Annotated in this window: 54 protein-coding genes, 1 tRNA gene and 1 riboswitch (1 of these 56 running past the window's edge); of the genes, 30 read left to right on the forward strand and 25 right to left on the reverse strand. The window is 62.1% G+C overall.

What is annotated here, in order from left to right; genetic code table 11:
• Positions 1–276 (forward strand): IS5/IS1182 family transposase (locus tag BBX50_RS20275; protein ID WP_065777133.1); only part of this gene is annotated, 276 nt, incomplete at its 5' end.
• A gap of 13 nt (positions 277–289) precedes the next feature.
• On the opposite strand, the gene BBX50_RS20280 is transcribed toward BBX50_RS20275, so the two are convergent.
• From BBX50_RS20280 to BBX50_RS20310, 7 genes are all read right to left on the reverse strand, one after another.
• Positions 290–595, reverse strand: a complete 306-nt coding sequence (locus BBX50_RS20280) for a PilZ domain-containing protein (RefSeq protein WP_065777134.1) — start codon at positions 593–595, stop codon at positions 290–292.
• Positions 596–749: 154 nt separating this feature from the next.
• The gene (gene purB / locus BBX50_RS20285) at positions 750–2,051 is read right to left on the reverse strand and encodes an adenylosuccinate lyase (RefSeq protein WP_065777135.1); all 1,302 of its coding nucleotides are present in this window, start codon (positions 2,049–2,051) and stop codon (positions 750–752) included.
• A gap of 62 nt (positions 2,052–2,113) precedes the next feature.
• Positions 2,114–2,671 (reverse strand): hypothetical protein, encoded by a 558-nt coding sequence (locus tag BBX50_RS20290; protein ID WP_139108302.1) that lies wholly within the window; start codon positions 2,669–2,671, stop codon positions 2,114–2,116.
• The gene (locus tag BBX50_RS20295; protein WP_065777136.1) at positions 2,668–3,411 is read right to left on the reverse strand and encodes a DUF2259 domain-containing protein; all 744 of its coding nucleotides are present in this window, start codon (positions 3,409–3,411) and stop codon (positions 2,668–2,670) included. Before BBX50_RS20295 ends, BBX50_RS20290 begins: the two co-directional genes overlap by 4 nt.
• Positions 3,408–4,085 (reverse strand): ribulose-phosphate 3-epimerase, encoded by a 678-nt coding sequence (rpe, locus tag BBX50_RS20300; protein WP_065777137.1) that lies wholly within the window; start codon positions 4,083–4,085, stop codon positions 3,408–3,410. The genes BBX50_RS20295 and rpe overlap by 4 nt, the downstream gene beginning before the upstream one ends.
• A gap of 76 nt (positions 4,086–4,161) precedes the next feature.
• Entirely contained in the window at positions 4,162–5,169 is a 1,008-nt protein-coding gene (locus BBX50_RS20305; protein ID WP_065777138.1) for a P1 family peptidase, read from the reverse strand.
• Positions 5,166–6,254 carry a branched-chain amino acid ABC transporter substrate-binding protein gene (locus BBX50_RS20310; RefSeq protein WP_065777139.1) on the reverse strand — a complete coding sequence of 363 codons (1,089 nt, stop codon included), beginning with the start codon at positions 6,252–6,254 and terminating at the stop codon, positions 5,166–5,168. Before BBX50_RS20310 ends, BBX50_RS20305 begins: the two co-directional genes overlap by 4 nt.
• 338 nt (positions 6,255–6,592) lie before the next feature.
• Here BBX50_RS20310 and BBX50_RS20315 point away from each other — a divergent pair, with 338 nt between their 5' ends.
• The 7 genes from BBX50_RS20315 (at position 6,593) to BBX50_RS20345 (ending at position 12,352) form a co-directional block, all read left to right on the forward strand.
• Positions 6,593–7,042, forward strand: a complete 450-nt coding sequence (locus tag BBX50_RS20315) for a flavin reductase family protein (protein ID WP_083213751.1) — start codon at positions 6,593–6,595, stop codon at positions 7,040–7,042.
• A gap of 126 nt (positions 7,043–7,168) precedes the next feature.
• On the forward strand, positions 7,169–8,098 hold the full coding sequence (locus BBX50_RS20320; protein ID WP_065777141.1) for a MoxR family ATPase: 930 nt from the start codon (positions 7,169–7,171) through the stop codon (positions 8,096–8,098).
• Position 8,099: 1 nt separating this feature from the next.
• Positions 8,100–9,356: a VWA domain-containing protein gene (locus BBX50_RS20325; RefSeq protein WP_065777142.1), complete on the forward strand. Its 1,257-nt coding sequence runs from the start codon at positions 8,100–8,102 to the stop codon at positions 9,354–9,356.
• 19 nt (positions 9,357–9,375) lie between these two features.
• Complete coding sequence (locus BBX50_RS20330; RefSeq protein ID WP_065777184.1) at positions 9,376–9,708, forward strand: XdhC family protein; 333 nt, start codon at positions 9,376–9,378, stop codon at positions 9,706–9,708.
• Between the two features lies 1 nt (position 9,709).
• Complete coding sequence (locus BBX50_RS20335) at positions 9,710–10,417, forward strand: XdhC family protein (RefSeq protein ID WP_065777143.1); 708 nt, start codon at positions 9,710–9,712, stop codon at positions 10,415–10,417.
• Positions 10,414–12,030, forward strand: coding sequence for a molybdopterin-binding/glycosyltransferase family 2 protein (locus tag BBX50_RS20340; protein WP_065777144.1), 1,617 nt, complete (start codon positions 10,414–10,416; stop codon positions 12,028–12,030). Before BBX50_RS20335 ends, BBX50_RS20340 begins: the two co-directional genes overlap by 4 nt.
• 4 nt (positions 12,031–12,034) lie before the next feature.
• Positions 12,035–12,352 carry a TfoX/Sxy family protein gene (locus BBX50_RS20345; protein ID WP_065777145.1) on the forward strand — a complete coding sequence of 106 codons (318 nt, stop codon included), beginning with the start codon at positions 12,035–12,037 and terminating at the stop codon, positions 12,350–12,352.
• Between the two features lie 184 nt (positions 12,353–12,536).
• Here BBX50_RS20345 and BBX50_RS20350 read toward each other — a convergent pair whose 3' ends face one another.
• The 5 genes from BBX50_RS20350 to BBX50_RS20370 form a co-directional block, all read right to left on the reverse strand.
• Complete coding sequence (locus tag BBX50_RS20350; protein ID WP_065777146.1) at positions 12,537–12,968, reverse strand: NUDIX domain-containing protein; 432 nt, start codon at positions 12,966–12,968, stop codon at positions 12,537–12,539.
• An 8-nt stretch (positions 12,969–12,976) separates the two neighbouring features.
• The gene (locus BBX50_RS20355; protein ID WP_065777147.1) at positions 12,977–14,488 is read right to left on the reverse strand and encodes a DEAD/DEAH box helicase; all 1,512 of its coding nucleotides are present in this window, start codon (positions 14,486–14,488) and stop codon (positions 12,977–12,979) included.
• 203 nt (positions 14,489–14,691) lie between these two features.
• A complete protein-coding gene (locus tag BBX50_RS20360; protein WP_065777148.1) occupies positions 14,692–16,014 on the reverse strand; it encodes a M23 family metallopeptidase in 1,323 nt (440 codons plus the stop codon).
• Between the two features lie 103 nt (positions 16,015–16,117).
• Positions 16,118–16,945 (reverse strand): ferritin-like domain-containing protein, encoded by an 828-nt coding sequence (locus tag BBX50_RS20365; protein WP_065777149.1) that lies wholly within the window; start codon positions 16,943–16,945, stop codon positions 16,118–16,120.
• A gap of 8 nt (positions 16,946–16,953) precedes the next feature.
• The gene (locus BBX50_RS20370) at positions 16,954–17,421 is read right to left on the reverse strand and encodes a peroxiredoxin (RefSeq protein WP_065777150.1); all 468 of its coding nucleotides are present in this window, start codon (positions 17,419–17,421) and stop codon (positions 16,954–16,956) included.
• Between the two features lie 412 nt (positions 17,422–17,833).
• Here BBX50_RS20370 and BBX50_RS20375 point away from each other — a divergent pair, with 412 nt between their 5' ends.
• A complete protein-coding gene (locus tag BBX50_RS20375; RefSeq protein WP_065777151.1) occupies positions 17,834–21,226 on the forward strand; it encodes a DUF3971 domain-containing protein in 3,393 nt (1,130 codons plus the stop codon).
• Between the two features lie 53 nt (positions 21,227–21,279).
• Here BBX50_RS20375 and tyrS read toward each other — a convergent pair whose 3' ends face one another.
• Positions 21,280–22,533 (reverse strand): tyrosine--tRNA ligase, encoded by a 1,254-nt coding sequence (gene tyrS / locus BBX50_RS20380; protein ID WP_065777185.1) that lies wholly within the window; start codon positions 22,531–22,533, stop codon positions 21,280–21,282.
• Positions 22,534–22,630: 97 nt separating this feature from the next.
• On the opposite strand from tyrS, the gene BBX50_RS20385 reads away from it, so the two are divergent.
• A complete protein-coding gene (locus tag BBX50_RS20385; RefSeq protein ID WP_065777152.1) occupies positions 22,631–23,770 on the forward strand; it encodes an anhydro-N-acetylmuramic acid kinase in 1,140 nt (379 codons plus the stop codon).
• Positions 23,771–23,900: 130 nt separating this feature from the next.
• Positions 23,901–25,100: a GGDEF domain-containing protein gene (locus BBX50_RS20390; RefSeq protein WP_065777153.1), complete on the forward strand. Its 1,200-nt coding sequence runs from the start codon at positions 23,901–23,903 to the stop codon at positions 25,098–25,100.
• 78 nt (positions 25,101–25,178) lie between these two features.
• On the opposite strand, the gene BBX50_RS20395 is transcribed toward BBX50_RS20390, so the two are convergent.
• A complete protein-coding gene (locus BBX50_RS20395; RefSeq protein WP_065777154.1) occupies positions 25,179–25,856 on the reverse strand; it encodes an alpha/beta hydrolase in 678 nt (225 codons plus the stop codon).
• Positions 25,857–26,080: 224 nt separating this feature from the next.
• On the opposite strand from BBX50_RS20395, the gene BBX50_RS20400 reads away from it, so the two are divergent.
• The 9 genes from BBX50_RS20400 to BBX50_RS20440 all read left to right on the forward strand — a co-directional run bounded on the left by BBX50_RS20400 (position 26,081) and on the right by BBX50_RS20440 (position 35,358).
• Positions 26,081–27,247, forward strand: a complete 1,167-nt coding sequence (locus tag BBX50_RS20400) for a cysteine desulfurase family protein (protein WP_065777155.1) — start codon at positions 26,081–26,083, stop codon at positions 27,245–27,247.
• Positions 27,248–27,398: 151 nt separating this feature from the next.
• Positions 27,399–28,868: a Fe-S cluster assembly protein SufB gene (gene sufB, locus BBX50_RS20405; RefSeq protein WP_065777156.1), complete on the forward strand. Its 1,470-nt coding sequence runs from the start codon at positions 27,399–27,401 to the stop codon at positions 28,866–28,868.
• Positions 28,869–28,948: 80 nt separating this feature from the next.
• Positions 28,949–29,704 (forward strand): Fe-S cluster assembly ATPase SufC, encoded by a 756-nt coding sequence (gene sufC / locus BBX50_RS20410; RefSeq protein ID WP_034794631.1) that lies wholly within the window; start codon positions 28,949–28,951, stop codon positions 29,702–29,704.
• Positions 29,705–29,726: 22 nt separating this feature from the next.
• Positions 29,727–31,007 (forward strand): Fe-S cluster assembly protein SufD, encoded by a 1,281-nt coding sequence (sufD, locus tag BBX50_RS20415; protein ID WP_065777157.1) that lies wholly within the window; start codon positions 29,727–29,729, stop codon positions 31,005–31,007.
• A gap of 128 nt (positions 31,008–31,135) precedes the next feature.
• A complete protein-coding gene (locus BBX50_RS20420) occupies positions 31,136–32,377 on the forward strand; it encodes a cysteine desulfurase (RefSeq protein ID WP_065777158.1) in 1,242 nt (413 codons plus the stop codon).
• Positions 32,378–32,446: 69 nt separating this feature from the next.
• On the forward strand, positions 32,447–32,827 hold the full coding sequence (locus tag BBX50_RS20425) for an SUF system Fe-S cluster assembly protein (RefSeq protein ID WP_065777159.1): 381 nt from the start codon (positions 32,447–32,449) through the stop codon (positions 32,825–32,827).
• A gap of 98 nt (positions 32,828–32,925) precedes the next feature.
• Positions 32,926–33,318, forward strand: a complete 393-nt coding sequence (gene sufA / locus BBX50_RS20430) for a Fe-S cluster assembly scaffold SufA (protein ID WP_065777160.1) — start codon at positions 32,926–32,928, stop codon at positions 33,316–33,318.
• Between the two features lie 94 nt (positions 33,319–33,412).
• On the forward strand, positions 33,413–34,918 hold the full coding sequence (locus tag BBX50_RS20435; protein WP_161490887.1) for an ATP-binding protein: 1,506 nt from the start codon (positions 33,413–33,415) through the stop codon (positions 34,916–34,918).
• A 41-nt stretch (positions 34,919–34,959) separates the two neighbouring features.
• Positions 34,960–35,358 (forward strand): response regulator, encoded by a 399-nt coding sequence (locus BBX50_RS20440; protein WP_244513208.1) that lies wholly within the window; start codon positions 34,960–34,962, stop codon positions 35,356–35,358.
• A 150-nt stretch (positions 35,359–35,508) separates the two neighbouring features.
• Here the strand turns inward: BBX50_RS20440 and gcvP are convergent, their stop codons facing one another.
• Genes gcvP through gcvT form a run of 3 tightly spaced genes read right to left on the reverse strand, consistent with a single transcriptional unit; the run spans position 35,509 to position 39,891 of the window.
• A complete protein-coding gene (gene gcvP / locus BBX50_RS20445) occupies positions 35,509–38,373 on the reverse strand; it encodes an aminomethyl-transferring glycine dehydrogenase (RefSeq protein WP_065777163.1) in 2,865 nt (954 codons plus the stop codon).
• Positions 38,373–38,735: a glycine cleavage system protein GcvH gene (gene gcvH / locus BBX50_RS20450; protein ID WP_065777164.1), complete on the reverse strand. Its 363-nt coding sequence runs from the start codon at positions 38,733–38,735 to the stop codon at positions 38,373–38,375. The genes gcvP and gcvH overlap by 1 nt, the downstream gene beginning before the upstream one ends.
• Before the next feature lie 16 nt (positions 38,736–38,751).
• The gene (gene gcvT, locus BBX50_RS20455) at positions 38,752–39,891 is read right to left on the reverse strand and encodes a glycine cleavage system aminomethyltransferase GcvT (RefSeq protein WP_065777165.1); all 1,140 of its coding nucleotides are present in this window, start codon (positions 39,889–39,891) and stop codon (positions 38,752–38,754) included.
• A 141-nt stretch (positions 39,892–40,032) separates the two neighbouring features.
• Positions 40,033–40,120: riboswitch (glycine riboswitch) on the reverse strand.
• A 162-nt stretch (positions 40,121–40,282) separates the two neighbouring features.
• Here gcvT and BBX50_RS20460 point away from each other — a divergent pair.
• A complete protein-coding gene (locus tag BBX50_RS20460; protein WP_065777186.1) occupies positions 40,283–40,672 on the forward strand; it encodes a hypothetical protein in 390 nt (129 codons plus the stop codon).
• 94 nt (positions 40,673–40,766) lie between these two features.
• Positions 40,767–41,750 carry a DUF1775 domain-containing protein gene (locus BBX50_RS20465; protein WP_065777166.1) on the forward strand — a complete coding sequence of 328 codons (984 nt, stop codon included), beginning with the start codon at positions 40,767–40,769 and terminating at the stop codon, positions 41,748–41,750.
• 20 nt (positions 41,751–41,770) lie between these two features.
• On the opposite strand, the gene BBX50_RS20470 is transcribed toward BBX50_RS20465, so the two are convergent.
• From BBX50_RS20470 to BBX50_RS20480, 3 genes are all read right to left on the reverse strand, one after another.
• Positions 41,771–42,127 (reverse strand): hypothetical protein, encoded by a 357-nt coding sequence (locus BBX50_RS20470; RefSeq protein ID WP_065777167.1) that lies wholly within the window; start codon positions 42,125–42,127, stop codon positions 41,771–41,773.
• A 118-nt stretch (positions 42,128–42,245) separates the two neighbouring features.
• Positions 42,246–42,560: a chaperone modulator CbpM gene (locus tag BBX50_RS20475; RefSeq protein WP_065777168.1), complete on the reverse strand. Its 315-nt coding sequence runs from the start codon at positions 42,558–42,560 to the stop codon at positions 42,246–42,248.
• On the reverse strand, positions 42,557–43,474 hold the full coding sequence (locus tag BBX50_RS20480) for a DnaJ C-terminal domain-containing protein (RefSeq protein ID WP_065777169.1): 918 nt from the start codon (positions 43,472–43,474) through the stop codon (positions 42,557–42,559). The genes BBX50_RS20475 and BBX50_RS20480 overlap by 4 nt, the downstream gene beginning before the upstream one ends.
• A gap of 205 nt (positions 43,475–43,679) precedes the next feature.
• On the opposite strand from BBX50_RS20480, the gene BBX50_RS20485 reads away from it, so the two are divergent.
• Positions 43,680–43,922, forward strand: a complete 243-nt coding sequence (locus BBX50_RS20485; RefSeq protein WP_065777170.1) for a hypothetical protein — start codon at positions 43,680–43,682, stop codon at positions 43,920–43,922.
• Between the two features lie 205 nt (positions 43,923–44,127).
• Complete coding sequence (locus BBX50_RS30985; protein WP_274534033.1) at positions 44,128–44,253, forward strand: hypothetical protein; 126 nt, start codon at positions 44,128–44,130, stop codon at positions 44,251–44,253.
• A 139-nt stretch (positions 44,254–44,392) separates the two neighbouring features.
• Here the strand turns inward: BBX50_RS30985 and BBX50_RS20490 are convergent, their stop codons facing one another.
• From BBX50_RS20490 to BBX50_RS20505, 4 genes are all read right to left on the reverse strand, one after another.
• Positions 44,393–45,712, reverse strand: coding sequence for a glucoamylase family protein (locus BBX50_RS20490; RefSeq protein ID WP_065777171.1), 1,320 nt, complete (start codon positions 45,710–45,712; stop codon positions 44,393–44,395).
• 229 nt (positions 45,713–45,941) lie between these two features.
• The gene (locus tag BBX50_RS20495; RefSeq protein WP_083213750.1) at positions 45,942–48,398 is read right to left on the reverse strand and encodes a phosphoketolase family protein; all 2,457 of its coding nucleotides are present in this window, start codon (positions 48,396–48,398) and stop codon (positions 45,942–45,944) included.
• A 190-nt stretch (positions 48,399–48,588) separates the two neighbouring features.
• Positions 48,589–49,254 (reverse strand): CBS domain-containing protein, encoded by a 666-nt coding sequence (locus BBX50_RS20500; RefSeq protein ID WP_065777172.1) that lies wholly within the window; start codon positions 49,252–49,254, stop codon positions 48,589–48,591.
• A gap of 99 nt (positions 49,255–49,353) precedes the next feature.
• Positions 49,354–49,443 (reverse strand) — tRNA-Ser (locus BBX50_RS20505).
• Between the two features lie 312 nt (positions 49,444–49,755).
• Here BBX50_RS20505 and BBX50_RS20510 point away from each other — a divergent pair.
• The 4 genes from BBX50_RS20510 (at position 49,756) to BBX50_RS20525 (ending at position 53,837) form a co-directional block, all read left to right on the forward strand.
• Complete coding sequence (locus tag BBX50_RS20510; RefSeq protein WP_065777173.1) at positions 49,756–50,787, forward strand: septal ring lytic transglycosylase RlpA family protein; 1,032 nt, start codon at positions 49,756–49,758, stop codon at positions 50,785–50,787.
• Positions 50,788–50,850: 63 nt separating this feature from the next.
• Entirely contained in the window at positions 50,851–52,011 is a 1,161-nt protein-coding gene (locus tag BBX50_RS20515; protein ID WP_065777174.1) for a D-alanyl-D-alanine carboxypeptidase family protein, read from the forward strand.
• Between the two features lie 114 nt (positions 52,012–52,125).
• Positions 52,126–52,809, forward strand: coding sequence for a dTMP kinase (gene tmk / locus BBX50_RS20520; protein WP_065777175.1), 684 nt, complete (start codon positions 52,126–52,128; stop codon positions 52,807–52,809).
• Positions 52,806–53,837 carry a DNA polymerase III subunit delta' gene (locus BBX50_RS20525; protein WP_065777176.1) on the forward strand — a complete coding sequence of 344 codons (1,032 nt, stop codon included), beginning with the start codon at positions 52,806–52,808 and terminating at the stop codon, positions 53,835–53,837. Before tmk ends, BBX50_RS20525 begins: the two co-directional genes overlap by 4 nt.
• Here the strand turns inward: BBX50_RS20525 and BBX50_RS20530 are convergent.
• Positions 53,832–54,137, reverse strand: coding sequence for a pyrophosphatase (locus BBX50_RS20530; RefSeq protein ID WP_065777177.1), 306 nt, complete (start codon positions 54,135–54,137; stop codon positions 53,832–53,834). The two genes, BBX50_RS20525 and BBX50_RS20530, sit on opposite strands and share 6 nt — an antisense overlap.
• A gap of 178 nt (positions 54,138–54,315) precedes the next feature.
• Here BBX50_RS20530 and metG point away from each other — a divergent pair, with 178 nt between their 5' ends.
• Positions 54,316–55,869, forward strand: a complete 1,554-nt coding sequence (gene metG / locus BBX50_RS20535) for a methionine--tRNA ligase (RefSeq protein WP_065777178.1) — start codon at positions 54,316–54,318, stop codon at positions 55,867–55,869.
• Between the two features lie 10 nt (positions 55,870–55,879).
• On the forward strand, positions 55,880–56,303 hold the 5' portion of the coding sequence (locus tag BBX50_RS20540; protein WP_065777179.1) for a TatD family hydrolase. The gene runs 356 nt beyond the window's last position; only the first 424 of its 780 coding nucleotides appear in the window; it begins with the start codon at positions 55,880–55,882; the stop codon falls past the right edge of the window.

Raw genomic sequence — 56,303 nt, forward strand, 5'->3', positions numbered from 1 at the left:
CAGCGCGGCGCCGCCGTGCTGGCTGATAAAGCCTATGACAGCAATGCCTTGCGGCAAACGATCACCAGCATGGGAGCCGAAGCGGTGATCCCGTCAAACCGTTCGCGCAAGATCATCATTCCGCACGACGAAGCCGTCTACAAACATCGCAACCGCATCGAGCGGTGCTTCAACCGAATGAAGCACTTCCGACGCTTCGCCACCCGATACGACCGCAGAGCAATCCACTTCGAAGGCTTCGTCTATCTCGTCGCCGCAATGATCTGGCTGCGATGAATGTCGATTCGTCCTAGCGGAAGTGCTTGTAATAGGACGAAATCTGCGCGGCCGTATTGGACGACAGATTGAGCTTGATGCCGATCTTGTCACCGCGATACCAGCGAACCATGCCCGTCAGGAAGCCGAGCTCCTCGCTTCGGATCGTCACTTCCTGCCCCGTCTTGGCGCCGATGTCAAAAAGGAGCTGGAAGCAGATGCCCTCGGCCGAAAGGTCCTTGACGACGCCGTTGCTGGAGCCGGACTTGACGGTGACCGTTCCCGTGATTTTCGTTTGCGTGCGCTGCGTCGTCCGCTCGACACTGTCCTTGTAGGCCATGTGATCCTCAGAAACCTGGTTGACAGGCCCTGATCATCGCACGTGATGATTGAATATCCTGCTAAGAAAAATGCCCGCATTTGACCGAAGTGCGCCAAATGCGAGCATGTTCGTAGAGTTGCGGCGCGCCAGGCGGCACCCGCAGCTTCGGGCGTTAGCCGAAGACGCGCTTGAAAATCGTGTCGACGTGCTTGGTGTGGTAGCCGAGGTCGAACTTTTCGCGGATGTCGTCCTCAGAGAGCGCCGCACGGACTTCGGCGTCCGCGAGCAGCTCTTCGAGGAAGTCCTTGCCCTGTTCCCAGACCTTCATGGCGTTGCGCTGAACGAGGCGATAGGCATCCTCACGCGAGACACCGGCCTGGGTGAGTGCAAGGAGCACGCGCTGAGAGTGAACAAGCCCGCGGAACTTGTTCATGTTCTTCGTCATGTTCTCGGGGTAGACGAGCAGCTTGTCGATCACGCCGGTCAGACGCGCCAGCGCGAAATCGAGCGTCACCGTCGCATCCGGGCCGATCATGCGCTCGACCGAGGAGTGCGAGATGTCGCGCTCATGCCAGAGGGCAACGTTTTCCATGGCAGGGACGGCAAAGGCGCGGACCATGCGGGCGAGACCCGTCAGGTTCTCGGTCAGAACGGGGTTGCGCTTGTGCGGCATCGCCGACGAGCCCTTCTGGCCCGGGGAGAAGTACTCCTCGGCTTCGAGAACTTCCGTGCGCTGCAGATGGCGGATTTCCGTCGCAAGCCGTTCGATCGAGGAGGCAATGACGCCGAGGGTGGCGAAGTACATCGCATGGCGGTCACGCGGGATGACCTGGGTGGAAACCGGTTCCGGCTTCAGGCCAAGCGCCTTGGCGACGTGCTCTTCGACACGCGGGTCGATATTGGCGAAGGTGCCGACGGCGCCGGAGATCGCACAGGTCGCGACTTCTTCGCGCGCGGCCAGCAGACGCTGCTTGCAGCGATCGAACTCGGCATAGGCGAGCGCCAACTTGACGCCGAAGGTGGTCGGCTCGGCATGGATACCATGCGAGCGGCCGATCGTTACCGTGTCCTTGTGCTCGAAGGCACGGCGCTTCAGTGCTTCCAGCAGCTTGTCGAGATCGGCAAGCAGCAGATCGGTCGCACGGACCAGCTGGATGTTGAAGCAGGTATCGAGCACGTCGGACGAGGTCATGCCCTGGTGAATGAAGCGGCTGTCCGGACCAACGAATTCGGCAAGGTGCGTCAGGAAGGCGATGACGTCATGCTTGGTGACGGCCTCGATCTCATCGATGCGCGCGACATCGAAGGTGGCAGCGCCACCCTTTTCCCAGATCGTGCGGGCGGCGTCCTTCGGGATCACGCCGATCTCGGCAAGCGCATCGCAGGCATGGGCCTCGATCTCGAACCAGATGCGGAATTTCGTTTCCGGCGACCAAATGGCCACCATTTCCGGTCGGGAGTAGCGCGGGATCATGGGCTTTAGCTTTCGTGGTCAGAGGAGGATGGCCGTGCCTCTAGCAAAGATAGCCGCGAAGCTCAACGCTGTTCGCCCCGGCCGTTTGCCAGCCACAGGCTGACGCCGAGCAATATAGCACCGCCAACGGGCAAATAGAGGCGAAGGCCCATCACCAGAAACTGATAGAAGGCGATGGCCGTGGTGAAGGCGAACTGGAAGAGCCAGGTTCTGGTTCCGACGGGGGCGTGCCATTGCGCATAAAACGCCCGGTAGTCCAATGCAAAAAGCATTGCCGTCATTCCGATGGTGCCGAGCGCCAGGAAGAAGAGATAGGCAGCGAAACGCGTTTCTATTCTGCGCTCCAATGCGGCGAAGCGAGCGAGAAACAGCGACGGCGGCCAGGCCATCAGCGCGCCGACCCCGAACAGAACAAGCAATTCCGACAGATGGAAGGTCAAAGCCCGTTCACGAAGCCAGAGGCCGAACCAGGCCGAAAGCGTCATCGCCGCCCCCCAGAGAGATGCGCCGATCACCAGTTCCCTGGCCGCCGGAACGGACCGGGCGAAGCGGCTTTTCTTCCGGGTGCCCGCCGCCGCATGGTCGGCTTTCGCGTCGATGCCGGCGGCCGCCTCGTTCATTTCGCGACCCGCGTCGGGATCGCAATCCAGCGTCCGTCTGTCGTGCCTTCAAAGCCGAGCGACTTGACGAGGACCATGATGACATGGGTTTCGGAGCCGTCATCGTTCCTGTGGGTCACGGCGCCGCCAAGCTGGTAGCCCGTCGGGCAACGGCGGCTCTCCGGTATGCGGTTGTCATCCTGCAGGACGTCTGTCGCCGGCGTGCCCGCCTTCATCGTCATCGACAGGCGAAAGCCTCTAATCTCCTTGAGGAAATCCTTGCAGATTCCATTCGGCTCGAAGGTCTTCTCTTCAAGCGTCACCGAATAGGTCTCACGGAACGCTTCGTCGGCCGCAAAGGAATCGTAGGTCAGGCTCAGCGGCTTGGCGTTGGCCTCGGTGATCGGATTATAGGCGGCCAACAACCCGGGCGCATCCGCCAGGCGATAGGCCTCGATCAAGGGCGCTGCGCGTCGACGGGCCTCGTGGCGCGCCTTGGAGAGCGGGCTGCCATCCTCGCGGCCGACGGCACGCACCGGCGCGCCCGGCAGGAAAGCGTCATTGCGCGTGTCGATCACATAGATGGTCGAATAGGGAAAGCCCGAGCCGTCCTGGACGCCGTATTCCTCGAAGGCAAAGACGTTGCCATCGGCCGAAAAGCCGATCGGCTCGAAGGCGGCATAGTCGCCGGCAAGTGCCGGCGGTGCGACCGCCACGGCGGCCGCGAAGAGCAGAGCGGGAGCTCCGGCACCTGTCCTCATCGATAGGCCTTCTCGGCTGGCGCGCGGATCGCCTCGATGGCCGCGCGATAGGCTTCTACCGAACCACCCTTAAAGATCGCCGAACCGGCGACGAGAACATTGGCGCCGGCGCCGCTGGCAACAGCGGCGGTGTCGGGAGCAATGCCGCCGTCCACCTCGATCTCGATCGGCCGATCACCGATCATCGCCTTGATACGGCGGATCTTTTCTGCCGTGGCTTCAATGAATTTCTGTCCGCCGAAGCCTGGGTTGACGGTCATGACCAGGATGAGGTCGACCTGATCGAGCACGTATTCGATGGCGCTTTCGGGTGTTGCCGGGTTGAGCGAGACGCCGGCCTTCTTGCCGAGCGAACGCACCGTCTGCAGCGAGCGATGCAGATGTGGGCCGGCCTCGGCGTGGACCGTCAGGATATCGCAGCCCGCCTTGGCGAAAGCCTCGAGAAACGGGTCAGCGGGCGAAATCATCAGGTGGCAGTCGAACGTCGCATCGGTGTAACGGCGCAGCGACTTGATCACGTCAGGGCCGAAGGTGATGTTCGGCACGAAATGGCCGTCCATGACATCGAGATGGATCCAGTCCGCGCCGGCCTCGACGACGTCGCGAACCTCCTGTCCGAGCTTGGAGAAATCGGCCGCCAGGATCGACGGTGCAATGCGGATAGGATGGGTCATGGCGCACTCCAGCGTGTTTTGTCGCGCAATAGCACCGGCGGGCCGCGCAAACAACATGCTGGCGATCAAAGCTGCGTCAGCTGAGCTGCGACCAGCACGGCATGAGGTCGTTTTCGACTGGCGTGGCGTCATGAACGCCGCGGGCGATTGCGCGCGCCATCGTCGATGCCGCCACCGCGCCGAGGTCGATGAAATCCTCGAGTGTCGGCGTCTTGCCGCTGGCACCGGTCGCAAGCGCGAAGATGAGATCGCCGTCGAGCGGCGTGTGTGCAGGCCAAAGCCCGCGGGAAAAGCCGTCATGGGCGGCAATTGCCAGGCGCTTGGCTTCAGCCTTGGTGAGCACCGCATCGGTCGCAATCACGGCAATCGTCGTGTTGGCGGCAGCGGACTGCCGGTCACGAAACTTGATCCGGATATCGGCGACATCCGCCGGCAGGGGATGAGGCAGGCCGAGACCGCCGAATTCGCCATCCATTTCGAAGGGAGCCGCCCAGAAATGCTGACAGCTCCCAACGGTCGCTGAACCGAGTGCATTGACCGCAACGAGCGCGCCAATGGTGATGCCACTCGGCAGCACGGTCGAGGCGGAGCCGAGGCCACCCTTGACGGTCGCGGTCAGCGCGCCGGTACCGGCACCCGCCGTTCCGGTCGCAAAGTTCGAGCCGGCGCGGCGAACAGCCTCGAAACCGAGCTCGCGATAGGGCGGGAAACGCCCCCAATCCTTATCGCCGCCGTTGATCAGGTCGAACAGGATGGCCGTCGGTACGATCGGTATGCGATGCGGGCCGACGGCGAAACCGCGGCCCATCTCTCTCAGCGCGGCCTGAGCGCCGGAAGCCGCATCGAGCCCGAAAGCCGAACCGCCGGAAAGCACAAGACCATCAACCGTCTGCACGGTGTTGTGCGGAGCGAGCAGATCCGTCTCCCTGGTACCGGGAGCGCCACCAAGCACCTGTACGGCCGCCGTTGCCGGCGGATCGCAGACAATGGCGGTGACGCCGGATTTCAGGCGGTGATCCTCGGCGTTGCCAACCGTCAGCCCCGCGACGTCGGTGATCAGGTTCAAGGGTCCTGTGCGGATCATGGGGCTCTTCCTTCCGCGGCCGCCGGTACGAACCGGCTGCCTTGCCACTGCATCAGACGATAGGGATTTTCCGCACGCTCATGCTTGTCATTGAAAGCAGTGAGGCCGAGGACGGTCGGGTAGGGGCCCTTGGCGATCGCTTCGGCAAGCGACTTGTCGTCCTCAGCCGCACGATCCTTGGCCTGCTCCAACAGAGCCATCGCTGCGAATGCCGGCATCACATAGCCTTCAGGTTCAAGGCCGGCGGCGCGCATGTCGTCGGCAAAGGGCTTGCCTTCGGGCGATTGCGACGCGTCCGGCAACGTGACAGCGAGCACGCCGTCGGCGAGAGGCACAGTGAGATCGGCGGCGTTCAAGGCGTCGCCGCCGAGCAAGGCGAGGCTCGCCCCCTCCGCCAGCGCATCGCGGGCGATCACCGCCGTGTCCTGCCGGTCGCCGCCGGTGAAGACATGGGTGGCGCCGCTCTTGACCAGGCGCCGCACCAGATTGATCTGCTGTTCCTGTGCCGGCCGATAGGTATCGCTGAACACGGGCGTCATTCCGATTTCGCCGAGCGCGGAGCGTACCGTCTCGACCAGTTCCCTGCTGTGGATCGTGCCATCGTCGACGAGCGCGATTGGTTTACCCTTCCACCGGTCCAAAATCGCGTCGACAACGGCTGCTGCCTCCGCATTGCCGCTCGGCGCCAGGCGAAACAGCGGCCATTTGTTCTTGAGGGCGTCTTCCATCAGGATATCGGAACGCACACTGAGCGTGATTGCCGGCAGACCGGCTTCGGCAAGCGCCGGCAACGTCGCATCCAGGCTTTCGGTGCAGAGAAAGCCGATCGCCGCCTCGGCGCCGGAAGCCAGTAACGCCTTCGTCAGGGCTTCGTTGCCAGCCGTATCACAAGTCTCGGGAATGACGACGATTTCGCTGCCGTGATCACCCGCCTTGAACGCGGCGCCATCGACAATCTGCTTGCCCAAGAGTGCAAACGGACCTTCGACCGGTGCGACGACCGCCACCTTGATTCCAGCTGCCGCTGCGGGTGCCGCCTGGGCCACTCCGGCAAGGATGAGGGTGGTGACAATCGTTCGAAGCATTCACTTTCTCCGCTGCCGCCTGTTTCAAGGGTCAGAATCGATCCGACACGAAACCATGCGGCCAGCCCCAACAGCTACCGCTTCCGTTGCCGCTCGCCTCAGGCGTGCGGCACGGTAGTGTCGCATGTTTTAAGGATGTGCCCTGCGGCGTCAAAGGAAAAGATGTCACCCGTCACGAAGAAGGTTCTAGCTGCGTCGTCGCCATGTCGCAGATCTGCAAGATTCTCCTGCAAACGGGTTTCATATTTCCTACTACCGTCTATGTATGTGCCTGACATCGCCCGGAGAAAGATGTGTTGGAGAAGACCCGGCTGGACCCTATCAGTTATCGCGACGCGATGAGCCGCCTGGCCGGTCACGTGCAAATCATCACCGCAGCCGACGGCAGCGAGCGGCGCGGCGTGACCGTTACTGCGTCCTGCTCCGTTTCCGACAGCCCACCAACCGTTCTGGTCTGCCTCAACGGCGCCAATCCGCGCAACGAGATCTTCACGCGCAGTGACAGTTTCGCCCTCAATCTGCTTGGAGACGAGCACCGAGCGCTGGCGCATGCCTTTTCCGGACGCGATCAGCTGGACATGGACCGGCGCTTCGCGCTTGGTCAGTGGACGCAATTGACCACCGGTTCTCCGATCCTCGTCAATGCGACCGCCGCCTTCGATTGCCGCCTGATCGAGGTCAAGACCATAGCCACGCATCTGGTGCTTTTCGGCGAGGTGGTTGACGTGGCGATTGGGCCGTCACGCCCGCCGCTCATTTATGTGGACCGCGGATATCACTCGCTATAAGTTTGACGTGGCGAGAACACGTGTCTTTCTGGACGTGAGAATATCGCCATAAGCCCTTGAGTTAGCAAGGAGACTTAATTTCCTTGCGAGCATCAAGCGATCGACTCGAGCCGTGGCGGAGGAGACATGGCGACACAGGCGACAACTGGCCTGCCGCAGTCCATCGAGGAGACGATGGCGCTGCTGGAGGCACATGACTATCTGGCCGGAACGGCGCTGGCGACGGTGCTGTTTCTGGCGCTCAGGATGAAGCGCCCGCTCTTTCTCGAGGGCGAAGCCGGAGTCGGCAAGACCGAGATTGCCAAGGTTCTGGCAAAGGCGCTCGATCGGCCGCTGATCCGGTTGCAATGCTACGAGGGTCTCGACGTCGCCTCGGCCGTTTACGAATGGAACTATCCGGCACAGATGCTGGAAATCCGCCTTTCGGAAGCCGCCGGCAAGGTCGACCGCAAACGGATCGAGAGCAACATCTTCTCCGAACGCTTCCTGATCCGCCGCCCGGTTCTGCAGGCGATTTCATCCGAGCCGCGCCGCGCGCCGGTTTTTCTCATCGACGAGCTCGACCGCACGGACGAGGCGTTCGAGGCGTTCCTGCTCGAAGTTCTCTCGGACTTTCAGGTGACCATTCCGGAGCTCGGGACCATCCGCGCCGCCGAGCCGCCAATCGTCATCATCACCACCAACCGCACACGTGAAATTCACGATGCGCTGAAGCGCCGCTGCCTCTACCACTGGGTCGACTATCCGAAAGCAGCGCAAGAACTCGAAATCATCCGCCGCAAGGTGCCTGGCTGCAATCAGACATTGTCACGGGAGGTCATCGCCTATGTGCAGAGGTTGCGCACCATCGATCTCTTCAAGAACCCTGGCGTGGCTGAGACGATCGACTGGGCAACGGCCCTGACGGAGCTCGATCGGCTGGCGCTCGATCCGGAGACGATCGCCGATACGCTGGGCACACTCCTCAAATATCAGGACGACATCGCCCGGATCGACGGCGCAGAGGGGCGCAAGCTGCTCGCCGAGGTCAAGGCGGAACTGCTGGCGGCAGGCTGACATGGAAGAGCGGGAGCTGCACACGGGCAGTGCGTTTCTCCCGCCGGTTGCGGAAGACGGCGGCCGGCTTGCCGACAACATCGTCTTCTTCGCGCGGGCCCTGCGGCGCGCCGGCATCAAGATCGGCCCCGGTACCATCGCCGACGCCATTGATGCCGTCGCACTGATCGGCATCGGTGACCGGGACGCATTCTATGCGGCGCTGCAGTGCGTTTTCGTGAAGCGCCACGAAGACCAGCCGGTGTTCGATGAAGCGTTTCGTCTGTTCTGGCGATCGCGTGGCCTCGTCGAGAAGATGATCGCCATGATGTCGCCACTCGCACCGGAGCGCGAGAGCCAGCGCCTGGAGCGGCGGGCAGGCGAAACGCGCGTCAGCGAAGCGCTGCTTTCGGGGCACGAAGCCGACCGCCCGGCACGCGACGAGCCCGAGATCGAGGTCGACGCGCGGTTCACGGTCTCCGGTCGCGAATTGCTGCGCAGAGCCGATTTCGCGCAGATGAGTGCTGTCGAGCTCGCCGAGGCCAAGCGCGCACTTGCCGCGTTGACCTTGCCGATGGACCGTGTGGTCACGCGCCGGTTTCGACCCTCACGCCGGCAGATCCGCATCGATCCCCGCGCCACCATGCGCGATGCCATGCGCTTTGGCGGGGAGCTGATCCTGCCACGCTTTCGCGAGCGACGTTTCGTCCATCCGCCGCTTGTGGTGCTCGCCGACATCTCCGGCTCGATGAGCCAGTACACCCGTATCTTCCTGCATTTCCTGCACGCGCTGACCGAAGAGCGTCGACGCGTGCACACGTTCCTGTTCGGTACCCGGCTCACGAATGTCTCACGCCAGTTGCGCAACCGCGATCCGGATGCCGCCATCGACGACTGCGTCACGGCTGTCAAGGACTGGTCCGGCGGCACCCGGATCGGCGAGACGCTGCATGATTTCAATCGCCGCTGGTCCCGTCGCGTGCTTGGGCAAGGCGCCATCGTGCTGCTGATCACCGATGGTCTCGAGCGGGACGATGTGGGCGACCTTGAGATCGAAATCGACCGGCTGCACCGGTCCTGCCGGCGGCTGATCTGGCTCAACCCGCTGCTGCGGTTTGACGGCTTCGAGGCGCGCGCCCGCGGTGTCAGGGCCATGCTGCCGCATGTTGACGAATTCCGGGCGGTGCACAATCTTGAATCGATTGGTGAGCTGGTGAAGGCGCTTTCCGGGCAGGGCTCCCGGCAGGCCGACCCGAGGCGGTTTCTCGCGCCACGATGATGGCATGGAAGGTGGCAAGATGTTGGGGGCAGCGAATATTTTGGATCCGCTCGACGTCGCCGAGGCCTGGATCAGGGAAGGGCGCAAGGTGGCGATCGCGACCGTGATCGAGACCTGGGGCTCAGCGCCGCGCCCTGTCGGCAGCCATCTGGTGATCGACGGCGAAGGCAACTTTGAAGGCTCGGTTTCCGGCGGTTGCGTCGAAGGCGCAGTCATCACGGAAGCGGCCGATGTCATCGCCTCCGGCGCGCCGAGAATTCTCGAATTCGGCGTCGCGGATGAAACCGCCTGGCGCGTCGGGCTTTCGTGTGGCGGCAGGATACGGGTGTTTGTGGAGCAGGTCGTCGGCTGACATGGAACAGGCAATCCTAGGGACACTTAATCGGGCACGCGCAGCGCGGCGCGCTGCCGTTACGTTCAGTGATCTTGCCGACGGGGGCACTCAGATTTTTCTCGAGGGTGACGACTGTCCGGCCCCCTGGCGCCTCGCCGTTGCGCGTGCCTTGCAATCCGGCAAAGCCGGCTTCGTCGAAACCGAGCATGGATCGTTCTTCTGCAATGTCTATCTGCCGCCGCCGCGCATTCTCGTCATCGGTGCCGTGCACATTTCCCAGGCGCTGGCACAGTTGGCGCCGGTTGCCGGCTTCGACATGACGATCATTGATCCGCGTACAGCCTTTGCAACGCCGGAGCGCTTTGGTGGCGTCGAGCTCATTGCCGAATGGCCGGAAGATGCCCTGAAGCTCCGGCCACTCGACCGCTTCACGGCCCTCGCGGCCGTTACCCACGATCCGAAGATCGATGACGCGCCGATCCGCGCGGCGCTGGCGGCCGATTGCTTCTACGTCGGCGCGCTCGGTAGCCGGAAGACCCACGCGGCGCGCGTCGACCGGTTTCGGCGAGCAGGCGTCGCGGACGCTGAGATCGCTCGCATTCGAGCGCCGATCGGCCTCGATATCGGTGCTGCGAGCCCCGCCGAAATCGCCGTCGCAACGCTCGCCGAGATCATCGAGGCGCTGCGACGGCGGGACGTCGGCCCAGCCGAGGGCGGTGCGCCATGAAGTTCGGGCCGGTCAAGGTCGTCGACGCGGAAGGGGCGGTTCTTGCCCATGCAGTGAAGGCCGGTGATCTCAGGCTGCCGAAGGGACACCGGCTTGCAAGCACCGACATTGGGGCATTGACCAGTTCGGGAATGGAGGAGGTCATCGTTGCCAGGCTCGATCCGGGCGACCTCATGGAAAACGAGGCGGCAGCTCGAATAGCTTCCGCCGTTGCGCCTGATCATCTCCGGTTCTCGCCGGCGGCAACCGGCCGCGTAAACGTCTACTCGCAAGTCGACGGCCTCTTCGTCGCAACACGCGAAACCATCGATCGGCTGAACCGGATTGAGCCGGCGATCACTCTGGCATGCCTTGCCGATCACGTGCCCGTGCGGGCCGGTGATATGGTCGCGACGATCAAGATCATACCACTCGCTGTGGCAGGGCATTTTGTCGAACAGGCGCATCGACTGCTGAGCAGCCAGCCGGCCTTCGAGGTCAAGCCATTTGCGGCACGTCGCGTTGCGCTCATAGCAACTGAGTTGCCGACCCTGAAGACCCAAGTCATGGACAAGACGCACGCCATTCTGGCCGCGCGCCTCCGGCAATCGGGAAGCGAACTTGGGACCGAACGGCGGGTCGGCCACACCGAGGGCGCCGTCGCCGCCGCAATCGACGACTTACGCGCCAGCCACGACCTTTTGGTCGTATTCGGTGCTTCAGCCGTTGCCAATCCGGATGATGTCATTCCGGCGGCGATCCGGCTTGCCGGCGGCGTCGTCGATCACGTGGGCATGCCCGTCGATCCGGGCAATCTTCTCGTTCTTGGCCGCGTCGGCGAAACACCGGTGATCGGCGCGCCCGGATGCGCCCGCAGCCCGCGGGAAAACGGGTTTGACTGGATACTGGATCGCATCCTTGCCAATGAGTGGCCAAGCTTCGCCGACATTACCGGCCTTGGCGTTGGCGGGCTGCTGAGCGAAATCCCGACCCGGCCGCAACCCCGCGAAAATGCAACGGCGTTGCCATTTTCTCCTGTCGAGATTGTTGTCCTGGCCGCCGGACGCGCGAGCCGGATGGGGCCGGGCGGCGGGCACAAACTGCTGGCAACCTTCGACGGCGTGCCGCTGGTGCGCCGGAGCGTCGAAATCGCGATCGCCGCGGCTCCCGGCAGGGTGACTGTTGTCACCGGCCATCGCGAAGGCGATATCCGTGCCGCGATCAAGGGGCTGCCGGTAAAATTCGTCTCCAACCCAGACTATGCTTCCGGTATGGCGTCGTCGCTTACCGCAGGTCTTTCGGCCATTGGCGCGCGTGCTGCCGGCATGCTGGTGATGCTCGCCGACATGCCGGGCATAAGCAGCAACGACCTGCACAAGCTCACCGCGCGCTTCAGCGCCGAAGGCGGTCGTGCTGTCATCCGCGCCACCGCCGAAGGGCAACGGGGCAACCCGGTGATCCTGCCGCCGCAGACTTTTTCTGCCATCAGGCTTCTGGTTGGTGACGTTGGCGCAAGGCACATCATCGAGAAATGCGGACTGCCGGTCATCGATGTCGAACTTGGCTCAGCCGCCAGGCTCGATCTCGACACGCCGGAGCAGATCGTCGCTGCCGGCGGCACCCTGGAGGAATAGACACTTGGACAATGCTGCCATTGAAGAGATGTTCGAGACGCTCGGACCGGTGACGATCAAGCGGATGTTTGGCGGCAAGGGTATCTATTTCGAAGGCGTGATCTTCGCGCTGGAGGTCGATGGCGAGATTCTGCTGAAAGGCGACGACCAGACGGCGCCGGCCTTAGAGGCAGCGGGTTCCAGGCAGTGGGCCTATGAAGGCAAGGGAAAGCCGGTGAAGATGCCCTATTGGAGCATCCCGGACGATGCCTTCGATGACCCCGACGAAATGGCGCGCTGGGTGCGGCTTGCCTATGATGCGGCCTTGCGCGCAAAGAAATAGGTTAATCGATCACGCCCCGATCGGCGCCACCGGGACAACAAGCATCAATTGAAGAGGACAAGCCTTCGAGCCGCCGCGCGTTGCTGGAGCGCTGTGCGTTCCTATGAACGCACCAAGCACGCTCTAGCACTTTGATTCTAGAGCATCTTTCCGCTCACCTGAATCCACTTGAGAGCGGGATGCTCTAGGCGGGCACCCCATGTTCCAGCTTGCGCAGTGCCACGACAGCGTCCGCAGTAAAACGCGACAGCGGTTGGGGCAGGGCACTGAGATCGAACCAGCCGAGAGCGGACAGTTTGTGCGGTTCGGTGAGTTCAGGCTCGCCGGCAAAATCCCGGCTCACATAGATCATCGAGATCCAGTGCTGGCGATCGGCCTCGATCACCTGCTCGCTCAGACACAGGAACTCGCTCGAGCGAATCTTGAGACCGCTTTCCTCTTCGGCCTCGCGTCGTGCCGCGGCTTCCGAGCGCTCCATATGGTCGACCTTGCCGCCGACGATGTTCCAGTGCCCGGCTTCAGGCGCGTTAACGCGCTTGTAAAGCAGGATCTTGCCATCGCGCACGATCGCAAGTCCGCAGCCGAAACCCGGAAAATCGATGCCCGGCAGGCCCATAATGGCTATCAGGCCTTGCCGGCAATCAACATGAAAGCGGGGATTTCATCACCGAAGCCGACCGGGGTCGGGCCGTCGTCATAGTCGCGGCGGTGACGGTTGCGGCGGTCGCGATTGTCATCGTTGGCGGGGTTCGATGCGCGCACCGGACGATGATCGGCGCGGTTGTTCTGTCCCTGCTTGTTTTCTGCGCTGCGTGCCGGTTTCACCGATTCCGCCCTTTCCGCGACTGTTTCAATTACGACCTCACTATCGACACGCACGGTATCGGATTTATGATCGGAACGGGCCCTCGGACCGCGATCCCCATCTTTTTTCCGGTCCTTGCGGCCATCGCGGCCGCGATCGCGGCGACCGGTGTCATGGCTTTCCATCGGTTCCGGCAAATTGTTGAGATCGCCGTTCAGCCATTCGACCTTCTGGCCGATCAGCTTTTCGATCGCATCGGAGAACTTGGTGTCGCGCTTGGTCACCAGCGTGAAGGACGCGCCGGAGCGGCCGGCACGACCGGTGCGGCCGATGCGGTGAACATAGTCTTCCGCGTGGATCGGAACGTCGAAGTTGAAGACGTGGCTGACATCGGGAATATCGAGGCCGCGGGCAGCAACATCGGATGCGACCAGCAGCTTGATGTTATTGTCCTTGAAATTGGCAAGCATGGTCATGCGCGAGCGCTGGTCCATGTCGCCATGCAGGGCGCCGACCGAAAAACCGTGACGGTCGAGCGAGCGGAAAAGGTCGGCGACATCCTTCTTGCGATTGCAGAAGATGATGGCGTTCTTCAGCTCGTCCTGGGCGCGGATCAGATCGCGCAACACGGCGCGCTTTTCATAATCCTTCGCGTGCGTCGCGACGAAGCGCTGCGTCACCGTCTGGGCCGTCGACGCCGGGCGGGCGACTTCGACACGTTCCGGGTTCTGCAGGAAGCGATCGGCCAGCTTCTGGATTTCCGGCGGCATGGTTGCCGAGAAGAACAGCGTCTGGCGCGTGAACGGGATCATCTTGGCGATGCGCTCGATATCGGGAATGAAGCCCATGTCGAGCATGCGGTCGGCTTCATCGATGACGAGGATCTCGACGCCCGTCATCAAGAGCTTGCCGCGCTCGAAATGGTCAAGCAGGCGGCCAGGCGTGCAGATCAGGACGTCAGCACCGCGTTCCAGCTTGCGATCCTGCTCGTCGAAGGAAACGCCGCCGATCAGGAGCGCGATATTGAGCTTATGGTTCTTGCCGTACTTGTCGAAGTTCTCTGCAACCTGAGCGGCGAGTTCGCGCGTCGGCTCCAGGATGAGTGTCCGCGGCATGCGGGCGCGGGCGCGGCCCTTTTCGAGCAGCGTCAGCATCGGCAACACGAACGAAGCCGTCTTGCCCGTACCCGTCTGCGCGATACCCAGGATATCACGACGCTGCAGCGCCGGAGGAATGGCTCCAACCTGGATCGGGGTCGGGATTGTGTAGCCCGCATCGGTGACAGCGGAGAGAACTTTTTGGCTCAGGCCAAGGTCAGCAAAATTGGTCAAAGGGAAATCTGTTTCCGTTCCGGTTCAATAGAACACTGATCGATCGATGGAAAACGCACGAGCACGTGGCCGCGCTCTTAAGCTGAACGCCACTGAAAGTCAAGAAATCCAGCACGTTGAAGCGGGAAAAGGTGAAAAGCGGCGAATCTGTCGCATTTCTTGTCAAGTCGTGACCGAGCGTGAGGGGCGGTTCGGCACCCCTGTCAGTTCATGTAGCTGGCAAGCTTCCTGCTGGCGTCGAGAAACCGCATGGGATCCACGGCCTCACCGTTCAGGCGAATTTCATAGTGCAGGTGTGGACCGGTAGAACGCCCCGTATTGCCCGATTTGGCTATGATAGCCCCCGCCTGAACCTGATCGCCAACCCTTACCAGAACCGTGGAGAGGTGAGCGTATCGCGTGGCAACACCGTTGCCGTGGTCGATCTCGACCATGTTTCCATAACCGCCTGTCAAGCCGGCAGTGGTCACCGTTCCGGGTGCCGCCGAGCGAATGCGCGTGCCAACCGTGGCGCGAAAATCGATGCCGGCATGCAGCGCCAGACGCCCCAGAAAGGGATCCAGCCGGTTGCCGAAGTCGCTGGTGATGTCACTTGCCGGTGAAGGGTTGCCGAACGGCAGTTCGCGGGCCTGTTCGCGTGTGCGCTCGAGTTCCACCAGGGCCGTATCCAGTGCCGCCAGAGAACGGCCGAAATCGTCTTCGTCTGTTGGCTCGACGAACGGTCCGCCGATTGCCGTATCGGCTGAGGCGGATGTTGCGGTCAGCGGGACAATGTCGGTGTTGGGCAGGTCGACACCGGTGTGTCCGACGATCGAGCGAATCGCATCCGACGTCTTGGACGCGCCCTCCGTCAGCCGCTTCACCCTCGCCATCTGCTCCCGCTCCACATCCTTCAGCGAAAGCGTCACCTTTGAAAAGACCCGGTCGGCGCGATCCGAAGACGATTCGGCGGCCTCGGGTGCGGCATAGGCGAGGGCAGAGGGGCCGACCGCACTTTTGACGGGGGCACTGCTCAGTCCCATCAGCCTTTCGATTGCCTTGACGCTGCTACCGGCGTCGGCGCGCTTGTCGTAAGCGAGAGGCTCAACGGCCGGTGCTTCGTCGGATCCTGTCATCAGACCGGAGTTCTCAGCTCTTTCGACCAGGGGGCCTAGTTTCCCATTGCGTGAGGTGAGCGCCATCTGCTGCCGCAGCAGCTTTTCGACCTTTTCCTCGACCACCTGCTGGTCGAGCAATTGCCGGCTGGTAACGCGATCGACCTGCGCCCGCAGCGCGGTGATCCGATCTTCATACTCGTGCTGCATGCGCGCCTGGCGGGCAATCGTGCCGCCGATGAGATCGTCGCGCAGGACAAGATAGGATGTGGCCGCGAGATAGCCGATGCTGCAAACGCCGGCGAAAGAGACGGCGATCGCGGCCATCCAGGGGCGCACGGTCATGTGGCGGACCTTGTCGCCGCTCGCCAGGATCAGGACGTGATTCTGCCTGCGTTTTCCAAAGGTACGATTTGCCTGATGTCCAGACACCCGTTCTCTCCCGCCATGTGCGCGTTGCCTCGCATCACCTGCGGATCATTACACTTCGTTAGGGTTAACAATTGGTGAGGATGATTGCGGGAGCGTGATCCGGTTATCGATTGGTCGAGGCGGTCATCGATCGATAGAATGACGGCGTCAGGCCCGCTTCCGCACGGGCAATATCGTTGAACGGCGCCTTCAGGGGCCCACGGAAATTGCTGCGTACCAGCGCCTGGAAGGTTGCCGCCGGGTCCTTTTTCTCGCGGGCGCAGAGAAAGCGGAACCATTTGGCACCGACGGCGACGTGGCCCTTTTCATCCTCGTAGATGACATCGAGAACAGCAGCGCTCTCGAAGTCGCCAGTCTCACGCATTCTGGCTTGAAGCGCCGGCGTCACGTCCAGGCCGCGCGCTTCAAGGATGAGCGGCACCACGGCAAGCCGCGCCGTCAGGTCGTTGCGGGTATCGTGCGCAGCCTGCCAAAGCCCATCATGTGCGGGCAGATCACCATAATCCGCGCCGAGATCGTTCAGCCGCTTGCGAACCAGGCGGAAATGCTTGGCCTCTTCGAAGGCAACACGCATCCAGCCGTCAAAGAAGGAGTTGGGCACCGGCTCCGTTGCGAAGCGGGCGACGATATCGAGCGCGAGATCGACGGCGTTCAGCTCGATATGCGCGATGGAATGCAGGAGGGCGATACGCCCCTTGAGCGAGCCGAGCGAGCGCCGCTTGACCTGCGTCGGCGGCGTCAGCACCGGCTTTTCCGGACGCCCGGGGCGGGTCGGTACCGGCCGATCGAGAGGCGAGCGCAACGACAGCGTGCGGCCCTGCCAGCGCCTCGCCGCTTCCTGAGCAAGTTCCGCCTTGATCTCAAGGTCCGCGGCGCGAATCGCTTCGATGGCGGCGCCACGCAGGCTGTGAAATACGGGCAACGCAGTCATGGATTTCCTCAGAGCGCCTTTGCGGCATCAAGGACCTCGCGGGCGTGACCGTCGACCTTCACCTTTTCCCATACCTTGACGACGACGCCGTCGGCGCCGATCAGGAAGGTGCTGCGTTCGACGCCCATGTACTTGCGGCCGTACATCATCTTTTCGACCCAGACGCCGTAGGCGTTGACGACCGCCTTCTCCTCATCCGCGGCAAGCGGGACCGTCAGATTGTGCTTTTTGGCGAAGCGGTCGTGCTTTTTCACCGAATCAGGCGAGAGCCCGATGAGCGTGATTCCGGCGGCGGCGAAGTCCTCGGCGAGTTCGGAGAATGAGATCGCTTCAAGCGTGCAGGCCTGCGTGTCGTCCTTCGGATAGAAGAACAGAACGACCGGCTGGCCTCGCAGGGCGGAAAGCGAAAGCGAGCCGCCGCCGTCGCGCGGCAACGTGAAGTCGGGAGCGACATCCCCTGGGGTGGGCCTTGCCATAATTAAACCTTCCTTCTGCCAAGTTTTGCGGACAATCGAACGCTACTGCGTTTTGCCTTTGATCGTCGCCGATTAGAGGGCAAAACATGCAGCAACTCAAAGCGCTACAGCGACCTTTGCGCACCTCCTAAGGCACGCGCCGCTGTAGGGCATATCGAAAATCGTCAACTACCGTCCAGCGCTTTTGTGCTAGATTCGACAGGTTTCGGACGGCATTAGCCACTACGAAACGTTGCTGTCGCCCGCACGCGCGATTCCCGTTGCAGGTGATGGCTTTCCACAGCATGGTCCCGCGCTCTTGGTGACTTTGCACGGCGACATGTGGTCTACATGGGGCGAGAAACGGCCGTCCGGCGCGACCGGGAAGAGGGACGGCGAACTAGCTCGTATCGAACGGAGGACGTCCGCGCTGATGAGTGAGATCCGCGGCGAAAAAGTCGGCTTTCGCAAGAAAGACATCGTCGCGTTGCATGCGTTGCCTTCGGCGCAGGCTCACGATCCTATTATCGTGCATGCCCCGCACAAGAGCACGGCCCCGCGGTTTTGCGCGAAGATCGCGCTCTACACCTTCCTGTTTGTCTTCGTCATCGGCGCGATCTTCGTCACGGCCATCGAGAGCGGCGTGATGGACAGCACGCTGAATGCGCGCGCCCGCACCGCACTCAACGCTGCCCTCGGCGACGCCTATCGCGCCGAAGTCGGCAGCACGGTTGTGCGCATGACCGGCAGCGGCGCGCTTGCGCTGAAGGCGCGGGAGGTCTCTCTCAACGAGGCCGCTTCTGGCCAGTCGGTGGCGAAACTTCGTTCTATTTCGATTGCACTCGACCCGCTGGCGCTCGTGACCGGTCGGATCGCCGTATCCAGCCTGGAAGCCGAAGGCGGTGATTTCGATACCGGGCTGCTTCCCAAGGGCGAGCCGCTTGACCTCACCAAGATCAAGATCGCTGATGTCGGCGACGCTTTGGAAGCGATTTTTTCCCACGTCGACCGAATGTCGCAAATGGCTTCCGGACGCGGAAATCAGACGGTGACGCTCTCGGACTTCAGTTTTTCCGTTGTCGGGGCACGCGACCGCGTCGTGCCGGTCGTTGCCACTGCGCTTGAATTCAACCGCGATGCCGCTGGCTCGATGAGCGTCAAGGGCAACGTTACCGTCGACGGGGTTGAGGTCGATCTCAGCGCTGATGCACTCGGTCAAGAGGGGCATGTGACCGGCTTCGAGGCGGCGATCACCAACCTGCCGCTCGCACCATTCCTCTACCATGGCAAGCTGGGCGCGGAGGCCGCCTTCGGTATCGACGCAGCCGCCGGACTGACGTTGAGGGCGACACGGGCGGCCGGCGAGGCGAAGCCGGATTTACGCGTCTCGGTGCGCACCTCGAAGGGCGCCTTCCATGCGGGTGGCTTCGTCTCAACCCTCAATCCCTCGCAGATGGATATCGCCTATGATTTCGAGCGCTCGTCGGTCGAGATCCTGCCGTCGCTGGTCAAGATCGGTCGCTCGACTTTTCCGTTTACCGGGGCGGTCATCGATCTCGACAAGATTGCCGGCACCACGGACAAGGGCTTCGCGATCGACCTGCTTCTGAAGAACGCCAGCTCTGCGCCGGAAGACATCGCCGCGCCAGCGCTGACATTCGACGCCAAGGCCAACGGCCGATTTACCTCGGATACGCGCCGGCTGATCTTTGATCAGCTCGCCGTGTCGAGCCCGCTTGGCTCGATGTACGGCTCGCTTTCGGTCGCCTTCGGCAAGACATCGCCGCAAATCAGCTTCGCCTCGGTCAGCGACCGGATGGATGCGGCGGCCGTCAAGCAATTGTGGCCCTGGTGGCTGGCCAAGGGCGCGCGCCGCTGGGCGATCGGCAATCTCTTCGGTGGTACCGTCACCAATGCCCGGATCGAAGTGTCGGTCGCCGAAGGTCGTATCGCCAACAACGAGGGCGAGTTGAAGCTTGGTGACGAGGAACTCAACATCAACTTCGACATCGACGACACCCGCATCAACATAACCGGTGAAATTCCGCCGCTTCGCGACACTTCCGGCACCTTCAAGCTGCGGGGGCAGCGCATGACCGTGCAGGTGGAAAAAGGCACAGCCTATTTTCCGTCCGGGCGCTCGGTCGCGCTCAACGGCGGTGACTTCATCCTTCCCGACGTCTACACGAAGCCGCTGATGGCCGAAATGAAGATCGAGGTCGGTGGAAATGCTGACGCGATTGCCGAGCTCGTCAGCTACAAGCCGATCCAGGCACTGCAGAAGACGCCGCTGTTGCCGGAGGATTTCAGTGGTCCTTTGACGGCAGTCGTCGGGGCTCGCTTCGGCCTGATCTCGGACCAGCGTCCGCCGAAGCCACTCTACCAGGTGGAGATGCAGCTCGATAAGGTCAGCGTGGATAAGGCGCTCGAAGGGCGCCCTGTAACGGACCTCGTCGGCACGTTCCGCGTCGACAATCAGCAGGCGGTGCTGGAGGCTGATGCACGGATCGAAGGCGCCAAAGTCAAGGTCGAGCTCACTGAGCCGGTGGACGCGGCTTCGACGGTGAAGCGTTCTCGCCATATTTCGGGCACGCTCGACGACGGCGTCTGGCAAAAGATCGCATCGGGGCCGTCGAGCGTCATCTCCGGACCGATTACGATTGATGTCACCATCGACGAGACCGGCAAGCAAAAGGTGAAGATCGGACTTGCCAAGGCGGAGCTGTCGCTTCCCTGGATCGGGTGGAGCAAGGGTGTCGGCATCCCGGCTGAAGCACAGTTCACCTCGAGCACGGACGGCGATCTGTCTACAATCAGCGACTTTGCGCTTGCCGGCGACGGTTTTGGCGCGCGTGGCACTTTTCGGGTAGACGATCGCGGCCTCGTATCGGCCGATCTCGACAATGTGCGGCTGGCACAGGGGGATGATTTCAGGGTTTCGGTGGATCGCAACAAGAGCGGCTATGCCGCGACGTTGACTGGCGCTACTGCGGATATCAGGCCCATCCTGGCGCAGCTGAAGGCGGGAAGCGACCAGAATCAGAGCGGCGGCGACGACGTCGCGATCAAGGCGCAGCTTGGCCGCGTCACCGGCTTCAACGGCGAATTCCTGTCGAACGTCAACCTCGTCTATGCCGAGCGCGGCCGCCAGATCGAGGACGTCAATCTCTCGGCCGTTACCAGCAGCGGCCAGGCGCTCGTCGCAAAACTCGCCAAGGCGGGGGCGGACAACACGCTGGAGCTGACGACCGGCGACGCCGGTTCGCTCGCCCGGTTTGCCGATATCTACCAGAACATGCGTGGCGGCCTGCTGAACCTGAAATTGCGCGACCGTGGCGGGCGTTCCTGGCGCGGCAGCGTCGATATCCGCAAGTTCCAACTGATCGGCGAGCAACGGCTACAATCAATGGTATCGACGCCAACCGGCGCAGACGGGCGCAGCCTCAATCAGGCTGTGCGGCGCGACATTGACGTGAGCTCGGCGCGCTTCGAGCGCGGCTTCGCCCAGCTGGCGCTCGATCGCGGCGCCATCCGTGTCGACGGCGGCGTCCTGCGCGGGACCGACGTCGGCGCCACGTTCCAGGGGACGGTGCGCGACAACAACGGCATCATGGACATGACCGGCACGTTCATGCCGGCCTATGGGCTGAACCGCCTCTTCGGCGAGCTGCCGCTGATCGGCGTGCTGCTCGGCAACGGCCGCGACCGTGGCCTGCTTGGCATCACCTTTAAGCTGAACGGCCCGTTCAACCAGCCGAGGCTGACGATCAATCCCCTGTCGATCATCGCCCCCGGCGTCTTCCGCAGCATCTTCGAATTCCAATGAAAAAGGCCGGCGCTAAGGCCGGCCCTTCAGATCGATTTGTGTGTTGTCTCGGCTCAGGCCGGACGCACGAGGATGTGCTTCTTCTTGCCGAGCGACAGTTTGACAACGTTGTCGGCGGTAACGTCGCCGGTGCCGATGAGACGACGCTCGTCGCTGACCGCCTCGTCGTTGATCCTGACAGCGCCACCCTGAACATGGCGGCGGGCTTCGCCGTTGGAGGCGGCGAGGCCGGCGCGCACGATCAGCGTCAGTAGCCCGAGGCCGGCTTCGAGTTCTGCCGCCGGAATTTCGACTGAAGGCAGGTTGTCGGCGAGCGCGCCTTCCTCGAAGGTCTTGCGCGCGGTCTCCGCCGCCTGCTCGGCGGCCTCGCGACCGTGCAGCATGGCGGTGATTTCCGTCGCCAGGATCTTCTTGACTTCGTTGATCTCCGATCCGCCGAGCGTCGAAAGGCGCTCGATCTCCGCCATTGGCAGCGTGGTATAAAGCTTCAGGAAGCGGGTAACGTCCGCATCTTCGGTGTTGCGCCAGTACTGCCAGAAGTCATAGGCCGACAGCATGTCCGGGTTGAGCCAGATCGCGCCGTTGACCGACTTGCCCATCTTGGCGCCCGACGACGTCGTCAAGAGCGGAGACGTCAGCGCGTAGAGCTGCTCAGTGCCCATGCGATGGCCGAGGTCGATGCCGTTGATGATGTTGCCCCACTGGTCCGAGCCGCCCATCTGCAGGCGGCAGCCGGTGCGCTTGTGCAGTTCGACGAAGTCGTAGGCCTGCAGGATCATGTAGTTGAACTCGAGGAACGACAGCGACTGCTCGCGATCAAGCCGCGTCTTGACGCTGTCGAACGAAAGCATGCGGTTGACCGAGAAGTGACGGCCGACGTCGCGCAGGAATTCGAGGTAGTTGATGCCAAGCAGCCAGTCGGCGTTGTTGATCATCAACGCGTCCTTGGGGCCCTCGCCATAGGTGAGGTAGTTGGAGAAGACCGTCTTGATGCTCGCGATGTTGGATTCGATCGTCGCGGGCGTCATCAATTGCCGCGCCTCGTCCTTGAAGGACGGGTCGCCCACCATGCCGGTGCCGCCGCCCATCAACGAGATCGGCCGATGGCCGGTCGCCTGCATCCAGTGCAGCATCATGATCTGGATCAGTCCGCCGGCATGCAGGCTCGGCGCCGTCGGGTCGAAGCCGATATAGGCCGTCACGGTTTCCTTACGGAACAGTTCGTCCAGGCCAGACTCGTCAGAGATCTGGTGGATGAAACCACGCTCGCTGAGGGTGTGAAGGAAATCGGACTTGAAACCGGACATCATCTGTCTTTCTTACGGGGAAGTTTTTGAACGAACGGGCGTTTAGCACTGTTTCCGCGCATAATCACTCCAAAAGTGATTCTGGAAATCTGACGGCATGGCACAGACAAAAAACGCAATCGGCCTGATGAGTGGCACGAGCATGGACGGCATCGACGTCGCGTTACTGCGCACGGACGGGGACTGCATCGTCGAGCGTGGCCCGTCGGCCGGCTTTGCTTATGATGCCGGCTTTCGCGACCGGCTGAAGCAGGGCCTGGTCGATGCAACGACGATGACAAAACGGGATCAAAGGCCGGGCGCTCTTGCCGATCTTGAACGCGAGCTGACGCTGCGGCACGCCGAGGCGGTCAAATTCTTCCTGCAGCAGAACGACCTGACGGCGGCGGCGATCGATGTGATCGGTTTCCACGGCCAGACCGTGCTGCATCGGCCGGATGAGGCCCTGACGGTGCAGATCGGCGACGGCCCGCTGCTTGCGCGTGAGACCGGCATCGATGTCGTCTACGACATGCGCGCCAACGACATGGAGCAGGGCGGGCAGGGCGCACCGCTGATTCCCGCGTACCACGCCGCACTTGCGCGTGGCACGGCGACTGACCGCGGCCTCGCCGCGCCGGTCGTCTTCGTGAATATCGGCGGCATTTCCAACCTGACCTTTATCGGCACCGGCGAAACGCTCATTGCCTATGACAGCGGCCCCGGCAACACGTTGATCGATCAATGGGTCGAGGCCCATGCCGGAATTCCCTACGACCAGGGAGGTATGATCGCCAGCGAGGGAGCCGTTCTTGCCGGGCTTGCCGACCGTTATCTCTCCAACAGCTTCTTCACCGCAACGAAGCGCCGCTCACTGGATCGAAATGACTTTGCGCCGCCGCACGGGCGGGACGCTGACCTTGCCGACGGCGCCCGCACGCTCGCCCATGTGACGGCAGCGGCAATCATCAAGTCGGCCGGGCACCTTCCGCAGCGGCCGGCGACCTACATCGTGTGCGGCGGCGGTCGCCTCAATCCGGTGATCATGCGCGATCTCGCGTCACTCGCCGAACAGGAGGGCGCGGCAGTTCTTGCGGCGGAGGAAGTGGGCCTCAATGGCGATTCCATGGAGGCGGAGGCCTGGGCCTATCTGGCTGTGCGTGCGCTGAGCGGGCTGCCGCTCACCTATCCAGGAACAACAGGCGTTCGGCAGCCGGCAAGCGGTGGCAAATATGCCGCAAAGCCCCGGAATGGATAGGTCCGGATCCGGCCAGCGCTCCCACCGCCGGATTAATCAAATTTTCGCATCGGAGAATTAGGATCGGCAGCCGCTGCCCCAGAAGGTGGCAATAAGCAGCTAACGCAGTACGAAGGTTTCGGGTTCGTCGATGGGTGGTGCGATATCTCTGCTGGCTGTGAATTTCATCATTGCGCAGATATTCACGGCCGCATTCCTCACCATTGCCGCGAAGAGCCGCCAACGTCGTGCGGCGCTGTGGTGTGCAGCCGGATTTGCCGTCGCTTCGCTTTCGGCGGTTTGCGAGGCAATCGTTCCCTTTTCGTCGACGCCGCGGATCTTTGCGATCGCGGCCTTTGCTTGCGTGCTCGGCGGTTTCTGTCTGCTGCGCTTTGGCCTGGGGCTTTTCTACCAGGTGCCGGTGCACTGGTCCGCGCTCTGTGGGTGTTTCGTGGCCGGCGTCGCGCTGGATGTGGCGATCTTTGATCTACCGAGGGGAACCTGGCAGCATTCCTTCTTCTACCAGATGCCTTTTGTCCTCATTCAGGCGTGGACCGCATCGGTCGTGATCCGTTCGGGGCGCCGCTCGTTCTTCGACTGGCTGCTCTTCGGCCTTCTGGCATTGTCGGCAGCCTATTACCTGATGAAGATCTATGCCGCCGTCGCGGTTGGCTCGGGCGCAACCGCCCAGGATTATGTTTCGAGCAATTTCGCGCTCGTCTCACAGGCGCTCGGGGCGATGCTGATCGTCGGCGCCGGCCTGGCCATGCTTGGCGTGATGGTCAAGGACATCGTTGACGACGCGCAGGCCCGTTCGGAAATCGATCTGCTGTCCGGTCTTTACAATCGCCGCGGCTTCACGGAGCGCGTCATGCCGCTGCTGCACGCCCGCGCCAGCGAGACGCCCGGCACACTCATCCTGGCGGACCTCGACCGTTTCAAGCTGGTCAACGACACTTACGGTCACCTCACAGGCGATCAGGTGATTTGCCGGTTTGCCCGCGTGCTGATGGACGTGATGCCGAACCGCGCTGTCGCCGGCCGCTTGGGCGGCGAGGAGTTTGCCGTCTACCTGCCATGCACGGAATTGTCGGAAGCGCGTGTCGTCGCCCATGGCATGCGCGCCGCGATCATGTCTCAGCAGATCGCCGGTTTGCCGGAAGCGGCGCGTGTCACAGCAAGTTTCGGCGTGGCCGCCACCGGCCGCGGCGAGACGCTGGATCTCGTCATGCAGCGCGCAGACAAGGCCCTCTACGCGGCCAAGGAAAATGGCCGCAATCGGGTCGAGTGCGCCGAGACGCCGATAACCGTCGTCAATCCGGCGGTGCCGCATTGGATCGGTCGCCCCTAAATCTTGACATCCGCCACGCATAAAAAAAGCGCCGCCCGTGCGAATACAGGCGGCGCTTTGCGTTGCGTTGGCGCTCTATCAGCGGATGCGCTTGGCAGCCGGCTCCGGCGTCAGCTCGCCGTTGAGGCGACGGTCGAGGTAGTCCTCGCATTCCGTCATCAGACCTTCGACCTGACCGTTGAAGAAGTGGTTGGCGCCGGGCACCGTGCGATGGGTAATCAGAATGCCCTTCTGCGCCTTCAGCTTTTCCACGAGACCGTTCACGTCCTTTTCCGGCGCCACCTTGTCGGAATCGCCGTTGATGATCAGGCCCGAGGACGGGCAGGGCGCCAGGAACGAGAAGTCGTAGATGTTCGGCTGCGGTGCCACCGCCATGAAACCTTCGATCTCCGGGCGGCGCATCAGGAGCTGCATGCCGATCCAGGCGCCGAAGGAGTAGCCGGCCACCCAGCAGCTCTTGGAATCCGGATGCAGGCTCTGCACCCAGTCAAGCGCAGACGCCGCATCCGAGAGCTCGCCGGCACCATGGTCGAATTCGCCCTGGCTGCGGCCGATGCCACGGAAATTGAACCGAAGCGTCGTAAAGCCGCGCTTCTGGAACATGTAGAAGAGCTGATAGACGATCTGGTTGTTCATCGTACCGCCGAACTGCGGGTGCGGGTGCAGGATGATGGCGATCGGCGCACTCTTCTGCTTCGAAGGCTGGTAACGGCCTTCGAGGCGGCCGGCGGGTCCGTTGAAGATGATTTCGGGCATTGGTTCTCCGGGAGCGTTCCTGGTTCGAATCTTGGGTTCAGATCGCGATCAGTCTTGACGAAAGCAGTCAGCTTTTCTAAAACCTAGTTTAGAACCGTTCAAAACTTCTGTGCGGGCATTCCGCCTTGTGCTTCGTCTCATAAGGCAAGCGACGCGGAAAATTCAAGGAAAATGCATCGCCAGAGGTTGCCGGGTTGCGGCCTGTTGTTCTAGCGAAGGAAATCATGTCGGGTTCGCGCATCTATATGGACTGGAACGCCACCGCGCCGCTTCTGCCTGAAGCGCGTGAGGCTTGCCTGTCGGCGCTCGACCTCATCGGCAACCCGTCTTCCGTCCATGGTGAGGGCCGAGCGGTGCGCACGTTGATTGAAAATGCCCGTCGCGATGTCGCAGCACTTTGCGGCGCCAAGTCTTCAAGCGTGATCTTCACCAGCGGCGCCACGGAAGCCGCCAATCTGGTGCTGACGCCGGACTTCCGCATGGGACGCACGCCGCTCAGGATCGGCGGGCTCTACACTTCGGCGATCGAGCACCCGGCTGTGCGCGAGGGGGGGCGTTTCCCGCGCGAAGCATTACGCGAAATCCCGGTGACCTCGGCCGGCGTCGTCGACCTTGCGGCACTGCTAGAGCTTCTCAGTGCGCATGACCGCGCGCTCGGCCTGCCGATGGTCGCCGTTATGCTGGTCAACAACGAGACCGGCATCATCCAGCCGATTACCGAGATCGGCGAGATCGTTCGCGGGTATGGTGGTATACTCGTCGTTGACGCGGTCCAGGCCGCAGGGCGGGTGCCGCTCGCGATCGACGAACTCGGCGCCGACTTTCTCATTCTGTCGTCGCACAAGATCGGCGGTCCGAAAGGCGCCGGTGCCCTCGTGTCCCGCGGCGAGGTGATGATGCCAATCCCACTGATCCGCGGCGGCGGTCAGGAGAAGGGGCACCGCTCGGGGACCGAAAATCCGGTGGCGATTGCCGGCTTTGCCGCAGCTGCCCGCAAGGTGGGCAAGGACCTTGCGGCGCGGATGGGCCCGATCACTGCGTTGCGCGACAGGCTGGAGAGCGCGATGCTGGCGGCAGCGGCGGATGTGGTCATTCACGGCCGCGACGTTTCGCGCGTTGGCAACACGATATTCTTCACGCTTCCTGGTCTCAAGGCAGAGACGGGACAAATCGCCTTCGATCTGGAAGGCGTGGCGCTATCGGCGGGATCGGCCTGTTCGTCCGGCAAGGTCGGGCAGAGCCACGTGCTGACGGCGATGGGCTACGATCCGCGCCAGGGCGCGCTGCGCATCTCGATTGGCGACGCGACGGGCGAAGCCGACATCGAGCGTTGCGCCGCCGCCTTCGCAAAGGTAGCAGCAAGACGACGCGCGCCAGGACAAGCGGCCTGACGCGAGCGGTATGACGAAATTGCGGAAAAGCAATTTTCCGCTTGGCAAACAGGGTGAAAAACGCCTTTTAGCCATTACATAAGCGGTGCGCCAAGTTCACACCGCGCTGACAAGCTGCCGGACCTTGGATCCGGCAAGATTGGAGAACGACATGCCTGCCGTGCAGGAGACCATCGATCAGGTCCGTCAGATCGACGTGGACCAGTACAAATACGGCTTCGAGACGAACATTGAAGTCGAGAAGGCCCCGAAGGGCCTGTCGGAAGACATCATTCGCTTCATTTCGGCAAAGAAGAACGAGCCGGAATGGATGCTCGAGTGGCGCCTCGGCGCCTATCGTCGCTGGCTGACGCTCGAGGAGCCCACCTGGGCCCGCGTCAGCTATCCGAAGATCGACTTCAACGACATCTATTACTATGCCGCGCCGAAGGGCGTCACGGGTCCGACGTCGCTCGACGAAGTCGATCCGGAGATCCTCAAGGTCTACGAAAAGCTCGGCATTCCGCTGAAGGAACAGGAAATCCTTGCCGGCGTGCAGAAGTCGAAGATCGCGGTCGACGCCGTGTTCGACAGCGTCTCGGTCGTCACCACCTTCAAGGAAGAGCTGAAGAAGGCCGGCGTGATCTTCATGTCGATCTCCGAGGCGATCCGCGAGCATCCCGAGCTCGTACAGAAGTATCTCGGCTCCGTCGTTCCGACGACCGACAACTATTACGCAACGCTGAACTCCGCGGTCTTCACCGACGGTTCCTTCGTCTTCGTGCCGAAGGGCGTGCGTTGCCCGATGGAGCTCTCCACCTACTTCCGTATCAACGAGAAGAACACCGGCCAGTTTGAGCGCACGCTGATCATCGCAGAAGAGGGCGCCTACGTGTCCTATCTCGAAGGCTGCACCGCGCCGCAGCGTGACGAGAACCAGCTTCACGCTGCCGTCGTCGAGCTCGTCGCGCTCGATGACGCCGAGATCAAGTATTCGACGGTGCAGAACTGGTATCCGGGCGACAAGGAAGGCAAGGGCGGCATCTACAACTTCGTCACCAAGCGTGGCGATTGCCGTGGCAAGAACTCCAAGATCTCCTGGACGCAGGTCGAAACCGGCTCGGCGATCACCTGGAAGTATCCGTCCTGCATCCTGCGCGGCGACGGTTCGCGCGGCGAGTTCTACTCGATCGCCGTTTCCAACGGCCACCAGCAGATCGATAGCGGTACCAAGATGATCCACCTCGGCAAGAACACGTCGAGCCGCATCGTCTCAAAGGGCATCGCTGCCGGCGTTTCGGAAAACACCTATCGCGGCCAGGTCTCAGCCCACCGCAAGGCGGAGAACGCCCGCAACTTCACTCAGTGCGACTCGCTCTTGATTGGCGACAAGTGCGGCGCGCACACCGTGCCCTACATCGAGGCCAAGAACTCGACGGCACAGTTCGAGCACGAAGCGACGACCTCGAAGATCTCCGAGGACCAGCTGTTCTATTGCCTGCAGCGCGGCATCCCCACCGAAGCGGCGATCGCGCTGATCGTCAACGGCTTCGTCAAGGAAGTGATCCAGGAGCTGCCGATGGAGTTCGCCGTCGAAGCGCAGAAGCTGATCGGCATCTCGCTGGAAGGCTCGGTCGGCTAAGGCCCTGCACTGAATATTGAATGGCGCGCACGACGAGTTTGCGCGCGAACAAACGTTCGTTTCCCAAGAGGACGATAGAAATGCTTGAAATCAAGAACCTGCATGCCCGCATCGCCGAAGACGGCACCGAGATCATCCGTGGCCTGAACCTCACCGTGAAGGCCGGCGAAGTCGCCGCCATCATGGGCCCGAACGGCTCGGGCAAGTCGACGCTCTCCTACATCCTCTCGGGCCGCGAAGACTACGAAGTCACTGAAGGCGACATCCTCTATAACGGCGAGAGCATCCTGGAACTCGACGCGTCCGAGCGTGCAGCCAAGGGCATCTTCCTTGCCTTCCAGTACCCGGTCGAGATTCCCGGTGTCGCCACCATGCAGTTCCTGAAGGTGGCGATGAACGAGCAGCGCAAGTATCGCGGCGAAGACGAGTTGACGACGCCGGAATTCATGCGCCGCGTCAAGGAAGCTGCAGCCGAGCTGAAGATCGCGCCGGAAATGCTGCGCCGTCCGCTCAACGTCGGCTTCTCCGGCGGTGAGAAGAAGCGCGCCGAAATCCTGCAGATGTCGCTGCTCCAGCCGAAGCTGTGCGTGCTTGACGAAACCGATTCCGGCCTCGACATCGACGCGCTGAAGATCGTCGCCGATGGCGTCAACGCGCTGCGTTCGCCGGACCGCGCCGTCGTCGTCATCACGCACTACCAGCGCCTGCTCGATTACATCGTTCCTGATACCGTGCACGTCCTCTACAAGGGCCAGGTCATCAAGTCGGGCGACAAGACGCTGGCGCACGAACTCGAAGCCAACGGCTACGCGGACATCATCGAGGCCGCGGCCTAAAGGCTGTTGAAGGAGTGTTCGAATGAATATGCAACAGGCAATCAAGATGACGGCCGCCGAGACGGCGCTCGTCGATGCCTATACCGCGCAGATCGGCGATCTGCCGGGCGACGGCTCGGTGTTCTCGGTTCGCGACACGCTGGTGCACGAACTGAAGACTGCAGGTCTCCCGACCCGCCGTGTCGAATCCTGGCACTACACCGACCTTCGCACGCTGCTGCGCGCCGTTCCTGCCGCCGACCCCACGGCCTTTGCCGATCGTGTCGATGCATTGGTCCCCGGCTCGACGGTGCTTTCCGTCCGCAATGGCCAGACGGATATCAAGGGCAACCTGCCTGATGGTGTGACTGTCCGCTCCTATGTCGACAGCCTGCTCGACGGTTCGGCTGCGGCCGGCCTTGCCGTGCTCGGCTTTGACGACGCGATTGGTCGCATCAACGGCGGTCTCGTTCGCGGCGGTCTCGAAATCGACGTCGCCGCTGACGCCGCACTCGAAGATCCGTTGGAAATCCAGCTGGTGCAGAGCCTTGGCCAGGCGCATACGCGCTTTCCGGTCTCCTTCGGCGCCGGCGCCACGGCAACGGTGATCGAGCGGCATCTGTCGACCAATGACGCCGAAAGCTTCGTCTCCTCCGTCAGCGACGTGACGCTTGCCGAAGGTGCCGACGTCATCTGGATCGTCCTGCAGCAGCAGGGCGCTGCCGATACCCATCTCGGCCAGATCCGCTTCGACCTCGGCAAGAACGCCAAGCTGCATCTCTTCGTAATCAATGCCGGCGGCAAGCTGGTGCGCCAGGAGATCCACGGCAAGACGAGCGGCGAGGGCGCGGATTTCAAGCTGCGCGGCATCAACCTGCTTGGCGGCGAAAGCCACACCGACGTAACCTTCACGCTCGGTCACAACGTACCGCACACGACCTCGACCGAGATCATCCGCAACGTCGTATTCGACCGCGCCAAGGGCGTCTTCCAGGGCAAGATCCTGGTCGCCAAGGACGCGCAGAAGACCGATGCGAAGATGGCGTGCAACACGCTGCTCTTGTCCGACGACGCCGACCTTTCGGCGAAGCCGGAGCTCGAGATCTTTGCCGATGACGTTCAGTGCGGCCACGGTGCGACGGTTGCCGACATCGACCACACGCAGCTCTTCTATCTGATGGCGCGCGGCGTTCCGGAGAACAAGGCGCGGGCGATGCTCGTCAACGCTTTCGTCGCCGAAATCGTCGAGGAACTGGAAGACGACGAGGCGCTGGTCGAGGCACTCGAAGACGTCATCTCGACCTGGCTCGACAAGCACGCGTAAGGCTATTGCGTAATTCCTTAATTCGGCATCGATTTAGGGATAAAATTATGCAGCAGTTCAACATGTTACAGCGGCCCTGGCGCGTCTTGAGAGACGCGCGGCGCTGTGGCGCAATTGGATTGAAAGACATGGAACACTCTGTACCGGTGCCTGCCTACGACGTCGAAGCGATCCGCAGGGATTTTCCGATCCTGTCGCGAACCGTCTATGGCAAGCCGCTTGTCTATCTCGACAACGGGGCATCGGCGCAGAAACCGCAGGTCGTGATCGACGCGATCTCCCATGCCTATGCCAATGAATATGCCAACGTCCATCGCGGCCTGCATTTCCTGTCGAATGCCGCGACGGAAGCCTATGAGGCGGCGCGCGAGAAGGTGCGCCGCTTCCTCAACGCCCCGTCGGTCGACAACGTCATCTTCACCAAGTCCTCGACTGAGGCGATCAACACGGTCGCCTATGGCTACGGCATGCCGAAACTTAGCGAAGGCGACGAGATCGTTCTTTCGATCATGGAGCATCACTCCAACATCGTTCCCTGGCATTTCATCCGCGAGCGCCAGGGCGCCAAGCTCGTCTGGGTTCCGGTCGACGACGAGGGTGCGCTTCACGTCGAAGATTTCGTCAAGTGCCTGACGGATCGCACCAAGCTCATCGCCATTACCCACATGTCGAATGCGCTCGGGACCGTGGTTCCGGTGAAGGAGATCTGCCGGATTGCCCGCGAACGCGGCATCCCGGTGCTCATCGACGGCAGCCAGGGCGCCGTGCACATGCCTGTTGATGTCCAGGACATCGATTGCGACTGGTACGTGATGACCGGCCACAAGCTCTATGGCCCCTCCGGCATCGGCGTGCTCTACGGCAAGACAGATCGCCTGAAGGAAATGCAGCCGTTCCTCGGCGGTGGCGAGATGATCGAGGTGGTGACCGAGGATTACGTCACCTACAACGATCCGCCGCACCGCTTTGAAGCCGGCACGCCGCCGATCGTGCAGGCGATCGGCCTTGGTTATGCGCTCGATTACATGGAGAAGCTCGGCCGGGCAGCAATTCAGGCACACGAAGCGGACCTGACCGCTTACGCGCGCAAACGCCTCTCGTCCGTCAATTCGTTGCGCGTGTTCGGCAATGCTCCTGATAAAGGCAGCATCTTCGCATTCGAACTCGCCGGCATCCATTCGCACGATGTGTCCATGGTGATCGATCGCGCCGGTGTGGCCGTTCGCGCCGGCACCCATTGCGCCCAACCGCTCTTGAAACGCTTCGGCGTCACCTCCACATGCCGTGCATCCTTCGGCCTCTACAATACCCGGGCGGAGGTTGACGCGCTGGCCGAGGCGCTGGAGCATGCGCGCAAGTTCTTCGCTTGATAAGTTTGCAAAAGGTTCAAAGAGTTATCGTAATCTTCTGAACCAATAGAGAAAGTCCAGGAGGCCGACATGAGCCTTGATGCTACGGAAGAAAAGGTCGACGTCCGCGAGGGCATCGTGCATTCGGCAATCCCGGCCGAGGAACTGGCGCGTCTTAGCGACGATATTATCGCCGCGCTGAAGACCGTCTACGACCCGGAAATCCCGGCCGACATCTTTGAACTCGGACTGATCTACAAGATCGACATCGAAGACGACCGGATGGTGAAGATCGACATGACGCTGACCGCACCCGGTTGCCCGGTGGCCGGCGAGATGCCCGGTTGGGTCGAGAATGCCATCGGCGCCGTCGAAGGCGTATCGGGCGTCGAGGTCTCGATGACCTTCGATCCGCCGTGGACGCCGGACCGCATGTCTGAAGAGGCGCAGGTCGCTGTCGGCTGGTACTGACGAACCCGCGTCGTATTGATCCGTTAAGGCGCGGATACTACATTTGATTCTGTAAGGCGCCGGGCCTTTACCCCGGTGACGACAAGGAGAATGAGCCCATGGGCTTTGCCGTGATGAGCCTGACCGATGCCGCAGCCGGCCGCGTCCGCGCGATCGTGGAGAATGCCGGCGCCGATGCCATGGGTATCCGTGTCGGCATCAAGAAGGGCGGCTGCGCCGGCATGGAGTATGCCGTCGATCTGGTGACGGAACCCAACCCCAAGGACGACCTGATTGAACATCAGGGCGCCAAGGTCTGGGTTGCGCCCGAGGCCGTGCTTTATCTGCTCGGTACGCAGATGGATTTCGAAGTCACGGCGCTGCGTTCCGGCTTTACCTTCCACAATCCGAACCAGACCTCGGCCTGCGGCTGCGGCGAATCGGTCGAGCTGAAGCCTGCAGACCTTGCAGCGCTCGCCGCGCAGGGCGACGCCGTAGTGCGCGCTAACTAAGTTTCCTTCATTCGTTAAGGCGGATAGGTCGGCCCGGTTTTCGCCGGGCCTTTTTTCTGCTGAGATGAGATCGGCTGGAACGGAGACTACGATGATGGCAGCGTTCAATGAGGATCTCGTCTTCAAGGCGCTCTACGAGACTTTTCCCGATCCTGTGATCATCATCGACGCCGAGCGGATCATCCGCTCCGCCAACAATGCTGCCCTGCAGCAGTTCGGCTATCCGGCCGAAGAATTCATCGACCAGTCCGTGCGGCTGATTTACGCGAACGATGCCGAATACGAAAGACGTCTGCGCAATCGCGCAGAAAGGGTGGATGAGACCACCGCCCGAACATCGACCTATCTCTACGTCAGGCGAGACGGATCCTCTTTTTCCGGGCACCTGCGCACCACACCGCTGATCGACGATCAGGGTGAGGAACTGGCGCTCATCGGTATCATTCGTGATGTCTCGGATCTTGCCGAGGCGGTGAGCGAGCGGCAACGGGCCTCCAAAATGCTGGATGCAGCGCTTGAGGCGATGCCCGAGGGATTTGCCATCTTCGACCGCCAGGAGCGCCTGGTTGTCTACAACAAAGCCTATCAGGCGATCTGCGGCCCGGCCGGTCCGGCGCTGAAGCCCGGCATCACCGCCGAGGAAATCCTGCTGCTGGCGCGACAGGGCGGTCACTATCCCGATGCCATACCGGGAACACGCGAAGGCGATGAGTGGATATCTTCGCGGCTCCGTGACTTCCGCCATCCCGATGGTCGCCCGAAGATTTTTCGCTATGCCGACGATCGCTGGCTAAGGGTCGAGAACATCAGGACGAAGGATGGCAACACGGTCGTTGCCCGCGTTGATGTCACGGATCTCAAGCGCGCCGAACTGGCGCTGGAGCGGCAGCGACAGGAGCTGGAACACAAGAACGAAGCCCTTGATCAGTTCACCGCCACCGTATCCCATGATCTCAAGGCGCCGCTCAGGCACATCTCGATGTTTTCCGAAATGATCGAGGATGATCTGAAGGCAGGCGATCAGACCGAGCTTGCCGAAAACGCCCGTCACCTGCGCGACAGCGTCAGACGGATGAACCGAGTGGTCGACAGCCTGCTCGACTACGCGCAGATCGCCCACCGCATTACGGACTGGACGCACGTGCGGCTGAACGACGTCGTTTCCGAGACCTTGACGATGCTCGCCGGCGACGCACGCGAGGCCAACGCGACTTTTGAGGTCGGTTCATTGCCGGAGCTGGAGGGAGATCCCGAGCTTCTCCGAAGGCTCGTCCAGAACCTGGTTGGCAACGCGATCAAGTACCGGCACGCAGACCGACCACCGGTGATCCGCATCCACGGCGGGCTCACGGACCACATGGTGGAGCTCATGGTCGAGGACAATGGCATCGGCATAGACCCGCGCTTTGCCACACGCATCTTCGAGGTGTTCCAGCGTCTGCACAAGGACGAGACGACCTACGGAGGTACCGGCATCGGCCTGGCGCTCGCAAAACGCATTGCCGAAAGCCACGACGGTTCGATCTGCCTTGACACAACCTTTCGTGAAGGCGCACGTTTCATCGTGCTTCTTCCGAGGCGGCTGAGGAAAGCGAAATAGGGCGGAACAAGGTGGTCTCGACGCCAAAGCGATTGCTCTTGGTGGAAGACGACGCGCACGATGCGCGTTTCGTCATGCGGGCCTTTGCCCAGATCGATGACAGAATCGATCTGGTTCTGGTTACCGATGCGGACGAGGCTGTCGAACAGCTCACCCGCGGCCATTTCGATTACATCCTGATGGATATCAAGTTGCCCGGAAGCGATGGCATCGACCTTCTGCGGCGCGTACGCAAGCACCGAGCGACCGCCCTTGTTCCGATCATCGTGCTGACGTCCTCGATCAATCCAGCCGATGTCCTTCACTGCTACGGTGCCGGCGCCAACGCCTATGTCGCGAAACCGTCATCGGTCATGGAATATCGCCGCTTTGCCGAAGCCTTCATCCGATTCTGGGTCGAAAGCGCGATCCTGCCGCCGAGCATGAGCTTGCGCCGATAGGGCGGGCGCGTTCGTTACGCTCGCGCCTGGTTCTTCTCTTTACGATCTTGGAGATTGTTTTGGAGATGGGATGCGCTGCGCGTCATCTCAGGTGGCATCCGCGCCCGGGCAAGCCGGCGGAACGCGCAAACGCTCCGCCGGCTTTTGATATTATTCGGCTGCTTCCGCGTAGCTTTCCAGCGGCGGGCAGGTGCAGACGAGGTTACGGTCGCCGTAGACGTTGTCGACGCGGTTGACCGGCGACCAGTACTTGTCGACCCGGAAGGCACCCGGCGGGAAGCAGGCCTGCTCGCGCGAATAGGGACGATCCCAATCGCCGACCAGGTCTTCGACCGTGTGAGGAGCGTTCTTCAGCGGGTTGTTGGTCTTGTCCATCCGGCCTTCTTCGATCGCACGAGCTTCCTCGCGGATCGCGAGCATCGCATCGCAGAAGCGGTCGATCTCTGCCTTGGTCTCAGACTCTGTCGGCTCGATCATGAGCGTGCCGGCAACCGGCCAGCTCATGGTCGGCGCGTGGAAGCCGCAGTCGATCAGGCGCTTGGCCACATCGTCGACGGTCACGCCGGCGCTCTCGACCAGCGGACGGGTATCGATGATGCACTCATGCGCGACACGGCCCTTCGACGACTTGTAGAGCACCTCATAGGCGCCCTTCAGCCGTGCGGCGATGTAGTTGGCATTGAGGATCGCCACCTTGGTCGCCTGGGTCAGGCCTTCGCCGCCCATCATCAGGCAGTAGCTCCAGGAGATCGGCAGGATCGAGGCCGAGCCGAACGGAGCAGCCGAAACCGCACCATCCTCGCCGTCCGTTTCCGGGTGGCCGGGCAGGTAGGGTGCCAGGTGCGCCTTGACGCCGATCGGGCCCATGCCGGGTCCGCCGCCGCCGTGCGGAATGCAGAAGGTCTTGTGCAGGTTCAGGTGGCTGACGTCGGAGCCGATGTCGCCGGGGCGGGCAAGGCCGACCATGGCGTTCATATTGGCGCCGTCCATGTAGACCTGGCCGCCGTGCTTGTGCACGATCTCGCAGACCTCACGCACGTTCTCTTCGAACACGCCGTGGGTCGAGGGATAGGTGATCATGCAGCACGAGAGGTTTTCCGCATACTGCTCGGCTTTCGCACGGAAATCATCCATGTCGATGTCGCCGTTTTCACTGACCTTGATGACGACCACCTTCATGCCGGCCATCTGGGCCGACGCCGGGTTGGTGCCGTGCGCCGAAGTGGGGATCAGGCAGACGTCGCGATGGGCGTCGCCCTGTGCCAGGTGGTAAGCGCGGATCGTCAGCAGACCGGCATACTCGCCCTGAGCGCCCGAGTTCGGCTGCATCGAGATCGCATCATAGCCGGTGACGGCGCAGAGCTTCTCGGACAGGTCCTCGATCATGTGCTGGTAGCCGGCCGCCTGATCCTTCGGAACGAACGGATGGATCTCCGAGAATTCCGGCCAGGTGATCGGCAGCATTTCCGCTGTCGCGTTGAGCTTCATCGTGCACGAGCCGAGCGGGATCATCGCCCGGTCGAGCGCGAGGTCGCGGTCCGACAGCCGGCGGATGTAGCGCGTCATCTCGCTTTCGGCGCGGTTCATGTGGAAGATCGGGTGCATCAGGTACTCGCTGGTGCGCAGCAGCGGCTGCGGCAGGCGGTAGCCCGGCTCGAACTCTTCCACCTTGAAGTCGCCACCGAAGGCGCGCCAGACGGCTTCGAGCGTGACGGGGCGCGAACGCTCGTCGAGGCTGATACCGATCCTGGTCTCGCCGATCTTGCGCAGGTTCACTTCCTCGGCGACGGCAGTCTTGAGGATGATGCCCTGCAGCTTGCCGACTTCGACGGTGATGGTATCGAAGAACACGTCCGGCTCGACGGTGTAGCCAAGCTTTTCAAGGCCCATGGCCAGGCGAACGGTCTTCTGGTGAACGCTCTGCGCGATCGCCTTGATGCCCTTCGGTCCATGGAAGACCGCATACATCGAGGCCATGACGGCAAGCAGCACCTGCGCGGTGCAGATGTTCGACGTCGCCTTTTCGCGGCGGATATGCTGTTCGCGGGTCTGGAGCGACAGCCGATAGGCGCGGTTGCCGCGCGCATCGACCGAAACGCCGACGAGACGGCCGGGCATCGAGCGCTTGTGGACGTCCTTGACCGCCATGTAGGCCGCGTGCGGACCGCCATAGCCGACCGGAACGCCGAAGCGCTGGGTGCAGCCGATGGCAATGTCTGCGCCCATTTCGCCCGGGGACTTCAGAAGCGCCAGCGCCAGCGGATCGGCAGCGATCGTCGCGATCGCGCCGGTCTGGTGCAGGCGGGCGATCAGGCCGGTGAAGTCATGCACGTGGCCGTAGGTGCCCGGATACTGGAAGATCGCGCCGAAGACGTCGACCGGGTCCAGATCCGTGAACGGGTTACCGATGACGATCTGCCAGCCGAGAGGCTCGGCACGGGTCTTCAGGAGCGCGATTGTCTGTGGGTGGCAGCTCTCGTCAACGAAGAAGGCCTTGGCCTTCGACTTCGAGACGCGCTCGGCCATGGCCATGGCTTCGGCGGCAGCTGTCGCTTCGTCGAGCAGCGAGGCGTTGGCAACATCGAGACCGGTCAGGTCGCAGACCATGGTCTGGTAGTTGAGCAGCGCTTCGAGACGGCCCTGGCTGATTTCCGGCTGATAGGGCGTGTAGGCCGTGTACCAGGCCGGGTTTTCCAGGATGTTGCGCTGGATCACCGGCGGCGTGATCGTGCCGTAGTAGCCCTGGCCGATCAGCGAGACGAGCTTCTGATTGCGGTTGGCCGTTTCGCGCATCTTGTCGAGCGCTTCGCGCTCGGTCATCGGCGCGCCCCAGGCGAGCGGCGTCTTCTGCCGGATCGACGGCGGCACGGTGTCGTCGATGAGCGCATCGAGCGTCGGGTACCCGACGACCTTCAGCATCTCGTCCATTTCGGCCGGCGACGGGCCGATATGACGCCGGTTAGCGAAGTCATACGGCTTGTAGTCGGTAAAGGTGAAATCCTTGGGCATGCTCATCAGGCGACGAGCTCCTTGTAGGCCGCTTCTTCGAGAAGGGCGTCGGCTTCGCTGGGGTTGGCAAGCTTCAGCTTGAAGAACCAGGCAGCACCCTGCGGATCGCTGTTGACCAGCGACGGGTCGTCGACAATCGCCTGGTTGACTTCGACGATTTCGCCATCAAGCGGACAATAGACGTCGGAAGCTGCCTTGACGGATTCGACGGTGGCAGCGCTATCGCCCTTCGAGAAGGTGGATCCGGTTTCCGGCAGTTCAACGAAGACGAGATCGCCGAGCTGGCCGGCAGCGTGCTCGGTGATGCCGACGGTTGCGACACCAGCTTCGATCTTCAGCCACTCGTGTTCCTCAGTGAACTTCAACATGTGCGCTCTCTCCTGATCAGCGTTTGTAGGTTTGTTTGACAAAGGGCAGGGCGGCGACCGCTACAGGCAGGTACTTGCCGCGCACTTCCGCAAAAAGGGTGGTGCCGTTTTCCGTGTGGCCGGAATCGACATAGCCCATGGCGACAGGGCCATCGACGGAGGGGCCGAAGCCGCCCGACGTCACCTGGCCGACAGGCGTCTTGCCCTCGGCATCGGCGAAGAGATTGGCGCCGCCACGAACGGGCGCGCGGCCCTCCGGCTTCAACCCGACACGACGACGCGAGGCGCCACCGGCAAACTGGCCGAGGATGCGATCAGCCCCCGGGAAGCCGCCTTCGCGGGCACCACCGGCGCGCCGCGCCTTCTGCATCGCCCATTCCAGCGCCGCCTCGACCGGCGTCGTCGTGGTGTCGATGTCGTTGCCATAGAGACAAAGGCCGGCTTCAAGCCGAAGCGAATCGCGGGCGCCGAGACCGATCGGCTTGACATCGGGATGCTCCAGCAGCCGCTGGGTCACATCGACAGCCGACTCCAGGGGAATGGAGATCTCGAAGCCATCTTCGCCGGTATAGCCCGAGCGGGAGATGATGCAGGTGACGTCGTGCAGATCGGCTTCGGCGACGTCCATGAAGCGCATGGCCGAAACGTCGGCCCAGAGTTCACCGAGAACCGCCTCGGCATGCGGGCCCTGCAGCGCGATCAGCGCGCGATCGTCGAGCATCGTGACTTCGCAGGTGTCTGCGAGCCCCTTCTTCAGATGCTCGAAATCGGCATCCTTGCAGGCGGCGTTGACGACGAGAAACAGGTGATCACCACGGTTGGCGATCATCAAATCGTCGAGGATGCCGCCTTCCGCATTGGTGAAAATCGCATAGCGCTGACGGCCCTCGCCAAGGCCGAGCACGTCCACCGGCACCAGCTTTTCCAGCGCAAGCGCCGCATCTTCGATCTTGCCGGACTTCGGCCGAACGATGACCTGGCCCATATGCGAGACGTCGAAGAGACCGGCGGCAACACGGGTGTGCTGGTGTTCCTTCATCACGCCTTCAGGGTACTGCACCGGCATGTCGTATCCGGCAAAGGGCACCATGCGCGCGCCGAGTGAAAGGTGCAGCGCATGCAGCGGCGTATGTTTCAAGTGAGGATTGTCTTCCAAATCCGGCCTCCAGGTCTGGCGCTCCCGCGCCGGCTCACACTTCCGGCGTCAATCGCCGTCGATTCGAGCCCCCTCTGTCCCTTTGCCTGAGATTGTTATCCCTTCGGCGAGCGTAAAAACGCTTCTCTCCAGAGTCCTACCGGCACCTTGCTGGTCCTTTGGCCTGAGAGTTTCCGGGGCGGTTGCTCCTTCGGCACCGGATTGAACCGGCTTCTCCCAACAAGATCGTCTCCAGATAACGGCGAAGGCGGGAGCTTGGCAAGAGGGCGGTGTCGCGGTGAAACACATTTTTGTCGCATGACCATAAGACGCAGCCAAGGCGGGTGCGGCAATTCTGCCTTTGCATTCTTCTCCAGTTGAGGATAACCCAAGGCAGAGACCGGGGATGACCATGACAGGGCGCGAAGGCAAATTCGGGGTAGCAGTGCGGCTGATCGCCGTATTCGCGCTCGTTTTCCTGACCTTTGCCCACAAGCCGCTCAGCGCCAAGACACTGGGCCCGGCCGAGATCGCCGCCTATCAGCTGCCTGACGGTACGACCGCCGAAATCTGCTTCGGCATGGACGGCGTCGATCACGACAGCGGCAAGGGCCAGTCCATGGCTCCGGTCTGCGAGGCCTGCCGCCTCTCGGGTTCGATCCTGCTGCCGGTTCCGCCAGCCGAGAGTGTTCGCGCCGATACCGGCGAATGGCAGATTTCGCCGGTTTTCGCCGAAAGCAGCGCGCTCCGCCAGCCTCTGCGCCTGCTGCCGCCTTCACGCGGGCCGCCGGCGCGTTCGTAATCCTCCTCTCGCATTCCCATGACAATCTGCCGCTTTGCGCGGCGTCGACCACCGGAAACCGGGCAAAGCCCGCGCGTGGTCAGGAGATTACGACATGAACACGACCAGACTGGTTTCGCTTTCGCTCGGCCTTACCCTCGCCGCGAGCGGCATTGCCCATGCCCACGCCACGTTCGAAAACGACAAGGCGCCGGTGGAGACCACCTTCAAGGCGGTGCTGCAGGTGCCGCATGGTTGCGACGGCAAGCCGACCACTGAAGTGCAGATCAAGCTTCCGGAAGGCTTCGTCTTCGCCAAGCCGCAACCGAAGCCCGGCTGGGAGCTCGAGGTGATCAAGGGCGACTACCAGAAGACCTACGACAATCACGGCAAGAAGGTCTCGTCGGGCCCGTTGGAAATCCGCTGGAAGGGCGGCAACCTCTCCGACGACTACTACGACACCTTCGTCGTTCGCGGTAAGCTCTCGGGCTTCGACAAGGAGACCGTGCTCGCCTTCCCGACCACACAGCTTTGCGGCACCGATGGCAAGGTCGTCTGGGACGAGGTTGCCGCCGAGGGCCAGAATGCGCATGACCTGAAGAGCCCGGCACCGACAGTGACCGTCACGATGGCGGATGCCGCCGATCCCCATGCCGGCCACGGTGGGCATATGGCGGCCGACGGTTCGGCAAAGATCGGCGATCTCGAAATCTCCGCCGGCTCGGTCAAGGCCATGCTGCCCGGTGCCAAGGTCGGCGGCGGTTATTTGACGATCAAGAACGCGGGCGAATCCGAGGATCGGCTCGTGGCCGTCGAAAGCCCCGCGGCGAGCCGGGTCGAAATCCACGAAATGAAGACCGAGAACGACGTGATGAGAATGCGCAAGCTCGATGACGGCGTTGCCTTGCCGGCAGGAGAAACGGTCGAGCTGAAGGCCGGTGGCCTGCATCTGATGTTCATGGATGTGAAGACGCCGTTCAAGGAAGGCGATGCGGTTCCCGTCACGCTCGTCTTCGAAAAGGCGGGCAAGGTCGACGCGACGCTGCCGGTCGGCGCTGCCAAGGGTGGCGAGGCGACCGGCGGCCAGAAGCATCATTGACGTGATAGTTTGCGACGGCCTCAGGCGGCGTCGCTTTCATCCTCATGGCCGGCGGGTTCCTCCTGCCGGCTTTCGTCTTCGCGCCTCTCCTCGGCGCCATCGTCGTCGCGCATGAACTCAAGATAGCGACGCAAGGCTTCGGCCTCTGATCGCTCCGGCAGGCGACCATCTGCACTCATCAGCATGAAAGACAAGGGCAGGGCGCCCTTCATTTTCGGGATCGCGTCGGGCGTCAGCGCGGGTTGCTCGGTGCGCTTGGTCGAAAGCAACGTGATCGCTTCGTCGGTTGGACCGTCGCCACGCACACGCGCCGACGGCTTCAGCGCTTCCGCTGCATAGGCCGCTGTCGTCGCGGATACGGTGACCACCTGCGTCACGTTCTTCCTGCCTTGCCGTTGCCAATCCTTTCTTATCGCTCAGTTCAACTTTAAGGCGCGTGAAATCCAGTGGTCGCATTTTAGGAAAACTGTAATGATCCCCTCGAACACCTGTCGTCTATTCATCCTGCACGCGCGACAGGATGAGCCTTTGAACGTCAGGCTCCTGCGCGCGGATGGCGCTCATCAGCACGGCAAGCCGGCCGCGCAGGCCGTGGATCTGGTCGAGCAGTCCCATGGCGACATCGACGCCATCGTCGTTGACCCCCATCGGCCCGGTCAGATCCTGTATCAGCCGGGCTCGGGCAAGATCGGCCTCTTCAAACAGCCAGCCTGCTTCCGCCTCGCGGGGCATCAGCCAATGCTGTTCGACCCAGATACGCAGAACCTTGACCTCAATGTCCAGGTGTTCGCAAAATTCCCGGTCGTTCATGCGTGTCCTCCCAAACCCTTACGCGGGTCTTCCGCCCTGCCTGCTTCCCAACTTTCGACGAAAGCGGAAAGTGCCGGATCGGGGGCCTGCGGCAGCGCGATCTTCAAGCTGACATAGGCGTCGCCATGGCCCCCGCCCGACTTGTGCAATCCCTTGCCCTTCAACCGCAGCGTCTTGCCGGTGTTGGAGTGTGGAGGGATCGTCACGTTGACCGCACCGTCAATGGTCGGGACACGGATCTTGCCGCCGAGCACCGCTTCGCTCAGCGAGATCGGCACATCGTAGCGCACGTCATCGCCATCGGCCGAGAAAAGCGGGTGCGGGCGAACGCGAATGTCGATCAGCGCGTCGCCCGCCGGCGCACCGTTGAAGCCAGCCTCGCCCTTGCCACGCAGCCTCAGGGTCTGGCCGTCGCGCGTGCCGGGCGGGATGGTGAGGTCGAGCGCCGGTCCGCCCCCCGGCAGGTTGATCTGTGTCTTGGTGCCATTGGCTGCGTCGAGAAAACCGACCTCCATGGAAAAATGCGCATCGCGACCGCGCTGGCTGCGCTGGCCGCCGGTGCGACGGGAAAAGAAGCTCGAAAATATATCGTCGCTATCGCCGAAGTCCGAAAAGCCATGTGTACTTTCATAGCGTCCGGCCGTTTCGCCCGACGTCGCGTAGTCCCGGTAGTATTGCCGGGGTGGGGTTTCCGCACCCGTCTCGTCGATCTCGCCGCGATCGTATTTCCCACGCTTGTCTTCATCGCTCAGCAAGGCATAGGCGGCCGACACCGCCTTGAAGCGGTCCTCGGCGCCCTTGTCTCCCGGATTGAGATCCGGATGAAGTTTCTTGGCAAGCTTGCGATAGGCGCTCTGGATGTCCTTCTGCGTCGCCTCGCGGCTGACGCCGAGCGTTTCGTATGGGCTCGTCATGCGATCTCCTTCAGGCAGGAGCGATTGGCGCCAGACCCGTGCCTTCAATCGCTCGGCTATGAGGATAGGGCAGATTTGCGCTGGTGAAAGGGGCGAGATCCGCCCCGCATCCGCCACCATTTTGCGAATGAGGGCGCTCTGTTACAATCGGCCACGAACTGAATGTTCGAGGCTGCATGCCGCCTCGACGCGCCGGGAGGTCTAAATGTCCGTCCGCCTGCAACTCGCCATCATGGTCGGCCTGATGATCAACGCCATCCTGTTCGGGATCGGTATCGTCACCATCCTGTCGATCCCCGTCCTGGCCGACAACGCCAAGTATTCCATCCCGGTCCTGGTAGTCGCCTGTTTTACCATAACGCCGTTCATCGCCTGGCTCATGGCGCCACGGCTGCGGCTCAGATACTGGCAGGACCGCGAGCAGGCGCGCAAGCAACAGTCGGTCTAGCTGGACAACACAGCAGCGGAGCTGGCGCAGCTGCAACCGCGGGATGGCAAAATTCCGCGGCAAGCGGTCGCGCAATTTGCATCTTCAACGATTAATCATTTTGTTATACCACCATTTCACTACTTGTTTTCGAACCGGCTTCGCCGCAGATTCTTTCGAGTCTCAAGGACATAGCCGGGATGCAGGCCAGAAAGGGACCGACCTCATGAGAACGATCGTATTGCTGCTTACGCTCTCCACACTGGCCGCTTGTTCGCAGACCGCCGGTGGTCCGCCGCGTGTCGTCGGCGGCGATGGCGATTATTATCAGGGTATCGTCGCTCCGAGGTAATCTGGTCACCTCTGCACGGAGCTGATCGATACGAAAGGTGGGATTGCCGTCATGCGATGGGATCCCAGAGCATTTTTCGATGGATCAAGGGCGGTTCACGCGCGCCGCCTGATACGGTTCGAACGACGTCCACTTCTTTTCAAAGCCAGCCCCCGGAAAACCCCGCCCGGCGAAGCCCGGTCACCACGGGTTGCGAGCGACGCATGATGTCCCAGAGCAGGCCGGTGCGGTAGTTTTCGACCATCAGCACGACCGGCCCCTGATCGATACCAAAGTGACAGGGGCTGACCCACCATCCCGTGTCGCTGCCTGCGACCGGGAAGGTCTGGTTGAAGGATGGCTTGAAGCCATAGAGCCTCGTCATCCCAAGACCCATCCGGGCACAGTTCCAGATCGTCGGGATGACGATCTCGGGCGCGAAAGGCAGGGATGCCACCACCACCCACGGCGAGACGGTGCCGTCATCCGGGCCGAACGGCGCACCGCGCGCGATATAGTCGAAGAACTCCCTTTGCGTGCCGTCGAAGTTCCCCCTGATCCAGCCAGGGCCATCGCTTGCGGTGAAGCCCCAGCAATGCGCACCGTATCCCTTGAAATTCATCGGATTGCGGATCGCATATTCCTGCTGGACGTAGGTCGCATGGCGGCTGTTCAGGAAGTAGTCGCTGTCATGTTCACGCATGTAGTGGTCACGGATGCCGCGAAAATCGATCCACATGTGCGAGAGCTGGTGGGTGAAGAGCGGTCCCGAGTAGAGCAGTTCCCGGCCGTAGATGTTCCGCCAATCGTAGCTTTCCGTGTAGGCGACATAGGATTCCGGCGGCAGCGGATGGGTGGGAGATCCCAGGCCGAGGATGTAGAGCAGCAGGCCCTCGTCGTAGCCGCGCCAGCGATAAGGGATAAAGCCGTTCTCCGGCCGCCAGCCATGGGTCAGCGTTAGCCCATGATCGCAGGCCCAGTTCCAGTCTGCACGCTCGTAGAGAGCATTTGCCAGGTGGCGAATTTCCGCGTCCTCCGGGGATTCCCCGTCGAAATAGGCGGCAGCCGTCAGCGCGCCGGCAAAGAGAAATGCCGAGTCGATCGTGGACAGCTCGCATTCCCACACGCGCCTGCCGGTTTCAATGTCGAGGAAGTGATAGAAGAAGCCCTTGTAACCGGAAGCATCCGGCTCGGGTCCCTGCGGGCAGTCGAAGAGAAATTTCAGCCGCCGTCGCGCGATCTTCGCGGCGAAGTTGCGAATGATGATGCCGCGCTCGACGAGAACAGGTATTGCAGCCAGCGCCATGCCGATCGCAGCAATGCTCGAAGGCGCGTCGTCCATTGTCTTATCGCGGACCAACCCGTTATCCGGGTTGGTGCAGTGGAGATAATAAAGGAGCGTCGTGAACTGGAGCCGAGCGAGGTCCTGCTCGGTTGGCATCCGCTTCACTTCGGGATCTGTCGACAGCATTTCCGACATGGCGAGCCAACCGCAGCTACGAGGAAGGGATCAGTCATCACACCGAAAGCCGCTGCTTACAGAGCGGCTCTCCGCGCGATCAGGCGATCAAGACAAAGCAGCCAGCCCCGGAAGGACACGGACGCGACCAGAGCGCCGTGCGTTCATACGAACGCAGCAAGGACGCTCTAGCTCTTTGATTCTAGAACATCTTTCCGCCTCACGCGGATCCACTTGAGAGCGGGATGCTCTAGACATTGTCACCTTCCGTCGATGTCGCTGCCTTCGCTTGCTGGGCCCCTTGAACACCCCATTTCCAACCGCTGATCGAGGGCATGTCGTCGCCATGTTTCTCGATGTATTCGCGATGCTCGATCAGCTTGGCCTGGATCGCCTGCTTGAAATAGGCGGCGCGCGCGCCGAGCTGCGGCAGGCGGTCGATGGCATCGCCGGCGAGATGGAAACGATCGAGCTCATTGAGCACAACCATGTCGAACGGCGTCGTGGTCGTCCCTTCCTCCTTGTAGCCGCGCACATGCAGATTGCCGTGGTTGGTGCGGCGATAGGTGAGGCGATGGATCAGCCACGGATAGCCATGGAATGCAAAGATGATCGGCTTGTCCCGCGTGAAGATGCCGTCGAAATCCCGATCGGAGAGGCCGTGCGGATGCTCCTCCGCAGGCTGCAACTTCATCAGGTTGACGACATTCACAACCCTCACCTTGACCTCGGGCAGGTGTTCGCGCAGCAGCTGAACGGCCGCCAGTGTTTCAAGCGTCGGAACGTCGCCGCAACAGGCCATGACGACGTCCGGCTCGCTGTTGGCATCGTTGCTCGCCCAGTCCCATATGCTGACGCCCATGCTGCAATGGCGAACGGCCTGCTCCATCGTCAGCCATTGCGGTCCCGGCTGCTTTCCCGCCACGACGACGTTGACGTAGTTGCGGCTGCGCAGGCAGTGGTCGGTCACGGAAAGCAGCGTATTGGCATCCGGCGGCAGGTAGACGCGGATCACGTCCGCCTTCTTGTTGACGACGTGATCGATGAAGCCCGGATCCTGATGGCTGAAGCCGTTGTGGTCCTGGCGCCAGACGTGGGAACTCAGGAAATAGTTGAGCGATGCAATGGGCCTGCGCCAGGGGATTTCGTTGCAGACCTTCAGCCACTTGGCATGCTGGTTGAACATGGAATCGATGATGTGGATGAAGGCTTCGTAGCAGGAGAAGAAGCCGTGGCGGCCCGTCAGCAGGTATCCCTCGAGCCAGCCCTGGCACTGGTGTTCGCTCAGCACTTCCATGATACGGCCATCCGGTGAGAGGTGATCGTCCTCCGGGTAGATCTCGGCCATATAGCAGCGGTCGGTGACCTCAAGCACGTCTTGCCAGCGGTTGGAGTTGTTCTCGTCCGGGCTGAACAGGCGGAAGTTCTTCGCATCCATGTTGGACTTCATCACGTCGCGCAGGAACTTGCCCATGATGCGCGCGGCCTCGACGGTGGTCGCGCCGGGACGAGGGACGTCGACGGCGTAATCCCGAAAGGCCGGCATCTTCAGGTCGCGCAGCAGCACGCCGCCATTGGCATGCGGGTTGTCGCTCATTCGGCGATGCCCTGATGGGGCGAGTGCGGCGAGTTCCGGTTTCAGCTTGCCGTCCACGTTGAACAGCTCCTCCGGCCGATAGCTCTTCATCCATTGCTCGAGGATCCGGATGTGCTCCGGCTTGTCCATCTCGCCCATCGGCACCTGGTGCGAGCGCCAGTAGTCCTCGCACTTCTTGCCGTCGATTTCCTTCGGGCAGGTCCAGCCCTTCGGCGTGCGGAATACGATCATCGGCCAGGCCGGCCGCTTCACGTTGCCTTTCATGCGCGCATCGTCCCAGATCGCCCGAATCTCGGCCATGGCCGTATCGAGCACGCCGGCGAGTTGCTGGTGGACGCTTGCCGGATCATGTCCTTCGACGAAGTAGGGCCTGTAGCCCATGCCTTCAAAGAACTTCCGGAGCTCATCGTGCGGGATGCGGGCAAGGAAGCAGGGATTGGCGATCTTGTAGCCGTTCAGGTGCAGGATGGGCAGCACGCAGCCGTCACGGGCTGGGTTCAGGAACTTGTTGCTCTGCCACCCGGTCGCAAGCGGCCCCGTCTCGGCTTCGCCGTCACCGACGACGCAGGCAACGACCAGATCCGGGTTGTCGAAGGCCGCGCCATAGGCATGGCTCAAGGCATAACCCAGTTCACCGCCCTCGTGGATGCTGCCGGGCGTCTCCGGCGCCACGTGACTTGGAATGCCGCCGGGGAAACTGAACTGCTTGAAGAGCTTCTGCATTCCCTCGGCGTCCTCGCCGATGTCAGGATAGAATTCGCTGTATGTGCCTTCGAGATAGGCATGGGCCACCAGCGACGGCCCGCCGTGCCCCGGACCGATCACGTAGACCATATTGAGATCGTCACGCTTGATGATCCGGTTGAGGTGCACGTAGAGCATGTTGAGCCCCGGCGACGTTCCCCAGTGGCCGAGCAGACGTGGCTTGACGTGCTCGCGCTTCAGCGGCTCGCGCAGCAAGGGATTGTCGAGCAGGTAGATCTGCCCGACGGACAGATAGTTCGACGCCCGCCAGTAGGCGTCCAACAGGCGAAGCTCGTCGGCCGGCAACGGTGAAGCTGATTTTTTGGACGCTGTCTCGTTCATCGATGCTGTTTCAGGCGTAACCATCTGAACCTCCCGATCGATAAGACATGTGCTTGAAATCACTCCCGGCTTGCTGTCATGCGCGCCGAGACGTTCCATACGTTTGCAAGGCCGCCCGCTGTTGCCCAGCGCTCAAGGGGCGCTGTCCCTCCGTTCGAAATCCTGCGGGCAAGCCGTCGACGAGACTCCCCGCGGCGATAGTCCCGGTTCAAGGCTACTGCGGATAGGGCTCCGAATAATGCTCGACCACGCCCCTGACGCCGCGCACGCCTTCGGCAAGTATCCGCGCCGCTCGGCGGCAATCGTCGGTCTCGACGTTGCCCCAAAGATGCACGACGCCGTCGGACACCGCGACCTTGATATCCAGTCCTTCAAGGCCGGTGTTTTCGCCGAGACGGATCAGGATGCTGCGCCGGATCGCGTCGTCGCCGGTTGCTGTCTCGTCTTGCCTCGCCGCCAGGATCGCCTGCAACAGGTCGGCGCGGCTGACGATGCCGATCAGGCGGCCGTCCCTCAAGACAGGAATGCGCTTGATGCTGCGTTCCTGCATCAATGCGGCAACGCGCCCAATCGGAGCGTCCTCGTCGATCGTCACGGGATCGGCTGTCATGGCGTCGCCGACGCGCCAGGACGAGCGTCGCACGTAGGCGTGGGCGCGCTCGCCGGCGGCGCGGGTCGGGTCAGCCGTCGGAACGCCGCCGCCAAGCTCCGTTCGGCGGATCAGATCGCCCTCGCTGATCAGCCCTACCAGACGCCCGTCATCGTCAACGACCGGGAGGCCGCTCACGTGATTGTCGATCATGATCTGGGCTGCCTGTCTGACGCTGTTGTCAGGGGACAACTTGACGAGCGATATCGTCATTACATCCTTGACGCGCATGTCGATCCCGCTCCCCAAAAGGACTTGGTACCGTCATCAGGCTGGGTAAATTAGACCCATCTCGTTGGTTCGACAACTAGTGGGTGGAGAAAAGGGGAGTGGCGGACAGGGTGGGATTCGAACCCACGGTACGGTTTCCCGTACGCTGGTTTTCAAGACCAGAGCCTTAAACCACTCGGCCACCTGTCCTTGCCTGAAATGGCGCAGGGCCATTTCTCCGGGCACGGCGTTATTGCGCGAACCTCTGCCGCTTTGCAAGAAGGAACATGCACCACCGAAAGATTTTCTCGGTGGTGCGCGATCGGCGACAGCACTGCGGCCCGCGCTAACCATTTATAAACCATAAGGCGAGAAATCCGGCGCCAGCCTGTGGATGAATTCGCATTTTCGCCTTGTTGCTGTCATGAATAAACTCTGTTCCGTTTCGGGACGCCGAGATTTCCGCTGGGGGTAAGCGGAAGGTTTCGAGTACGGCTTATTTCGATCGATGTTGTGGGACAGATGACCTCCAGTAAAAATGCGGCATATCTGGTCAAGGGATTGCGCCTTGCGGCGGTTCCCATGCTGTGCGTTGCGCTTGCGGCCTGTGGATCCACGTCGAGCATCAAAAAGAAGTCGCGGAGCAAGGAATACTTCCCCGAATCCGTCTACGGCGTGAAGGCAAGCCCGCGTGTTGCCACCGGCAACAACATTCCAAAGGGCGGCGGACGGTTTCAGGTCGGCAAGGCCTACCAGGTCAAGGGCAAATGGTATCAGCCGAAGGAAGACTTCGGCTACAACAAGGCCGGTATCGCGTCCTGGTACGGCTCGGCCTTTCACGGTCGCCTGACCGCCAATGGCGAGGTTTACGACAAGGCTCATCTGTCGGCCGCCCACCCGACGTTCCCGCTACCGAGCTATGCCCGCGTCACCAACATGGAAAACGGCACATCGGTCATTGTGCGCGTCAACGATCGCGGCCCTTATGAATACGGCCGCATCATCGACGTCTCCTCGAAAACGGCAGACATGCTCGACATCAAGCGCAAAGGCAGCGCACAGGTGCGCGTGCAGTATGTTGGCCGCGCACCGCTCGAAGGCAACGACATGCCTTATCTGATGGCGTCCTACGTTCAGAAGGGCGAGCGTGGTCCGAGCGTCATGCCCGAGGGCCAGATCGCGACTGGGGTCATGGTTGCCTCGAACGAGCCGTTCCGCAATCAGAGCCTCGGTACCATCACCGTTCCCGCGAAGGCCTCGCTCGACGTCAGCGAACCGGTGACCGCGCTTGCGGCTCCCGTTCCACAATTCGCGCAGCCCCAGTCGCTGAGCGAATTCGTGATGCTGCCGGAAATCGGCCCGATCCCGCGCGAGCGGCCGGAATTCATCCCGATGCCCGATGGCAATATGGCCTATGCGGCCGCCTATGTGGAAGTGCGCGTCAGTGACGCCGAATCGCCGTTCGAAGCGATCATGGTCGACAAGAAGCAGCTGACGCCCCAGGTGATCGTCGACTTCGCAAAACGCCAGAAGGCAGGCAGCTCTGTGCGATAACGGTACGCGCCGTTGTGCCAAAATGACCGCGCTGCTATGCCCAAGGGGAACCCGGAGTTTCCCATGCGCATGAAGATGCTTTCGGCGGTGTTTTTCGGCGTCGCGCTGTTTGCGGGCGACGCACTTGCACAGACACCGGCGCCCGCCTTCGATACCAAGGCAAAACAGATCCTGCTCGTCGATGCCGAAACCGGCACGGTGCTCTTCTCACGCGCCGAAAACGAGCCGATCCCACCGGCCTCACTTGCCAAGCTCATGACCATGGAAGTCGTTGCCGAGGCGCTCGGCAAGGGCGAGATCTCGGCCGAAACCACGTTCGATGTGTCCGAACACGCCTGGCGCACCGGCGGCGCGCCCGCCGGTACTTCGACGATGTTTGCCGCGTTGAAGTCGCGCATAAGGGTCGCAGATCTCTTGCAAGGTGTTGCGGTGCAACTTGCCAATGATGCCTGCATCATTCTGGCCGAGGGCATGACCGGCAGCGAGGGCGCGTTTGCCGAGCGTATGACGGCGCGGGCACGTGAACTCGGCATGCCGGTTGCAACGTTTCGAAACGCGACCGGGCTGCCGGACCCGGGCAACCAGATCACGATGAGTGAGCTCGTCACGCTCATCCGGCATCTGCACGAGGCGCATCCGGATCTCTACAGGCTTTATTCGCAGCCAGAGTTCGAGTGGAACAAGATCCTCCAGCGCAACAAAAACCCGTTGATATCGGCCAATATCGGCGTGGATGGGCTGGCGACGGGCTTCGCCGAAGGCTTCGGCTTCTCGCTTGCCACGTCGCTTCAGCGCGGCGACCGCCGCGTCTATCTGGCCATGGGCGGACTTCAGACCGACAAGGAACGGATCGAAGAGAGCCGCAAGGTTCTCGATTGGGCGATGAGCGCATTCGAGAAGAAGCGGATCTTTGCCGACGGAGAAGCAATCGGTGAGGCTGCGGTCTATGGTGGCGATGCCGCGCATGTGGCACTGGTGGCGGGCGGTCCTGTCGATGTGCTGTTGCCGGTCGATAATCCGGAGCGGCTGTCGGCACGCATCGTCTACAAGTGGCCCTTGCGCGCGCCGGTGACGGCCGGGACTGAGGTCGGCGTCGTAAAGCTGTGGAACGGCGAGAAGCTGCTGCGCGAGGTGCCGGTCAAAACCGCCACCGCGGTCGGGCAGGGTAGTTTGACAAGCCGGGCGGTTGATGCCCTGCAGGAACTACTTTTCTTCTGGCTATAGGCGGATGCCGCGTCGGCGAAAGGACGCCGCTCTACAATTCATCGTCACCGGACGGTTTCGCGCAGCGGACCAATCGGCTAAACAGGGCCAAATCGTACGCCGATATGGGAAAGCATGGTATCGCTGAAAAAAGGTCTGTTCGTAACATTCGAAGGTGGGGAAGGTGCCGGTAAATCGACACAGCTTCGCCTTCTGGCCGAATCCTTGCGTGCGCGCGGCTACACGGTGCTGACGACGCGCGAGCCGGGCGGTTCTGCCGGCGCCGAAGCGGTGCGCCATGTGCTGCTTTCCGGAGCGGCAGAGGCCTTCGGGGTGAGGATGGAGGCGATTCTATTCGCCGCGGCGCGTAGCGACCATGTCGAAGAGGTCATCCGGCCGGCGATCGACAAGGGTACGATCGTGCTTTGCGACCGCTTCATGGATTCCTCGCGCGTCTACCAGGGCATTACCGGCAATCTCGAGCAGAGTTTCGTCGCGACCCTGGAACGGGTGGCGATCAACGGCGTGGTCCCGGATCGAACCATCATTTTTGACTTGCCTGCCAGCGTTGGTCTCGAGCGGGCGCAACGCCGCGCCGGCGACGACAATCCGGACCGCTTCGAAAAGGAGCACCTGGAGACGCACGAGAAACGACGGGAGGCCTTTCTCGATATCGCCAGGCGTGATTCTGAGCGATGCCGGGTCGTGGACGCGACGCAGCCTGTTGACGCTATCGCCACCGAAGTCCTGTCGCTTGTCGAAGTGCTCCTGCCGCATGGCGATGGCACCGGTACATCGACGGCGGAAGTCGTGTCATGAGCGCCGAACGAGCCGGCGTGCTGGACGGGGCCATCGCGCCCGTGGAGAACAATCGACTGTTCGGTCACGAACAGGCGGAAAGTTTCCTGGCGCAGAGCTATCGGTCAGGCAAAGGACATCACGCCATCCTGATCGAAGGGCCGGAAGGTATCGGTAAGGCAACGCTTGCCTTTCGCTTCGCGCACCACATTCTGAAACATCCGGAACCGGCCGAAGCGCCTGAGACGCTTGCCGATCCCGATCCAGCCTCCGCCATCGGGCGACAGCTCGCCTCGGGCGCTTCGCACAATCTGCTGCACCTCAGCCGGCCGATCGATGAAAAGACGGGCAGGGCGAAGGGTGCAATCACCGTCGACGAGGTTCGGCGGGCGGGCAAGTTCTTCAGCCAGACGTCCGGCACCGGCAACTGGCGCATCGTCATCATCGACCCGGCCGACGACCTCAATCGCAATGCCGCCAACGCCATCCTCAAAATCCTCGAGGAGCCGCCGCGTCGCTCGCTCTTCCTGGTTCTGACGCATGCGCCCGGAAAGTTGCTGCCGACGATCCGTTCGCGCTGCCTGCCGCTGCGGCTGAAGCCGCTCGAAGCGGACCCCTTGCGCCAGGCATTGGCGCATCTTGGGTTCGATCTTGCGGGCGAGAATGCCGAGCGCATCGTCGCGGCCGCCAATGGCAGTGTCGCCGAGGCGCTGAAGCTCATCAACTATGGTGGCCTCGACATTGCCGCGACATTTGAGGCAATCCTTGCAGGGCAGGGACCGGCGGTCCGCAAGGACATGCACAAGCTGGCTGACGCTCTCGCCGGCAAGGACAGCGAGACAATCTTCGAGTTCTTCCAGGCGCTTGTCAGCGATCGCATCATGCACGAGGCGCGCGAGGCCGCCGTTGCGGCCGATATCATGCGTGCCGAGCGGTTTGCCCGACTGTCAGCGTCCGTGGCGGAACGGCTTACGATCAGCGATGCCTACAATCTAGATCGCAAGCAAACCATCCTGTCGCTGCTCGACGACGTGAAAGCGGCGCTATAGTCCGACCTGAAAGCGCCACTTACGCTCGATTGCCGACGACAGGTCGAGATTGTGGTGGTGGGCGAAGAGCAGCACATGCCCGAGCAGATCTGCGGTCTCGTCGGCCATCTGGCTTACAAGTTCGTCCTCTGATTTCCCGTGGGTCCGCCCGCGACCGCTGAGCTTGTTCCAGGCCTGTGTCAGCTCGCCCATTTCTTCCTGCATCTTGAGAACGAACCAGTCACGATCGCGCTCGATGCCGTGCTCTGCGGCATAGCTGGCAGAGGCGGTTTCAAATTGGCTGCCAAGTCGATCCAGCATGACTCACATTCTCCTCTTTGTTTCCCTTTTGTTCTACGGCCGTGTGGCAGCCGTGCAAGACGGTCCGAGCGGCTGCATGATCTTGCCGGCCGGGCTTTTCGTGCATCGCATGTTTCTTCCTTGGAGCGTATGCGCTAAGAGCGTGCGTAGCTTAATCCGAGATAGATCGAATCCGCCTATGAGAGACACGTCCCCTTTCTACATCACCACCGCGATTTCCTACCCGAACGGCAAGCCGCACATCGGCCACGCCTATGAGTTGATCGCGACGGATGCCATGGCGCGTTACCAGCGCCTCGACGGACGTGACGTGTTCTTCCTGACCGGTACGGACGAGCATGGCCAGAAGATGCAGCAGACGGCGCGCAAGGAAGACGTGACGCCGCAGGAACTGGCCGACCGCAACTCCGCGGAATTCCAGAGGATGGCTGTGGCCCTGAATGCGTCGAACGATGATTTCATCCGCACGACCGAAAAGCGCCACCACCAGGCGTCGCAGGACATCTGGATCCGCATGGGCGAGGCGGGCGACCTCTACAAGGATTCCTATGCCGGCTGGTACTCGGTCCGCGACGAAGCCTATTATCAGGAGAACGAGACGGAACTGCGCGACGACGGCGTCCGCTATGGGCCGCAGGGCACGCCGGTCGAGTGGGTCGAGGAACAGAGCTACTTTTTCCGTCTCTCGGCCTATCAGGAAAAGCTCCTGAAGCACTACGAGGAAAACCCTGACTTCATCGGTCCGGCCGAGCGCCGCAACGAAGTGATCTCCTTCGTGAAATCGGGTCTCAAGGACCTTTCGGTATCGCGGACCACCTTCGACTGGGGTATCAAGGTTCCGAACGACCCCTCGCACGTCATGTATGTTTGGGTCGATGCGCTGACGAACTACCTGACCGCGACCGGCTATCTCGATAATCAGCAGGGTCCGCGCGCCAAGTTCTGGCCGGCCAACCTCCATGTGATCGGCAAGGACATCATCCGCTTCCACGCGGTGTATTGGCCCGCCTTCCTGATGTCTGCTGGCCTGCCGCTGCCCAAGCGCGTCTTTGCCCACGGCTTCCTGCTCAACAAGGGCGAGAAGATGTCGAAGTCGCTCGGCAACGTCGTCGATCCGTTCAATCTCGTCGAACATTTCGGCCTTGACCAGATCCGCTACTTCTTCCTGCGCGAAGTCTCCTTCGGCCAAGACGGCAGCTACAGCGAGGAGGGGATCGCGACCCGCATCAACTCCGACCTCGCCAATGGTATCGGCAATCTGGCGAGCCGCTCACTGTCGATGATCGTCAAGAACTGCGATGGCCAGATCCCCGTCTGCGGCACCTTGACCGACGAGGACAAGGCGATGCTCGCCGCTGCGGATGCGCTGCATGAGATCACGCGCGACGAAATGGGCAAGCAGATGATCCATCGGGCACTCGCGGCCATCATCGCCGTCGTTTCCGAGACGGACCGCTATTTCGCCGGCCAAGAGCCCTGGGCGCTGAAGAAGACCGATCCGGCCCGCATGGGCACCGTACTCTATGTCACGGCCGAAGTGGTGCGTCAGATCGCCATCCTGTTGCAACCGTTCATGCCGGAATCCTCAGGAAAGCTGCTCGATCTGGTGGCAGCACCGGCCGACAAGCGCGACTTTGCCGCATTAGGCGAGGCGGGACGCCTTGTCTCGGGCACGCCGCTTGAAGCGCCGAAGCCGGTCTTCCCGCGCTACATCGCGCCGGAAGCACAATAAGGCACTGAGCATGCTGATCGATACGCATTGCCATCTGGATTTCCCCGACTTTGAAGCGGAGCGCGACGCCATCGTCGCGCGGGCGCGCGATGCGGGGGTCGAACAGATGATCACGATCTCGACCCGCGTGAAGCGGTTCGAGACGATCCTTGCCATCGCCGAGGCCTATCCCAACGTCTTCTGTTCCGTCGGCACGCATCCGCACAATGCCGACGAAGAGCTGGACATCACGACGGAAGACCTTGTCCGGCTTTCGGCGCATCCGAAGGTGGTTGCGATCGGCGAGGCGGGTCTCGACTATTTCTACGACAACGCGCCGCGCGCGGCCCAGGCCGAAGGTCTGCGGCGCCATATCGCCGCCGCGCGCGTGACCGGCTTGCCGCTGGTCATTCACAGCCGCTCGGCCGACGAGGACATGGCGGCCATCCTGACCG

The organism is Ensifer sp. LC11, assembly GCF_001695835.1.
Classification (GTDB): domain Bacteria; phylum Pseudomonadota; class Alphaproteobacteria; order Rhizobiales; family Rhizobiaceae; genus Ensifer.

What these genes read in the sequence shown, in the direction of transcription:
- BBX50_RS20480 (WP_065777169.1), bottom strand. Translation starts at nt 43,474, where the DNA reads ATGACGAGCCCATACGAAACGCTCGGCGTCAGCCGCGAGGCGACGCAG.
- BBX50_RS20425 (WP_065777159.1), top strand. Translation starts at nt 32,447, where the DNA reads ATGAGCCTTGATGCTACGGAAGAAAAGGTCGACGTCCGCGAGGGCATC.
- BBX50_RS20435 (WP_161490887.1), top strand. Translation starts at nt 33,413, where the DNA reads ATGGCAGCGTTCAATGAGGATCTCGTCTTCAAGGCGCTCTACGAGACT.
- BBX50_RS20295 (WP_065777136.1), bottom strand. Translation starts at nt 3,411, where the DNA reads ATGAGGACAGGTGCCGGAGCTCCCGCTCTGCTCTTCGCGGCCGCCGTG.
- BBX50_RS20340 (WP_065777144.1), top strand. Translation starts at nt 10,414, where the DNA reads ATGAAGTTCGGGCCGGTCAAGGTCGTCGACGCGGAAGGGGCGGTTCTT.
- BBX50_RS20315 (WP_083213751.1), top strand. Translation starts at nt 6,593, where the DNA reads ATGAGCCGCCTGGCCGGTCACGTGCAAATCATCACCGCAGCCGACGGC.
- BBX50_RS20330 (WP_065777184.1), top strand. Translation starts at nt 9,376, where the DNA reads ATGTTGGGGGCAGCGAATATTTTGGATCCGCTCGACGTCGCCGAGGCC.
- BBX50_RS20525 (WP_065777176.1), top strand. Translation starts at nt 52,806, where the DNA reads ATGAGCGCCGAACGAGCCGGCGTGCTGGACGGGGCCATCGCGCCCGTG.
- BBX50_RS20515 (WP_065777174.1), top strand. Translation starts at nt 50,851, where the DNA reads ATGCGCATGAAGATGCTTTCGGCGGTGTTTTTCGGCGTCGCGCTGTTT.
- rpe (WP_065777137.1), bottom strand. Translation starts at nt 4,085, where the DNA reads ATGACCCATCCTATCCGCATTGCACCGTCGATCCTGGCGGCCGATTTC.
- BBX50_RS20325 (WP_065777142.1), top strand. Translation starts at nt 8,100, where the DNA reads ATGGAAGAGCGGGAGCTGCACACGGGCAGTGCGTTTCTCCCGCCGGTT.
- BBX50_RS20420 (WP_065777158.1), top strand. Translation starts at nt 31,136, where the DNA reads ATGGAACACTCTGTACCGGTGCCTGCCTACGACGTCGAAGCGATCCGC.
- gcvP (WP_065777163.1), bottom strand. Translation starts at nt 38,373, where the DNA reads ATGAGCATGCCCAAGGATTTCACCTTTACCGACTACAAGCCGTATGAC.
- BBX50_RS30985 (WP_274534033.1), top strand. Translation starts at nt 44,128, where the DNA reads ATGAGAACGATCGTATTGCTGCTTACGCTCTCCACACTGGCCGCTTGT.
- BBX50_RS20310 (WP_065777139.1), bottom strand. Translation starts at nt 6,254, where the DNA reads ATGCTTCGAACGATTGTCACCACCCTCATCCTTGCCGGAGTGGCCCAG.
- sufA (WP_065777160.1), top strand. Translation starts at nt 32,926, where the DNA reads ATGGGCTTTGCCGTGATGAGCCTGACCGATGCCGCAGCCGGCCGCGTC.
- BBX50_RS20465 (WP_065777166.1), top strand. Translation starts at nt 40,767, where the DNA reads ATGAACACGACCAGACTGGTTTCGCTTTCGCTCGGCCTTACCCTCGCC.
- BBX50_RS20305 (WP_065777138.1), bottom strand. Translation starts at nt 5,169, where the DNA reads ATGATCCGCACAGGACCCTTGAACCTGATCACCGACGTCGCGGGGCTG.
- BBX50_RS20280 (WP_065777134.1), bottom strand. Translation starts at nt 595, where the DNA reads ATGGCCTACAAGGACAGTGTCGAGCGGACGACGCAGCGCACGCAAACG.
- BBX50_RS20460 (WP_065777186.1), top strand. Translation starts at nt 40,283, where the DNA reads ATGACAGGGCGCGAAGGCAAATTCGGGGTAGCAGTGCGGCTGATCGCC.
- BBX50_RS20395 (WP_065777154.1), bottom strand. Translation starts at nt 25,856, where the DNA reads ATGCCCGAAATCATCTTCAACGGACCCGCCGGCCGCCTCGAAGGCCGT.
- tyrS (WP_065777185.1), bottom strand. Translation starts at nt 22,533, where the DNA reads ATGTCCGGTTTCAAGTCCGATTTCCTTCACACCCTCAGCGAGCGTGGT.
- sufB (WP_065777156.1), top strand. Translation starts at nt 27,399, where the DNA reads ATGCCTGCCGTGCAGGAGACCATCGATCAGGTCCGTCAGATCGACGTG.
- BBX50_RS20390 (WP_065777153.1), top strand. Translation starts at nt 23,901, where the DNA reads ATGGGTGGTGCGATATCTCTGCTGGCTGTGAATTTCATCATTGCGCAG.
- BBX50_RS20290 (WP_139108302.1), bottom strand. Translation starts at nt 2,671, where the DNA reads ATGAACGAGGCGGCCGCCGGCATCGACGCGAAAGCCGACCATGCGGCG.
- metG (WP_065777178.1), top strand. Translation starts at nt 54,316, where the DNA reads ATGAGAGACACGTCCCCTTTCTACATCACCACCGCGATTTCCTACCCG.
- BBX50_RS20320 (WP_065777141.1), top strand. Translation starts at nt 7,169, where the DNA reads ATGGCGACACAGGCGACAACTGGCCTGCCGCAGTCCATCGAGGAGACG.
- BBX50_RS20485 (WP_065777170.1), top strand. Translation starts at nt 43,680, where the DNA reads ATGTCCGTCCGCCTGCAACTCGCCATCATGGTCGGCCTGATGATCAAC.
- purB (WP_065777135.1), bottom strand. Translation starts at nt 2,051, where the DNA reads ATGATCCCGCGCTACTCCCGACCGGAAATGGTGGCCATTTGGTCGCCG.
- gcvH (WP_065777164.1), bottom strand. Translation starts at nt 38,735, where the DNA reads ATGTTGAAGTTCACTGAGGAACACGAGTGGCTGAAGATCGAAGCTGGT.
- BBX50_RS20510 (WP_065777173.1), top strand. Translation starts at nt 49,756, where the DNA reads ATGACCTCCAGTAAAAATGCGGCATATCTGGTCAAGGGATTGCGCCTT.
- sufC (WP_034794631.1), top strand. Translation starts at nt 28,949, where the DNA reads ATGCTTGAAATCAAGAACCTGCATGCCCGCATCGCCGAAGACGGCACC.
- BBX50_RS20530 (WP_065777177.1), bottom strand. Translation starts at nt 54,137, where the DNA reads ATGCTGGATCGACTTGGCAGCCAATTTGAAACCGCCTCTGCCAGCTAT.
- tmk (WP_065777175.1), top strand. Translation starts at nt 52,126, where the DNA reads ATGGTATCGCTGAAAAAAGGTCTGTTCGTAACATTCGAAGGTGGGGAA.
- sufD (WP_065777157.1), top strand. Translation starts at nt 29,727, where the DNA reads ATGAATATGCAACAGGCAATCAAGATGACGGCCGCCGAGACGGCGCTC.
- BBX50_RS20370 (WP_065777150.1), bottom strand. Translation starts at nt 17,421, where the DNA reads ATGGCAAGGCCCACCCCAGGGGATGTCGCTCCCGACTTCACGTTGCCG.
- BBX50_RS20475 (WP_065777168.1), bottom strand. Translation starts at nt 42,560, where the DNA reads ATGAACGACCGGGAATTTTGCGAACACCTGGACATTGAGGTCAAGGTT.
- BBX50_RS20400 (WP_065777155.1), top strand. Translation starts at nt 26,081, where the DNA reads ATGTCGGGTTCGCGCATCTATATGGACTGGAACGCCACCGCGCCGCTT.
- BBX50_RS20490 (WP_065777171.1), bottom strand. Translation starts at nt 45,712, where the DNA reads ATGTCGGAAATGCTGTCGACAGATCCCGAAGTGAAGCGGATGCCAACC.
- BBX50_RS20350 (WP_065777146.1), bottom strand. Translation starts at nt 12,968, where the DNA reads ATGGGCCTGCCGGGCATCGATTTTCCGGGTTTCGGCTGCGGACTTGCG.
- BBX50_RS20495 (WP_083213750.1), bottom strand. Translation starts at nt 48,398, where the DNA reads ATGGTTACGCCTGAAACAGCATCGATGAACGAGACAGCGTCCAAAAAA.
- BBX50_RS20375 (WP_065777151.1), top strand. Translation starts at nt 17,834, where the DNA reads ATGAGTGAGATCCGCGGCGAAAAAGTCGGCTTTCGCAAGAAAGACATC.
- BBX50_RS20385 (WP_065777152.1), top strand. Translation starts at nt 22,631, where the DNA reads ATGGCACAGACAAAAAACGCAATCGGCCTGATGAGTGGCACGAGCATG.
- BBX50_RS20500 (WP_065777172.1), bottom strand. Translation starts at nt 49,254, where the DNA reads ATGCGCGTCAAGGATGTAATGACGATATCGCTCGTCAAGTTGTCCCCT.
- BBX50_RS20365 (WP_065777149.1), bottom strand. Translation starts at nt 16,945, where the DNA reads ATGACTGCGTTGCCCGTATTTCACAGCCTGCGTGGCGCCGCCATCGAA.
- BBX50_RS20335 (WP_065777143.1), top strand. Translation starts at nt 9,710, where the DNA reads ATGGAACAGGCAATCCTAGGGACACTTAATCGGGCACGCGCAGCGCGG.